This window comes from Akkermansia massiliensis (genome assembly GCF_018847375.1).
In the GTDB taxonomy this organism is placed as follows: Bacteria; Verrucomicrobiota; Verrucomicrobiia; order Verrucomicrobiales; family Akkermansiaceae; genus Akkermansia; species Akkermansia massiliensis.
Genome location: NZ_CP072036.1, coordinates 2187247 through 2244917, shown reverse-complemented (window position 1 = coordinate 2244917; position 57671 = coordinate 2187247). Strand labels below are relative to the sequence as shown.

Genomic DNA, 57671 nt, shown 5'->3' with positions numbered 1-57671 from the left:
TACTCCGCCTTCATGGTCTGCATCTTCATCTTCCCCTCAACCTTGCTCCTGATCCAGGCGTCGTTGTCCACCGGGGAACGGTACGCCTGGAGCGCCACCGGATAGCCGGGCAGAATCAGGTCCTGGCTGCCGTACCGGAGGGCGGAAAGCATGCCGTCCTTGAAGGAGGCGGAAAAGCCCTTCCCCTGCACCACCACGGGATCGCCCTGGCGCACGGAGACGGCGGGCAGCGCCGCCGGAGCCTTCACGGAAGCCTCCTTCTCCACGGCCGCCGGGAACCACTCGTAAGCTTCGCACTCGTCCGCCACATGCTCCAGTTGTTTGGCGGAAAGCTCCTTCACGTCTTCCGGCAGCTTGAACCGGGCGTCCGCCAGAACCATCAGGGAGCCCGTCTGCATGGCGGCGGAAGGCAGTTTCACCGTCACGGACTTGCCGGGGGCCGTCTCCGGCAGAGCCATGCGCTCCACGGCATGCTTGCCGCCGGGCGCGAGGGACACCAGGTAAAGCGTATAGCCCTTCAACGGCTTGTGGAAATACTTGTTGCGAACGGTCAGGGAACCGTCCTTGCGGTCAAAGGCCATGTACTGGTACACCTTCTTTACTTCCTTCGTCTTGGCCGTGGTGTTCCGGTTGCCCAGAATGATGCCGTTGTCGCAGAAATTGGCCTGGTTGGGCCTGTCCCCGAACATGCCGCCGTAGGCCTGCGTCACGCCCTTGAAGGGAGCGGGCTTGTAAATGCCGTTCCCGGCAGGGTTGGCGCGGAGGGACTGGTCCACAAAATCCCAGATGGCCCCGCCCACCATGCGAGGGGAGGACTCAAAGGCTTCCATGTACTCCTTGAAATTGCCCAGGGCATTCCCCATGGAATGGGCGTATTCGCACACGAAGAAGGGGCGGGAAGTCTTCTGCTTCCCCCAGTTTTCCACCCGGTCCACGGGCGGATACATGGCGGAATCCATGTCCACGGCCTTATGGCCGTGCGGGAATTCGCAGTAATGGAGGGGGCGCGTATCGTCATAGGCCCTGATGGCTTCCGAGGCCGCTTCAAAATTCGGCCCGTTGCCGGACTCGTTGCCCAGGGACCAGAACACGATGGAGGGATGGTTCTTGGAACGGTGCACCATGCTCATGTTGCGTTCCACATGCGCCTTCTTCCATGAAGGCTTCCGGGAAATATCCATGCCGCTGTTGCGGATGCCGTGGGCCTCGCAGTTGGCTTCATCCATCACGTACAGGCCGTAGCGGTCGCACAGTTCGTAGAAATAGGGATGGTTGGGATAGTGGGAGCAGCGGACGGTGTTGATGTTGTGCGCCTTGATGATCTGCACGTCCTTTTCCATCACCTCCCGCGGAATGGCGCGCCCGTAGTCCGGATGCGCTTCATGACGGTTGACGCCCTTGAACTTGACGGCCTTTCCGTTGACCAGCACCGCGCCGTTATCGGCGATTTCCACGGAACGGAAGCCGATATTGACGGACCGGGGGTCCTTCCCGTTCAGGGAATAGGTCACCTTGTACAGGTTGGGCGTTTCCGCCGTCCACGGCTTCACGCCGGGAAACTTCCTGTCCAGAGCCACCTGAACCTCGCCTCCGGCGGGAATGGCGGGAACTTCCAGCGTGCCGGAATCCAGCCTGCCCCTGTTGTCCGTCTGCACGCGGCCGGAGCCGCTCGCGCCCTCCCAATTTAAATTGGTGGAAATCCCTTCAATGGAATAATCCAGCTTCATTCCGGCGGGAATATCCTTCTTGCCGGAATTGCGGATGGTGAACGTTCCGTCCAGCACCCCGGTCGTGTAATCCTTCCTGTCCAGCCCCGCCTTCAGGAACAGGTCGCGCACGTGCACCTGCGGCTGGGCGAACAGGGTCACGTCCCGGAAAATGCCGGAAAGGCGCAGGAAATCCTGGTCCTCCAGATAGGAGCCGTCGCTCCAGCGGTACACCTCCACGGCAATCGTGTTCCTGCCCGGCTTCACATAGGGAGTCAGGTCGAACTCGCCGCCCGTATAGGAATCCTCGGAATAGCCGACTTTCCGGCCGTTCACCCACACGTAAAAGGCGGACTCCACCCCGTCAAACCGGATCATTACCTGCTCCCCCTTCCAGGAGGCGGGGAGATTGAAATCCCGTCGGTAGGAGCCCACGGAATTGCGCTCCTTGTATGCCGGCCAGTTCCTGGGCGGCTCTCCCATCACCTTGGGGGGATTCGGCTTGAAGGGATACGGGACGTTCGTGTAAATGGCCGTTCCATAGCCCGCAAGCTGCCAGTTGGAAGGCACCTTGACCGTATCCCATCCGGAAACGGAATAGGAAGGCTTGAAGAAATCGGCAGGCCTCCCGTCCGGCGTCATGGAAAACTTGAATTTCCAATCGCCGTTCAGGCTCAGCGTCTTGTCTCCCGCCGGGAGAACGGAGGCGCGGGGAGCCTCCTTGTTGATTCCCGTCACCTCTTCATTCTCCCAGTCCGGGGCTTCCCCCAGCAGGGGCAGCGCCGGAGCCAGGCACATCATGGAAAACAAAAATGCTCGTACCGTCTTCATCTCGGGTCAGGTGCTGGATTGCTTACTTGTACTTGTTGATGGAAGGGTCCTGATAGCGCTCGGAATCCTTCTTTCCTTCCTCCCCCCCGGAAGGCTTCAAGGTCCATTTGCAGGAATCCGTGTACGTTTTCCCGCCCACGGAGGCCGTGGCCGTGATGGTGTTGACACCGGGCTTGAGAGTCACTTCAGGCCAGACGGCGCGCTTCAATTCATCCGGCTTGACGCTTCCCACGGCCTTCCCGTTGACGGCCAGCTTCACCGCAGGGGCATTGCTGTAAACCTTCACGGGCACCGTCTTTTCCGTGCGCTCCGCAAACCTGCGGGACGTAATGTACACGGTCGGCTGGGGACTCCAGTTGGCCTTGTAGAAGAAATAGGCGTCCTTGGGCGTCTTGCGGTCATAGGTCACCAGCCCCTTGTCATTGATGCCGGGGCTTTCCCCCTCAAAGCGGGAGGCGGAACCGAAGTCAAACATGTTCCAGACAAAGGAGCCCCACACCTCCGGCCTCTCCCTGATGCACTTGTAATTGATCTCATGCGCCTGGGACTGCCATTCCTCCGGATGCCAGAACCCCGTGGGGGACGGCCTTTTGGCCGGATTCTCATGCATGCCCGTGCTGGCGCCATGGCCGTATTCGCTGACGGCGATTCCCATTTTGCCGCCGTAATCGCGGATGTAGCCGTTCAGGTTCCCCTTCATGGTTTCCGGGCCGCCCCCGTACCAGCCGGGATACGTATTGAACGCGATGTGGTCCGGAATATTGTTCAGCTTCTTGCGGCCCGCCTGGTTGCTGGCCGCCACTGTCATGCGGGAGGGGTCCGTCTCCTTCACGAACTTGTTCAGTTCCGTCAATTCAGCCTCCATGTCCACCCCTTTGGAGGAAGCCTCCGGCTGGTGGCCGATTTCATTGAAAATGCCCCACATGCAAATGGAGGGGTGGTTCCAGTGCTGGTAAATCATTTCCCGGGCCTGGAGGCGGTTGTTCTCCCGGAACTCCGGCGTATCACGCACCAGGTTGACGTTGGGCACCTCGGACCAGACGACCAGCCCCGTCTTGTCGCACAGGTCGTAAACATTACTGGAGGCTGGATAGTGGCCCGTTCTCAAGCCGTCCGCTCCCATGTCTGCAATCAGCCGGATGTCCCGCGCCTCATCTTCCGGAGAAAGCGCCCAGCCCTTCCCCTTCATGTCCTGGTGGCGGCTGACGCCCTTGACCTGCATGGGCTTCCCGTTCAGGACAAAGCCCTTCCCGGGATCGACGGAAACGGTCCGGAGGCCCAGAGGCTGCACTATTTCGTCCGTCTGGCCGTCCGCCGTCCTGATGGAAGTCTTCACCTGGTAGAGGTAGGGATTCCTGACTCCGTTCCAGAGCACGGGCTTGGCGATCGCCAGCGTTACGGGAACCTCCAGGTTCTTCTTTTCCCCGGCGGCGGCTTTCACCGTCTTTCCGGCCACCTTCCTGCCCTTCATGTCCAGGATTTCCACGGCTACATCCACGTCCCGCGCCTTCCCGTCCGAGTTCAGCAGGGTCTTCACTTCCACCTCCGCTTTGGACTTATCCAGGGACTTCGTCGTAATGAAGACGCCGGGGGAGGCGTAAAAGAGGGGGTCAATGCACACGCCGTCCGTTTCAATCAGCTCAATGGGCCGGTACAGGCCGCCGAACATGGAAAAATCCCCGCGCTGGGGCGCTATATGTTCCCGCTGCGTATTGTCCACCAGAACGGAAACCGTGTTGGCGCCTTGTTTCAGGAGGGGAGTGATTTCATAACAGAAAGCGGTAAACGCCCCCTCATGCCTGCCGGCAGGCTTCCCGTTGACGGAAACCTCGGAAACGATGCTGGCGCCTCCGCCGCGGATGAAATACCTCTTGCCCGGCCTGGGGGCCACCGGAAGAGTGCGGGAATAAACGGCGGAGCCGCGCCGGTAGGCGTCGCTGTTGACGGACTTGGCGTCTCCGCGCTGCCCCTTCACGCCGTCCGCGGCATCCTCCGCATTCCAGGTATGGGGAACCGCCACCTTCCCGGAAGAGCCTCCGTTGAAGCTGTAATCCCAGGAGCCGTTCAGGGAATGGACCTCACGGGCATCAGCCGCCAGAAAGGAGCCCAGGGCGCAGCACAGCCCGGCACACGATACGTTGAAAGAGTGAATTCTGATGTTCATGGTACAGCGGAATAATTTATCTCATACGTTCAGGCATGTAAAATACTTTCATCCTGCGGGGGAGTTCTCCCCTTCTTCTAACAAGAATTTATTGGCGTCAAATGGATAGTGTTCAATTTAACATTCATGAACATAACCATGCTTTCTAACATTTTCGGTTCCTGCACTACCAGAAACTTTGATTTTCCGATCGGATCAAAGAAAACATAAGTAACAACATATCCTTTACGGTTACGCGTTTTCCGATGGAAAGCATAAGTTTTCTTTACTATAAGGATGGCCTTTTTCATTAAAACCGTGTTTGTACAAACACGAGGAATGAGTATGAGAAAAGCACCGAATACAAATAAGTTGAAATACGTTGGAGCCGCGCTTCTGGAAGGGGAATCAGTCACCCTGATCCAGGCTGCAAGGCTGGTATTGGAAATCAAGGAGGCCCTGGGAGATGAAATCTGCACCATCACCCGGTGCAGGGAAGTCGTCTCCCTGGGACTGAACGCCATCAAGAACAAACACCATACCGTCAGCTTCGGTACGGCGGCCGTGGAATGCCTGCGTTCCAAAAGCCATCGCCGTCCCCGGACGCTGACGGACATCAGGAGCATCATCCACAAGCTCAAGAAGAGCAACCCGGAACTGGAGCACACGCCCCTCCGGAACCTGAGCGTGGAGGAATGCCAGAGCATCCTGATGAACACCTTCACCACGTCCCGTCAGAGGCACAAGGCGAGGCTCATCCTGAGCGGCATCTTCTCCTTCTCCGTCAAGCGCGGATGGTGTGATGAAAACCCCATCCTCCGCGTGGATACGCCCTTCCTGCGGGAGCAGGAAATTCCCGCCCTGACGCTGAAAGAAGTGACCCAGCTTCTCAAGGCGTGCATGGATGAATTTGACGGAAGCTGCGTGGCTGGAGCGGCCCTGATGATCTTTGCGGGCATCCGTCCGCAGGAAGTGGAACGCCTGCTCTGGGAAAACATCGCCATCCGCGACGGCTGCGTGATCCTGAACTCCAAGCATACCAAGACCGGAGGCGCCAGACACGTCACCATCCTGCCCGTGCTTGCCAAATGGCTCAAATTCTGCCGTGACAAAAGCAAGCCCGGACCCGGCACGCCCATTTGCCCGAAGGGCTGGACGATCAAGTGGCGCAAAATCCGCAAAAAAGCCGGCTGGGGCGGAAGAAAGAAATCATGGGTGCCTGACTGCCTGCGGCATACCTATGCCAGCTATCACGCCAAGCACTTCAAGGACTACAACCTGCTGCAAATGGAAATGGGCCACCGCTCCTCCTCCCTGCTCCGCACGCGGTACCTGAACATGAAAGGCATTTCCCCGCAAACGGCCACGCGCTTCTGGGGGCTGACGCCGGCCAAGGTCATTGCGGAGACGGAACCGCCGGAAGAACCGCCGGCGGCCTGATGGGCAAAGAGAAAAACGCTTTGGAACGGAAGGCCCTTTTCCCTGCCGGGGCATGGAAAAAAGGCCGTTTCCTACAGCTCGTAATAGGTATATCCGTTCAGGCCGGAACGGAACACTTCCAGAGCCCTCCGGCGTTCTGACGGAGATATTTTCCCGTCGGCTACGGCCTGTTCCGCAAACGTGCGGAACTTGTTGATCAGCTCCTTGGGGTCATATTCCACGTAGGAAAGGACGTCAGCCACCGTATCGCCCTCCACTTCATGGGTGTAAACGGGGCGGCCGCCTTCCAGGTGCACGCCCACCACGTTCGTATCCCCCAGCAGGTTGTGCAGGTCTCCCAGGGTCTCCTGATAGGCCCCCACCAGGAACACGCCTATGTAATAATCGTCCTCTCCGGGCTTGATGGCATGGAGGGGGAGAGCGGTAGCCACGTCCTCACGGTCGATGAAATGGTCTATCTTCCCGTCGCAGTCACAGGTGATGTCCGCCAGCACGGCCTTGTTCGTGGGCCGTTCGTTCAAACGGTGCAGAGGCATCACGGGGAAAAGCTGGCGGATGGCCCAGGAATCCGGCAGGGACTGGAACAGGGAGAAATTGCCGTAATAAAAGTCCACCATGGAGCAGGAAAGCTCCCGGAGGTCTTCCGGAATGGTTTCCATCTCCGCCAGCATGCGGGAAATGCGGCTCAGGATGTGCCAGTAATAGGCCTCTCCCAGCCCGCGCTGGCGCAGGGTGGCGTTCCCGTAAAAAAACTGGGCGCGCAGCTGGTCCCGGTAATAGCAGGCGTCATTGTAGCACTCCTGCATGTTCTTCCTGGCCAGGGTCCGGTCCGTATCCGCAAAAGCCTTCAACAGCTCCGGCGCATCCTCCGGCAGCTCGGGCGGCGGTTCCTCGCCCGGCGCGCTCGTCACGTCCAGCACGTTGAACACCAGCACGGAATAATAGGCCACTACGGCACGCCCGGACTCCGTCACCAGCGTGGGATGGGGCACCTCGTACTTGGTGCACATATCCCCCACCACCTCCACCACGTCACGGGCGAACTCCGCAATGGAATAGTTGCAGGAGGAATGGAAATTCGTCTTGGACCCGTCGTAATCCACGGCCAGGCCGCCGCCCATGTCCAGCGTGCCCAGCGGCGCGCCCTCCTTCACCAGGTCCACGTAAATGCGGGCGGCCTCCGTCAGCCCCTCGCGCACCACGGAAATATTCGGAATCTGGGAACCCTGGTGGTAATGGAGCAGCTTCAAGCAATCCAGCGCATCCACCTGCTTCAGCTTATCCACCACGTCCACCACCTGGGCCGCGTTCAGGCCGAAGACGGACTTGTCCCCCGCGGACTCCTGCCACAGGCCGGACCCCTTGGCCGCCAGCTTGATGCGCACGCCCAGATTGGGGCGGATGTCCATCCTCCGGGCGCGTTCCAGAATCACGTCCAGCTCGGAAGGCATTTCCAGCACAATGAAAATATTCAGCCCCATCTTCTGGGCCGTCAGCGCCAGGTCAATGAATTCGTCATCCTTGTACCCGTTGCAGATCAGGTAGGCATTCGGATTGTGCATGTGGGCCATGGCGGCAATCAGCTCCGGCTTGGAACCGGCCTCCAGACCGTAATCATACTTGGTGCCGAACTCCGCGATCTCCTCCACCACCTGCCGCTGCTGGTTCACCTTGATGGGGTAGACACCCTGGTACTTGCCCTGGTAATCCGCTTCCTTGATCGCCTTCCGGAAGCTGTCGTTCAGCTCCGCAATGCGGCTGCGCAGCAGGTCCCGGAAACGGAACAGCACGGGAACGGTGGTGCCGCGCTCCTTCAGGCCTTCCAGCAGGTCGCACAGGCTGATATCCTTTTTCCCGCCGTCCTCGTCGTTCAGGCGTACGGTCACTTCCCCTTTCTTGTTGATCCGGAAATAACCGTTCCCCCAGTCGTCAATGCCGTACAAATCTGCGGAATCATGATGACTCCAACCCCGGACTTTCTGTTTGATGCCTTCTTTAGCTGCTGCCATGTCAATCTGTCTGGTCAAATGTTCTAGCCCAGGCGGGCTTCAAAATCTTCATAAGTAAAGCGGCGCACCGTCTCCACGGAGCCGTCCTTCCTCTGGACGGCGATGTCCGGGTGGCGCACGCCGTTGAAAAACGTGGTCTTCACCATCGTATAATGCGCCATATCGTCAAACACGAGTTCGTCGCCTGCCGCCAGGGGCTCCGCAAAGGAATAATCCCCTATCCGGTCTCCCGCCAGACACGTGGGCGCGCCCAGGCGGTACGTATGGGAGCCCTCCCCGGCGTTCCCCGCCAGCGCGTAGCTCTCCCCGGCCATCTGCACGGCGGGCTGCCGCGCGGAACGGAGGGAGGCGTCCCGGACAATCTGGAATACGTCCGGGCGGTAGGGCATTTCCAGCGTATCCGGCATGTGGGCGGACGCGGAAACATCCAGAACGGCGTGCTCCACCCCTTCCGAGGAAAAAATATCCAGCACCCTGCACCTCAGCACGCCGGTATGGATGGCTGCGGCCTCTCCCGGCTCCAGCCAGACCTCCACCCCGTAGCGCTCGCGAATGCGGCGGACGAGCTCCGCCAGCAGCTTCCGGTCATAGCCGGGCTTGGTAATCCAATGGCCCCCGCCCATGTTCAGCCACGTCATCTCCGGGCGGGACAGGATGTGGCCGAAGTGCCGTTCCACCGCGCCCAGCGTAGCCGCCAGGTCATCCGCCCCCTGTTCGCACAGGGTATGGAAATGAAGGCCGGAAATGCCGGTCAAATCCGCCCCCTGCATCACGTCCGGCGTGACGCCCAGGCGGGAGCCGGGCGCGCAGGGGTCATACAGGGGCGTGTGGCCGGTGGAAAACCGGGGATTGACGCGCAAGCCGCACTTCAGCTCCCCGGAAAGAAAGCGGGGATGCCGCATCACCTCCTCCCGGAAGCGGCTCCACTGCGTCAGGCTGTTAAAATCAAGGTGGTCGGAAATCTCCGCCAGCTCCGCTATTTCTTCTGGAGCATAGCCGGGAGAATAGGTCAGCACATGCTTCCCGAACCTGCGCCGGGCCAGCCGCGCCTCCCACAGGCCGGACGCGCAGCAGCCGTCCAGCCAGGGGGACAGGGCATCAAAGCAGGGCCAGCAGGAAAAACCTTTCAGAGCCAGCACGATACGGCACCCGGCGGCATCCGCCACATCCCTCAGGATAAGGGCGTTGCGTTCCAGGGCAGACTCGCTGATGACGAAGGCGGACATAAAGCAACGACAACCTAAGCGATTCAGAACGATTTGCGAGAAAAATTTGAGTAATCTACCATCATACCCTCAAGGCGGCACGCATGAAAGGCTTCCGCCGCGCCTGCGCGGTTCCCCTCATCAAACGGAAACGTCAAAAAACGCCACAAATCGGCACTTCCTGCATTCTTTTCCTTGAAATGGGATGTGTTTTCCTCTTTTATAACGTAACCATTGCGATTGCCATGACTAACATTCATCCCTTCACCACTGCAGCAGCCTGCATCCTGACCGCCGGAGCAGCGCTCTTCACCAGCTCCTGCCAACCTACCTCTCCCGAGAGCTACGCCCGTCAATTCGCTACTGCCCAGCACGTTTCCGTACACGGGTACAACGGCCGTGAAACGCTGACCACCAGGGTTTACGCCGACTGGGGCGGCATGCCGGCCAATGCGCGCCGCGCCATGGAGGAATACATCAAGGGAGCCGAATGGAAAACGATGGACTACATCCGTCCGCAGTACTTCATCCAGGTGGACCGCTCCTACTGGGCGATCTGCATTGACAATGACGGCAACCTGGTGGGCATCATTCCCTTCCGCAATGGCAGGGACGCCCGCAAGATGTCCGTCAACAACCACTTCAAGATGCTGGTCAACACGACGGACCGCGCTCCCGCCCTGGGCTATGCCATCCTGAAAAACCTGGCTTATGCGGACGGCCTCCGCGTCAGCACACGCAAGGCTGACGGCCTGGAAACGCCCGTTCCGGCGCCCCCCGCCGTGAAGGTGGTCGTTCCTCCCAAGGAAACCGCTCCGGCTGCCGCCCCCGCCGCCAAGCCTGCCGCAGCTCCTGCTGCCGAACCCGGCACGACGGAGGAAACTCCTGCGGAAGACGCTACCGGAACGGAAGAAACTCCCGCTGCGGATAACGCGACTGAAGGCGGCGACGCCACGGCGACGGATGACGCCGCTTCCGACGACTTTTAAGATGCCTCCCCTTCCGGGGATGCCATCGCCTTAATTTCCACCACGCTCCGCCGGCACGTACGGCGGGGCGTTTTTTATCCCCGTTCCTCCGGAACAAAAGCAAGTTTGCCGTTATTTTCACCTTCTCCCCATCCTGAAAAAAGAGAACGGAAAAATTGCGTTTTTAAGCGGGACCGTATTTCCGGGAAGGGGAAACTTCCTCCGCTGAATATCGGAAAAGCTACCGCAGGAAAGGCAGGGAGGCTCCCTGCCCGGATGGGGGCAGAATGGCCGTGCCGGGGAATACGCCGTTTTCCCGTGTTTTCCCATGGACAGCCTGCGGAGGAATGGCTTGCCTGAAAAGCCCGGAGGATTTCACGGGAACCGCATGGAGCGCCGCAAGCCTTTGCGGCAGATGAAAAGAAACTGAGCGCCAGCGAACGGATATTGAAAAAAGTCCGTTAATCAAAACAGCGTACGCCCTCCGGCCGCCTGTTCATGCGGAAGCCGCAGAAATTGGCGGCGCTTACCGCAGGTCTTTTCAGAACAGGAACGCGGCGCGGAGAAAAGCGCCTGTGAACAGCCCGTTTCATGGAGAAACTGCCCTTCCGGCAAAGGCGGTCACAAGCTGGATGCCCTGCCGGAAGCAGGGCATTCCCATTCACCCGCCTTCACCAGAGGCACATCTGCCGGCCCTGATGGAAAAGAAACCGGAAACTGCTGCGGAATCTCAATTCCCGCCCTTCTTCACCTGGTCGGGCCACGGAACGGAGCTTCCTTCCGGCGCGCCCAGCTCATTACCCTTCTTGTAGGTGGGCATCTGCGCCTTCCGCTCGCGGAGCAGCTTGCCCATCAGGCCGGCCATTTCCTTCAACTTCCGCGGCTCCCTGGCAGCCAGGTTTTCCTTTTCACCGATATCCTTCTTCAAATTGTACAGCTCAAAGCTCTGGTTCCCGTGACGGTAAATCAGCTTCCAGTCCCCGTGGCGCAGGGCGGTGGAAGCGCCGTACTGAGGAGCCTGACGATTGTTTTCCCCCCAGTTGTTGGGCTGGTGGAACAGCAGGGGACGGTCCGCAGGGAACCGGCCTCCCTTGAGCAGCGGGACCAGGCTCAGGCCGTCCAGCTTCTGCGGAACCTTGGCGTTCCGGCATCCCGCTATATCCAGAAGGGTCGGGAAAAAGTCGTCAATCACCACCGGAACAGCGCACCTGGAACCGCCCTTCGTCACGCCGGGCCAGGAAACGATCATGGGCTCCCGGATGCCGCCCTCCATGCACGATCCCTTGCCGAAGGAAAGGGGATAATTGGCGTCCTCATTGCCCAGCCTGCCGGAAATGGCCAGGCCGCCGTTGTCCGACATGAACACCAGCACCGTGTTCTTGTCCATGTCATGCTCCTTGAGGTACTTCATGATATCCCCCAGGCTCTTGTCCATCCCCTCGATCAACCCGGAATAATGCTTCTCCACCGGAGACCACTTGTGCCCGTCCTCCGGATTCTTGTAGGAATCCGCAAACCTCTTGTCGTAGGCGCGTTCATCCAGCGGGGAGTGCAGGGCGTACTGGGCCATGTACAGGTAAAAGGGCTTGCCGGCCTCCTTCGGATTGGTCCTGATGGCTTCCAGCCTCTTGAGGGCCTCAAGAGTCAGCGCCTCCGTCAAAAATACGTCGTCCTGGTAATAATTATTCTCATCCAGCCCGCGCACATGGTTGAACCCTTTTCCGTAATGCTTGGAACCGCGGTAATCTGCCGGGTGACCGATTTCCGTACCCGCAATATTATAGTCAAATCCCATATTCAACGGGTTGGATCCCGGCGTTCCCTGGGTGCCGAAATGGGCCTTCCCGCAGTGCACGGTGACGTAGCCGCACTTCTTCAGCATCTCCGGCAGCGTGGCCGCCGTGACGAAGGGGCGCGTCATGTTGTAATGCATGTCTTCCCCGGAAATGGGGCGTTTCGTCGTCCCCCGGGCGGGAATCCCAACCGGCTGGAGGCCGTTGAGGGCCCAGTCCGGCGGCTGGAGATTTTTGTTGTTGCGGTCCGTCGTTCCGTTCTGCTCCCTCACCCAGCAGGTCACGCGGTGCCGCGCCGGATTCATGCCGGACATCAGGCTCACGCGGGAAGGCGTGCAGAGGGGATGGGCGTACGCATCCGTAAACGTCATGCCCTGCGCGGCCAGCTTCTCCATGTTGGGCGTGCGGTAGCGCTCGTTCAGGAACGTCTTCTTCGGGTTGCCCCGGTCGTCGGACCAGAACGGGTGGGACGTATCCTGCCAGCCCATGTCATCCACCAGGAAAACGATGATATTGGGCTTCTTTCCGGAAACGGGGTGGGAAGTATTGCTCTGGGCGGACGCCCCGGCAAGCAGGGAAAACGCGCCGCAGGCGGCGGACAGGAGACAGGCGGAGAACTTCATGGTCGCAACATATTTAATATAATCGTCAAAATCCTTTCAACCTAAAAATACGCACAAGCAACCTCTGGTCTTTCCTCTTTTTTCCGGAAAAAGGCATCATCCTCCGGGAAGCGGCGGAAACGCTTTTGCGCCACCGGGTTTAGGCTTGATTGGCCAGCGGGCGGAGTATACATTCCTCCCCATCATGTCCGAGCGCAAGAAACCATATCCCTTTGACGTTTTTGAACCCAAATGGCAGCAGATCTGGGACGAAAGGAAAACCTTTAAAGTAAGCAATCCCGGAGAAGAGGGCTTTGACGCGTCCAAACCCAAATACTACGTGCTGGACATGTTCCCCTACCCCAGCGGCGCGGGCCTGCACGTGGGCCATCCGGAAGGGTATACCGCCACGGACATCGTAGCGCGCTTCAAGCGCATGAACGGCTTCAACGTCCTTCACCCCATGGGGTGGGACTCCTTCGGCCTTCCCGCGGAGCAATACGCCATCAAGACCGGGCAGCACCCCTCCGTCACCACCTTCCAAAACATTGACAACTTCCGCCGCCAGCTCAAGATGCTGGGCTTCTCCTATGACTGGGACCGGGAAATAGCCACGACGGACCATGAATACGTGCGCTGGACCCAGTGGATATTCCTCCAGCTCTACAACTCCTACTACAACAGGGAACTGAAAAAGGCGCGCCCCGTCTCCGAACTGGAGGAACAGGGGCTGAGCCGCGAGGAAATCGACCAGCGCCGCCTGGCCTACGTGGCGGAAGCGGCCGTCAACTGGTCCCCGGACCTGGGCACCGTCCTGGCCAACGAGGAAGTGGAGGAATGGAAATCCAAGGGCCACCGGGTGGAACGCCGCCCCCTGCGCCAGTGGATGCTGCGCATCACGGACTACGCGGAGCGCCTCATTGACGAACTGGAGCCGCTGGACTGGCCGGAATCCATCAAACTGCTCCAGCGCAACTGGATAGGCAAATCTGAAGGGGCGGAAGTGGACTTCACCCTGAACGGGGAAACCATCACCGTTTACACCACCAGGCCGGACACCCTCTTTGGAGCCACCTACATGGTCCTCTCCCCGGAACACCCGCTGGTGGACACCATCACCACGCCGGAACAGAAAGACGCCGTGGAACAGTACCGCGCCCAGTGCGCCTCCAAGAGCGACCTGGAACGCACGGACCTCTCCAAGGAAAAAACGGGCGTCTTCACCGGAGCCTATGCCGTCAACCCCGCCAACGGGGAACAGGTCCCCGTCTGGATTGCGGACTATGTGCTGATGGGTTACGGCACGGGAGCCATCATGGCCGTTCCGGCCCATGACGAACGCGACTTCGCCTTCGCCCAGGTATTCGGCCTCCCCATTCTCCAGGTGGTCCAGCCGCCCAGTGAAGACATTGACTGGCGCGGCTTCTGCGGTTATGAAGGCGCCAGCGTGAACTCCGGCTTCCTGACGGGGCTGCCCACTCCGGAAGCCAAGGAAAAAATGATCCTCTGGCTGGAGGAAAACGGCAAGGGCCGCCGCAAGGTAAACTACAAGCTCCGTGACTGGCTCTTCTCCCGCCAGCGCTACTGGGGGGAACCCTTCCCCATCGTCTGGGAAGACGGCCGCCACCGCGCCCTGCCGGAAAGCGAACTCCCCGTGCTCCAGCCCGATCTGGACGACTTCGCCCCCACGGGCGACCCCCGCGGCCCGCTGGTCAGGGCCACGGAATGGATTGCGTACACTCCCACGGCCCACCGTGAAACGAACACCATGCCCCAGTGGGCCGGCTCCTGCTGGTACTACCTGCGCTACCTGGATCCGGAAAACACGGAACGCTTCGTCAGCCGTGAGGCGGAACAATACTGGATGGGCTCCACCGGCAACCCCGGAGGCGTGGACCTGTACGTGGGCGGCACGGAACACGCCGTGCTCCACCTGCTCTATGCCCGCTTCTGGCACAAGGTTCTCTTTGACCTGGGCTACCTCACCACCAGCGAGCCCTTCCAGAAGCTCGTCAACCAGGGCCTCATCCTGGGGGAAGACGGCCAGAAAATGTCCAAGTCCCGCGGCAACGTCGTCAATCCGGACGACATCGTCCGCGAATACGGAGCGGACTCCCTGCGCCTGTATGAAATGTTCATGGGGCCCCTCAAGGACGTGAAGCCCTGGGCCACCAAGGGGGTGGAAGGCATCTCCCGCTTCCTGGCCCGCGTCTGGCGCGTGGCCTTCCGGGAAAACCAGGAAGGCGAATGGGAAATCAACCCCAAGCTGGCGGCGGACGCTCCAGAAGCCGCCGTGCTCCCCGTGCGCAAGGAACTGCACAAAACCATCAGGAAAGTGACGGAAGACATCAATGACATGTCCTTCAACACCGCCATCGCCAAAATGATGGAATGCACCAACGCCATGACCTCCGCGGAGGTGGTGGACGTACAGGACTATGACGCCTTCCTGACGCTGCTGAACCCCTTTGCCCCCCATCTCACGGAAGAAATTCACAGCCGCCTGCAAGCGAAATTCCCCGCCCTGGCGGAAACGCAGCTCTGCCAGAAAAACTGGCCTGTCTGGGAGGAAGCCCTGCTGGTGGAAAACACCGTTCCCATGGTCATCCAGGTGAACGGCAGGCTGCGGGACAAGCTGGAAGTGCCCAGGGACATCTCCCGGGAAGAACTGGAAAAGCTGGCCCTGGCCTCCGCCAAGGTAAAAATCTTCCTGGACGGCGTCACCGTGCGCAAGGTAATTGTCGTGCCCGGCCGCCTGGTCAACATCGTAGCCAACTGACACCCCGGAAAGACTCTGCCATCATGACCATGATCGCCCCGTCCCTGCTGGCCGCCGACTTCTCCCGCATCGGGGAGGAAGCGCGCCGTGCCTTTGACTCCGGAGCCGACTGGCTGCACCTGGACATCATGGACGGCCACTTTGTGGACAACATCTCCTTCGGCCCGGAAATCTGCGCCGCCGTCAGAAAAGCGGTGGGGCCGGACCGTTTCCTGGATGCCCACCTGATGATTGAACGGCCGGACCACTACTTTGACCGCTTTGTCAAAGCGGGCGTCAACCTCATCTGCTTCCATGTAGAGCTGGGGGACCCCCACTACATCCGCGACACCCTCAGGCGCATCCGGAAAGCCGGAGTGAAAAACGGTCTGGCCGTCAACCCGGCCACGCCCTTTGACGCCGTAGTTCCCTACCTGGAGGAAATAGACCTGCTGCTGGTCATGTCCGTGGTGCCGGGCTTCGGCGGACAATCCTTCATGCCCTCCGTGCTGGACAAGGTGGAAAAAGCCGCCGAATGGCGCACGGAGCACCAGGCCCCTTTCCTGATTCAAATGGACGGAGGAATCGGCAAAGACAATGCCGCGCAGTGCGCCCTGGCCGGGGCGGACGTGCTGGTGGCGGGCTCCTCCACCTTCAAGGCTCCGGACATGGCCCGCGCCATTGCGGAAATGAAGTAACCTGCGAACGGTCCTTACCCAGCCCGTTATTCCGGAAAATCAAAAAATCCGGCATTCCCGGGAGGAGTGCCGGACTCTTTCATTAATGGCTCCGTTAATCAGAACCTGCGGCGGCGCATCAGCAGGGCGGCCAGCCCCAGCAGGCCGAGGGAGGCGGAAGCCGGTTCCGGCACGGCGGCCAGCGTCACTTCCGCCCTCAACGCCGGTCCCCATACGGAACCCTCCGTACTGGTAAAGCCCGCATTCTTATACACATCCCCGATGTCCACGCCGTCGGCTTCCTTGCCAAGCCTCAACCTGGCGGAGGAAAAGCTCACGTCATCCCAACTCGTGGCATCTGAAATCTGCGTCGTCGTAAAAGCCACGTAATAAGTTACGCCGCTATCAAGCTGCAAATTATTGAACACGGCCTTCTCCCAGGAGGCCGCTCCGTCTCCGGCGCCATCTCCGGCCATGTCAATGGTGGTCGTGGACTGCCCCACGAACGTCGTTCCGTCCTTGGTGGCGGCGGAGGAAAAAATCGTCACGTACAGCCCGTCGGTGGCATCCGTCCTGTTCGTCGCCTTGGCAATATCCAGTGATTGCAGGAACACCGTGGAATTCGGTGAAATCCCTTCCCCGGAGGAAAGAAGCATGTGGTCCAGGTCAAAGGAAAAACCGTAATAGGCTCCGTATCCCCCGGAAGTCAGGGTGGAAGGATCGTCTTTGGTCGTCGTGCTCAACACAGTAGCCGCCTGTGCCGTTGCCAGGCTGGCCAGAACACCAAGAATACATAGGCACTTCATAAATTTATTCTTATTAATGGGTGAAATACGGAATGGAACCCGTTGCCCAAGGAAATAGCGGATTATGAATCCGTTAAAGATTCTACAATCCGGAAAAGCTGTCCTTCTCCACACCCCGGCTTGGCTGGAAAAAACTCCAAATGGACATTCCATCAACATTTCCCACATTCACTTTTTACGGCCGCATATCGTCTGGTAGTCCAGGACCTCCCGGCTCTGATGGATGTCCTCACCGGAATGCAGTGACGGCTATTAAAAAAAACTTCCGCTATGCTCCAGAAAGAGTTTCAACAACGAAAAGCAGGAACTCTGCCGCTTTCAGGCGCCAGTGCCGCAAAGCCACACTCCATCAACACTTCCACCGTCCCCTTTCACAGCCGCATATCTCCCGGGAGCCAGGGCCTCCCGCCCTGATGGAGGCCGCCGCTGAAGAGCGTAAAGACGGTTATTAACCATTACTGGAACGAAAAGAAAGCCCATTACATCAGGAATACCCTCTGACAATTCCCATGATATGGACAAGCTCAAATTCCCCAAAACCTTTTTCTTTCAATTTTGTAAGCTTGACTCCGGATTCATAATCCGGAGACATCATGGCCGCACCCCTTCCCGGACCGCAGCTACTCCGCAGAGACGCCCATCATATCTCCCTGACGGGCAAACAACTCCATGCCTTCCGCCGTCTTTTCCAGCAGGTCGGGAGCCAGGCGTATTCTGCCCGGTTCAAAAAAGCACATCACCGTGGAGCCTCCAAAGGCAAAATACCCCTTCTCCCCCCCTCTTGCGGCGGGAACGTCCGGAACATACGTCTCCTCAATCAGCCCCACCCCGGTGGCGCCCACCTCCAGCATGGCGACCTCTCCCCACAACTCCGACCGGATCAGGGTCAAATTCCTTTTATTAGTCCATAGCCACGCCAGCCGGCGGCGCAGGCAGTACGGAGACACGCTCGCCAGCGGACCGCCCAGCCTCGTCCACGGGCCGGGCACCCCGGACACCGGAAAATGAAAACGGTGGTAATCCGTGGGGCACAGGCGCGACAAAACGACGGCGCCTTCCGCATACCGTCCGGCCAGCGCTTCACTCCCCATAAGGGCGGGCAGGTCAAAACTCTGCCCCTTCACGAAAACGCTCTTGATTCGGTCAGCGCGTTCCCAGCCCATGTGCCGGGCATCCGCGGGAAAAACGGCCGTATCCTCCCCACCGGCCAGAGGGCGAGCTCCCGGTTTCAGGCGGCGGTAGAAAAAATCGTTGAAATGCTTGAACTCTCCCATCCCCTTGAGGGAATCCTCCATATTGATGCCGTACTCCTCCACAAAGGAGTGGATGGAACGCGCGCTGGAAGGACGGTTCTTCAGCCACCCCAGCAGACGGGAAAAAACGCCGCGCTTGATCAGGACATGCAGTGCAGCCCGGCCTGTGGAAGTGCCGTAAATCCATTGCAGGTACTTCTCTCCCAGCACCTGTTCCCGTTCTTCCCTGCCCGTGTAGCGGTTGTAATAGCGTATGCCCTCCATGAAACGCCTAGAGTGTCGCCCGCTTCCCCATTTGTCCAGCCGAAAGAGGCTCGCCGCCTCCTATTTCCCCTGTGCGCGCTCCGGATCCTCCTCCGTACCGGAATCCTTTCCTTCCGCCGCGCGGTCATACCATTCCCGTGCAAGATTCAAATCCTGCGGAACTCCATTGCCGTGTTCATAACAGGCGGCCAGCAGGTACTGGGCGTCCCTCTCGTCCGCCTCCGCAGCCTTACGCAGCCAGTACATGAACAAATCCTCATTCTTCTCCACCAGGCCGCCTTCCCGGTACTCCAGGGCCAGGTCAAACATGGCCTCCGGCTTGCCCTGCTCCGCTGCAAGCTGCAGCCAGTGGAGGGCCTGCGTATCGCTCTTCTCCGCGCCCAGGCCTTCATGAAAACAATCATACAGGTCAAAGGCGGCATCCGCATCTCCCGCATCCGCCTTCTGCTTCAACCCGGGCAACGCCCTGTGAAACCACTCCTCCGCCCGGTCCGGGTCCTTCTCCACGCCGTCCCCCTCCTGGTAAATGCGCCCCAGACGGAACTGGGCGGAGGGATTCCCGGCTTCCGCCTGCCGGACGATCTTACGTTTCCACTCCTCCAGAAACTTCTTCATCCTGCCGCTTCTCCATTTCAGCGCCACCAGAAAAACGACCGCTACCAGCACCATCAGCAAAATAGGCGTCCATTCCAAAAAATCATTCAACCAGTCTATATGCATCTTATCTTTATATTGGATTGCTCCGGCTTCATCCATCACAAACTGTGAACGCGGAAAAAAATCCCATGCCGCAGGAAATACACCGCTTGCCTGCTTCCCTTTTCCGGACAGGCTGTCCGGAAACCATAATAAACCATCCGGAAAGTTGTTCATCCGGCGTCCTCCCCAACATAAAAACCCTCCTCAAAAGAATATTCAATAAATAACCATTTAAAACCATTTATCAAAATAATCACCTCCCTTACCATGCAGACATCATTAAAAACAACTGCACTATTCATTCTACGCACCCCGTGAGGGTGCGACTGACATGGACAAGCCGCTTTGTCTTGGCTCCCGGGTTTCAATCCACGCACCCGTGAGGGTGCGACCAACGGACGGAAGGGAGGCCGGAAACCAAGCTCGGTTTCAATCCACGCACCCGTGAGGGTGCGACAATCCGCTCCTATGCTAAATTGGCCTTGTTCCCGTTTCAATCCACGCACCCGTGAGGGTGCGACCAAACTTCCATATTCTTTGCCTTACATAAAGTTAGTTTCAATCCACGCACCCGTGAGGGTGCGACGGCCTGGAGGATACGGGTTGAGCATCAAGGGCGCAGCAAGGGGTTTGCGCCAACCTGATGCGGAAGCCGGATACGGTCAGGCCCGATAAGAGGTGATTCTTTTGTCAATATCCATTTCCCAATCACTTGCAGCAAGCGCCGGTCTCCCGGGAATTTTCTGTGAGCTTGGGGTTGGCGCAAGGCGGCATCAGACGCGGCGTTATTCCGTAATATTCCATCTTCGCCGCGTCCGGTCCGGCTTGCATTCAACTTGGTTCATTGATGCTAGCCGTTCCCCTCTGCCGCGTCCAGCAACATCTTCCACGTTCCTTCAAACAGAACCGTGCATCCCCGGAGCCGCCAACATGGAGACACATACACAACAGGCCTCCCGGGCGGCGCGCCGTTTTCCCCATTGCCGGAAGCCGAATTCCCCTCCGGTTTCCGCTGCCATTAAAAAGGAGCCGCCCTTGCGGACGGCTCCCGTTAACGAATGAATGACGGAATATCCCTTACAGGGCCGTCGGAATTTCCTTGCCCAGTTCGGACGCCTTCTTGGCGGAGCCGTCCCCGGCAATGCGTTCCAGAATCACGTCCTTGTAGCTCATGCCGCCCAGGATGATCGGCAGCACATGCACGTCGTGAGGAACCATTACGTCCAGCACGTACGCCTCCGGGGATTCAATCATGCGGGTGATGGCCGCCGGAAGTTCCTCTATGCGGAGCACGCGCTCGCACTTGACGCCGAATCCGGCGCAGATGAGCGGGTAGTTCGGGTAGATGACGTCTTCCGTCTTGTGGGTGGGGTCATAGCTGTCGTGCGGGTCCGCCAGGAAGGTCTGGGCCCGGTTGGAGTCATACTTCAGGTCTTCCCACTGCACCACCATGCCCAGGTGCTGGTTGTTCAGGATGATGCATTTGACAGGCAGGCGCTCCACGTGAATGGTAGCCAGCTCCTGAATGTTCATGAGCATGGAGCCGTCTCCGTCAATGTTCACCACCAGCTTGTCCGGACAGGCCAGGCACACGCCCATGGCGGCGGGAAGGCCGTAGCCCATGGTTCCCAGGCCGCCGGAGGTAGCCAGACGACGGGGCTTGTCGAATTTGAAGAACTGGGCGGCAAACATCTGGTGCTGGCCCACGCCCGTGCAGATGATGGGATCCTTGTCCGCCGTCTGGCGGTAGAGTTCCTCAATGACGGCCTGCGGGGAGATATAGCCCTTGCGGTCTTCATAGGAGAAGGGGTATTGCTTCTTCCAATCTTCAATCACTCCGAACCATTCCGGAGTGCGGGTAAAGCCGGAGGATTTGCGTTCCCAGCCTTGAGCGGCCAGAGCGGCGTTGAGAACCTGGAGGGCGTCCTTCACGTTCGCGCGGATGGGGTGCGCCACCTTCTTGTTCTTGTTGATCTCGCTGGCGTCAATGTCAATGTGGACGATGGTGGAGTCCGGGCAGAACATGTTGACGGCGCCGGTCACGCGGTCGTCAAACCGGGCGCCCAGGGCGATCACCAGGTCCGCTTCATTCACGGCGTTGTTCGCAAACACGGCTCCGTGCATGCCCAGCCAGCGCAGGGAAAGAGGGTGGGTCTCCGGCATGGCTCCTATGCCCATCAGGGTGGTCGCCACGGGAATCTGGGAGCGTTCCGCAAATTCCAGCAGGTCCGCGGAGGCTTCCGCGGAGATGATGCCGCCGCCGGCGTAAATGACGGGACGGCTGGCGCCTTCAATCAGCGGAATGAGTTCTTCCAGCTTTTCCGTGGGAACGGGCAGCACAGGGTTGTAGCCGGGGAGATCCATCTCCATGTCGAAGTCCGGCGCAAACACGGCTTCCTGCACGTCCTTGGGCATGTCAATCACCACCGGGCCGGGACGGCCCGTGGAGGCGATGTAAAAGGCTTCCTTGATGATGCGGGGCAGTTCTTCCGGTTCCGTCACCAGATAGCTGTGTTTCACGATGGGGGCGGTCATGCCGAACACGTCCGTCTCCTGGAAGGCGCCGCGGCCGATCAGGGAACGCATGACCTGCGCCGTAATCGCCACCAGCGGAGTGGAGTCCAGATAGGCGTCCGCAATGGAGGTGATCATGTTGGTGGCGCCGGGGCCGGAAGTGGAGATGCAGACGCCCACCTTGCCCGTGACGCGGCCGTAGCCTTCCGCGCCGAACGCGCCGCCCTGTTCGTGGCGGGGCAGGATGGTCCGGATTTTGGGCTGATGGCTCAGGGCCTGGTGAATCGGCATGCTGGCGCCGCCGGGATAGGCAAAGACGACGTCTACACCTTCACGCACGAGGCATTCCACGAGCACTTCGGCTCCTGTCATGCGGGTTTTCGTCGGGGCGGATGATGTTTTGTCGTTTGTGCTCATGTGCAAATAATATTTTATTTGTTCAATAGGAAAAAAGGTTCTAGCGCATTCCGGGCGTAATGTGAAGCCTTTTCATTAAAATGCAGGCGTGCATCCCGGGAGGAGGGGAAGGCCGGAAAGCGCCCCTCTGCGGAAGCCGCTGGAGAGGGAATCAGGCCAGGGACGCGCGGCGGACGTGCACGCAGTCCATTCCGGCGGCTGCGGCGGCCTTCATGCCGGGTTCCGCGTCTTCAAAAACCACGCAGCGGTCCGGGGATGCCCCCAGAAGTTCCGCCGCTTTCAGGAACATGTCCGGCGCAGGCTTGCCATGCTCCACTTCATCCGGCGTCAGAATCACGTCAAAAAGACCTGAAAGTCCGGCGGCGGCCAGCGTCCGGGACGCTCCCGGCATGGCGCTTCCCGTAGCGATCGCCTTGGGGGCGTCTCCCAGGGAATGCACGAATTCCACCACCTCCCGGATGGGCTGCATGCCCTCCTCTTCCAGCATTTCCAGATAAATGCGGCGCTTGTCCGCAGCGGTAGAAGCAGCATCCATGTGCATGCCGTACCGTTCGTTCAGAAAACGCACCACGTCGTTGGCGGATTTACCGCCGCAGGAATAAAATTCATCCGCCAGGAACACGCGGTCCGGCGCCCCCGCACGGGCCAGGGCCTTGCGCCATGCCTTGTAATGGAGCGGCATGCTGTCCACCAGGGTGCCGTCCAGATCAAAAATATATCCTTCATATTTTTTTTCAGGCAAATCCACGCGTTTCTTCATAACGGGGGCACAGGATGCCACAAACCCTTTTTCCGGTAAAGCCCGCAGTCTGCCCGCGCTTAGGAGGAATGCCTTAAAAAATATATCAAGAGCTTGACATTTTGTCCTGTTATTCTAATGTTTCTGCCACCTCGAAACGGAAACCGAACCTCTTTTAAAACATGGCCAATACCAAATCCGCACTCAAGCGCATCCGTCAGACAGAAACCCGCACCGCCCGCAACCGCGCTGTGTCCTCCAAGCTGAAGACCCTCCGCAAGAAGATTGCCACTGCGGTGGAAACGTCTGACAAGGAAGCCGCTGCCGTTGCCTATAACACTTTCTCCTCCGCCGTTGACAAGGCCGCCAAGGTGGGCACCATTCCCGCCAACCGCGCCGCCAACTACAAGAGCAAGGCCGCCAAGGCCATCGCAAAAATCGCCTGAGTTTTCACTTCGGTTTTCTGACGATCTTTATGGCAAGCCGCTCTGTTCTGCTGAGCGGCTTGTTTTATTTTCCCCTCCCATGCAGCAATCCCGCCTGGATAAAGCCAAACTGATTATTGACCGTCCCGGGGACTTCAAGGTTTGCGAAGCCTGCGGCTCCATCGTGTCCCTGACCACTGCCGTGTGTCCCAACTGCAACGCCTACCGTTTCGACTCCAATACGGAGTACGTCGTGGAACAGGCCGTACTGCTTGCCTCCCGGGAACAGCGTTCCGTCACCCCGGAAGACCTGGAAAATTAAGGAGTCCTGCCCGGCGCCGTTTTCCGCCGTATTCCTGTTTCTCTGTTTTCCTCTCCCGCGGGTTCGGCCACCGCTCCGTTTTCGTGAGAAAAACGGCAGATGCCTTCCCGGTGGAAGGCGTGCCCATTTCTCCGCATCCCTCCAGCTCCGGATGCGCGCCGCTACTTGCGCAATTCTGCAATGCGCAGGATAGTGGCCTCAATCAGGTTGGCCGGGCATGAAGCGCCCGCCGTAATCCCCACCTTCAGGGATTTGCCCAGATTCTGCACCACCGGTTCCGTGGTCATGCGGCGGACTTCCCGCGTTTCCGTGTCAAAGGCATCCACGTACTGGATGGATTTGATGCTTTCTGCGGATTCAATGAAATACGTGGGCACATGCTCCTTGGCGATATCCACCAGGTGCGTGGTGTTGGAACTATTGTAGCCGCCCACCACGAACATGACGTCCAGAGGGTTCTTCAACAGCTCGTACAGGGCGTCCTGGCGGTCCTGGGTAGCGCCGCAAATAGTGTCGAACACATAAAAATTATCATCGTCCCCGTCCCTCTGGACGACGGCGTCCTTCACCATCCTCTGGAGCGTCTGCGTCTCCGTCTTCAGCATGGTGGTCTGGTTGGCGATGCCCACTTCCTCCAGATCCCGGTCCGGATCGAATCCCGGGGAATAACAGCCTTCAAACCGTTTCAGGAACGCCTCGCGATCTCCGCGGCCCAGCATGTAGTCGCACAGGATGCGGGCGTCCTCCAGATCGTAAACCACCAGGTATTTCCCCTTTCCCCGTTCCCCCAGGGCCCGGGAGGCCGTGGCGCTGGTTTCCTCATGGGTGGCCTTGCCGTGAATGATGGAGGTAATCCCCATGGCGGCGTAATTCTTCACCCTTTTCCAGACCTTCATCACGTCCCCGCAGGTCGTGTCCACAATCTGCACGCCCTTTTCCTCCAGCGCATCCATGAAGGGAGTGGGCACGCCGAACGCGGGAATAATCACCACGTCGTCCGCGGCAATCCGGTCATAGGAGGAATCAAGCTGCTTCCAGGGAAGCTTCTGAATGCCCATTTCCTCCAGCTGCCGGTTTACCTCCGGATTGTGGATGATGTCCCCGATCAGGAAAATCCGCCGGTCCGGGAACACCCTGCGGGCCGCATACGCTATGTCTATGGCGCGGCGCACGCCGTTGCAGAATCCAAACTCCCTCGCCAGGAAAAATTCCGTGTGGCCCAGGTTGTACACGTTGCCCGCAGACCGGATATGGGAAATCAATTCACTCTGGTAATGCTGCTGGATTTCCTTCTCCACCTGTTCCATCACCTCGGCTCGTCTCACATTCACTCTGGCTTTGCGGGTTGAGTCCTGATTCATGCTCACAGCTTCCACACTTTCCTTCTTTCGTCAAGACAATCACAGCTTGCCAACCGGGGCTTTTCACGGTATGCACAGGCGCATGCTCCTGGCCCTGGCCCCCATGAAAGATGTGACGGATCTGGCTTTCCTCAAGACGTTGAAGGACTTGAATTCACTGCCGGATTATTTCATCACGGAGTATTTCAGAACGGTGGCCCATCATAAAAAGATGTCGCCATACATCCTGCGCTCCATTGATGAAAATCCCACGGGGCGCCCCATTTACGGCCAGCTCGTGGGCCATGAGCCGGAGTATCTGGCGAGGGACGCGCTGGCCCTGATGGAGCACGACTGCGCGGGGGTGGACCTGAACATGGGCTGCCCCGCCCCGATGGTGTGCAGGAGAAACGCCGGAGGGGGCATGCTGCGCTCCCTGAAGGCCATGGACGCGGCCCTGGGCGCGCTCCGGGACGTTCTTCCCGCCGGGGCCTTCACCGTCAAATGCCGCCTGGGATACGAGAATCCGGACGAGTTTGAACGCATTCTCCCCGTGATTGCCGCCCACACCCCGGACAGGGTGTGCATCCACGCCCGCACCGTACGGGAAGGCTACCGCTCCCCGGTGCATCCGGAATGGGTAAAATGGGCCGTGGAAGCGCTGGACTGTCCGGTGGTCGCCAACGGCAACATTGTAGATGCGGCCACGGCGGACGCGTGGGTGCGGCTGGCCCGGCCCGCAGGCCTGATGATCGGGCGCGCGGCCCTGCGCAATCCATGGATATTTTCCCAGCTTTACGACCGTTTCCAGGGTAGAGTCCCTGCTTCCCCCACCTTCCGGGACGTGCTGCATTACATCCGCCGCCTCCATGAGCGCACGCTGGAAATGCAGGAGCGTTATGTGGAGGAAAAACACATCCACCGCATGAAAAAATACCTGGTTTACACCGCGCGCGGGCTTCCGGATTCCTTTGACCATTACATGAAAAGGGCGAAAACCTCCCGCGATTTCATGCGCATTTGCGAGGATATCCTGGACAATGACGCCCCGTTTGCCCCCACGCCGCCGGAAGACACGCACCTGTTCGCCCATTTCCATGCCCTACTTGCGCAAGAGGAAGCTTGTCTCCCTCCCGGAATTCAGGTATGAATTCCCGTGTTCATGAATCCGCTGCCTTCCGCCCTTCTCCTGGGCCTGACCGCCGCTCTCTGCGCCGCCCATGACGCCATTCCGGACGGAGTGGAATTCCTGCGCGCCTACATGCCCGCGCAGGACAGGGAAACGATTACGGAAGAACGGCTGGACCGGGAAGTCCGCCTGGCGCTGGACGCCCGCAGCCAGTTCCCCTGGGCCGGCAAGGTTCCGTGGGAGCTTTATGAAAACAACGTGCTCCCCTATGCCGTGGTCAACGAGCCGCGCGACGAATGGCGGGAACAGTTCCACAACCTCTTTGCGCCGCTGGTTTCCGCATGCAAGACGGGCCGGGAAGCCGCCCTCACGATTGCCTCCTGCATCCAGAAAACCCTGAATGTGCGCTATTCCACGGAAAGAAGGATTCCCCACCAGGGGGTGAAGGAATCCCTGCAATCCGGCAAGGTTTCCTGCACGGGCCAGAGCATCCTGCTCGTCTGCGCGCTCCGCTCCGTGGGCATTCCGGCCCGCATGGCCGGCGTCCTTACCTGGAACCATGTGCGCGGCAACCACAACTGGGTGGAAGCCTGGTGTGACGGGGAATGGAAAATGCTGGAGTACAACGAGAAGGATTTCAACACCCCGTGGGTGATGTCCGCCATCAGCATGCTGGACCCCCGCAAGCCGGAGAACGCCATTTACGCCACCTCCTGGAAGAAGGAGGGCGCCGGAGAGTTCTTCCCGCTGATCTGGGAAGCCCGCTACGACGAAAAACGGCGCGCGCTGACCTTCCCTCCGGAAAGCCGGACCGTCCCCGCCGTCAGGATCACGGACCGTTATATGAAACTGGCGTCGGACTGGGTGGCGGCACAGCCGGAGTACCTGCCGGGCAGCAGGCTGATGCTGGATATCAGGGATGGGAAGGAAGGCAGCGGCAGAAGACTGCCCCTGCGCGTCGTTCTCAAGTCGGAAGAAGGGAAAGTCCTGGCGGAAGGCACCACCCCCGGCCCATCCGACGACATGAGGAAGTTTCTGGAAGTGCGCCTGCCGGACACCGTCTCCCGCGGCATTCTGGAATTCATGCTGCCCGACGGAACAGTGCGCCATGAACCCGTGGCCCATACGGAAGCCCCGGTGCAGATTTTGAATTTCTCCGTGACCGCTCCATGAGGATTCCCCTGTTTTTCAATAATACGGCGCGCAGCGCCAGGACCGACCGCTTCCGCCGCTGGCTGGACGGCCACCGGGATCTTTTTGACGTCGTTGAGCCGGAAAGCAGGGAAGACATGCTGCGCCACCTGGCCGCCCGGGCGGATTCCGGAACTCCCGTCGTGGCCGTGGCGGGCGGGGACGGCACGCTGGGCGTGGCGGCCAGGGCCCTCTGCAATACGGAAACGGCACTGGCCCCCTTCCCCGCGGGAACCATGAACGTCTTCTCCCGTGAAATAGGTATCCGGCAGGATTTTGACCACGCCCTGCATGTTCTGAATGCGGGACGTCCCAGGGACGTGGACCTGTTCGCCTTCAACGGGCAGCCCTTTCTCCAGATGGCGGGCATAGGCGCGGACGCCCGTGCCGTGGAACTGACCACGTGGGAAATGAAAAAGAAATGGAAGGCCTTCGCCTACGTCATTGCCGGCGCCCGGGTTTGCACGGAGCGGCAGCCCCGGCTGACCCTGTCCACGGATGACGGGCGGGTGGTGGCAGGCCGTTCCATCCTCTTCGGCAACGGGCGCAGGTACGGCGGACCGCTGAATTTCTTTGCGGAAGCGGATAATGACGACGGTCTTCTGGACGCCGTGGTTTTCAAACATTCCATTCCCTCCATCATCGGGGAATGCCTGATGGCCGCCGTCCACGGAGGCTTCCATTCCCGGCGGAACGGCTCCTTTGAATATATCCGGATGACGGGGGGAACCGTCATTTCCGCCGGACAGGCCGCCTGTGAACTGGACGGCGATTATATGGGCAACGCCCCGGTCCGCATCACGCGCCACGGTACGCTGAAGGTACTCGCCCCCTGAAGCGGAGCCGCAAAAGGCTTCCTTCAACAGGCCGCCCCTGCGCGCCTTAACTGAGCAGAAAACGGGTAAACGTATCCAGCATGCAGGAAAGATGGACGGTGTGGACCTCCGGAAGCCCGGTGAAGGCCAGTACAATGGCGGCATCCATCAGGGCCGCGACGCCAATCCATTTGACCATCGCCGGAAGCGGGGAGGCGGAAGGTTCGTAAAAGCTCCAATCTTCCTTCACAAAGGAGAAATCCTCCCCTGAATCAAAACGGCGGAATTGTTCCTCCAATTCCTCAACCGGCATTTCATGGGGGCAGACGTAGCCATGGGCGTCATCCCCCACCTCGCAATAATAAAGGCCGTTACCCACCGGAACGGACTGCATGTGCATTCCGTCCCCGCCAACAAGGGAGATATGGGCTTTATGAGAAGAGTTCCCGTAGCGGAGGAACAATTCATCCAAGCTGCCGCACGTTTCTCCGTTAAACAGATAACGAGGGGAGGCTGTCATTTTCTTATTTATAAAAATGAGGCACCGGAACACAAGAATTTTTGACAGGAGAGATGGCGCATCCCTGTCATACCCGCGGAAACAGCGCAAAAAGACCGTACCGGCAAGCGGTACGGCCTGAAACAAAGGGGAAATTTTCCCGGAGGGAATGCTACATGCCCATGATCTGATAGCCGCCGTCCACGTAAATCACCTGTCCGGTGATCGCGGCTGCGCCGTCGCTGGCCAGGAAGACGCCGGTAGCGCCCAGTTCCTCGCCCGTGCAGGAACGGCCCAGGGGGGCATGTTCCTCATACACCTTGAACATGGTGTTAAAGCCGGAAACGCCGCGTGCCGCAAGCGTCTGCATGGGGCCCGCGCTGATGCAGTTGACGCGGATGCCGCGGGCGCGGCCCAGATCATACGCCAGATAACGGGTGCAGGCTTCCAGGGCGGCCTTGGAAACGCCCATCAGGTTGTAGTTCGGCACCACCTTTTCGGAACCCAGGTAGGACATCGCCAGAATGCTGCCGTTGTCGGACATCATGGGCTCCACGGCGCGGGAAAGGGCCACCAGGGAGTAGGCGGAGATATCCAGGGAAATCTTGAACGCCTCGCGTCCCGTATCCAGGAAACTGCCGCCAAGGGCTTCCTTCGGGGCAAAAGCCACGGAATGCAGCATGCAATCCACCTTGTCCGTGTGTTCCCGGACTTTTTCAAAGAATGCATTGATGGATTCATCATTGCTGACATCCAGATCGTAAACGGGGACGTCTTCGCCGAAGTTTTCATGGACCAGCTTGAGCACGCCGTCCTTGAGGCGTTCGCCCTGATAATTGAAGATGAGCTTTGCGCCCGCTTCATGCCATGCCTTGGCAATTGCGAACGCGATGCTGCGCTTGTTCGCCACGCCGATTACGACACCAACTTTGCCTTCGAGTAATTTACTTGACATAATGGTAAGTGAATACTGCCCTACTTTCCTTCATTTGACAAGAAAAACGGACGTCACGGCGCTCCGTCAGGCTCCCGTCTGCTGGCGGCAGGCCTTGACCGTGTTAGCCATCAGCATGGCGATGGTCATCGGCCCCACGCCGCCGGGCACGGGGGTAATGGCCCGGCACTTGGGCGCCACTTCATCATAGGCCACGTCTCCAACAATCCGGTAGCCGCGCTTGGCGGAGGCATCTTCCACGCGGTTGATGCCCACGTCCACCACCACGGCGCCGTCCTTCACAAAATCAGCCGTCACGAATGCGGGCCTGCCTATCGCCGCCACGATGATGTCTGCTGAACGGCAAAGCTCCGGCAGGTTCTTCGTGCGGGAGTGGGCCACCGTAACGGTGGCGTTCGCCTGCTTGGACATCAGAAGATGGGCCATCGGCTTGCCCACGATCATGCTGCGGCCGATGACCACGGCATTCGCGCCCGCCGTTTCAATGCCGGCCGCCTGCAACAGCCTCATGCAGCCCAGCGGGGTACAGGGCACAAAACCGGTTTCATCCTCCAGCACCAGCTTGGCGACGTTCTCCGGGTGGAAGCCGTCCACATCCTTGGCGGGGTCTATTTCCAGGACCACGGCCGCCTCGTCGATATGGGGGGGAGGCGGGCTCTGCACCAGAATGCCGTGGATGGAGGGGTCCGCATTCAAGTCACGGACGACCTGGAGCAGTTCTTCCTGGGAGGCATCCGCGGAGAGAACGATTTTACGGGAGTTCATTCCCAGCTCCGCACATTTTTTCACCTTGGAATTCACATACACCTGGGAGGCGGGGTCCTCCCCCACCAGAACCACGGCCAGGCCGGGCGTTATTCCCTGTTCCCTGAGCCGGGCAATGTCCTTTCCAACCTCTTCCAGCACCTGGGAGGCTACCTGTTTTCCGTCGATGATTTGCATAATAATGATTGATTAAGTGGCGGGAAGTCCGGAAGCCCCTCGCTCAGCAGCCCGGCCAGAAGGCGGGCGTAGTCCGCTACCTGCTCATCCGTTGCGTCCGGAGGAATGAACAGGCGCTTTTTCCATAGAATGTTCACGTTGGAACACGGCTTGGGAATGGCGTAGCGGTCCCAGGCCTTGTTCAGCCTCCAGCAGCTTTCATATTCGATGCACACGGGAACGATGGGAAGCCCGGACTGGGAGGCCATCTTGATGATGCCGTGGTGCACCTGGTAAATGGGGCCCTGCGGACCGTCCGGGGTGAGGCAGAAGCAGACGTCCCCCTCCTGCACCTTCCTCATCATTTCCATGTAGGCCAGGGCTCCCCGCCGTCCGGAGGAACCGCGGACGGAATCCAGGCCGAAGTGTTTGCATACGGCCTCCACCAGGGCACCGTCCTTGCTGGCGCTGGTGAGCACGCACATCTTGAGCGGCTTCTGGGCCAGGGACCAGGCATAGCCGGGCACCGTCGTGCGGTTGTGCCAGAGGGCCACCAGGAAGGGCGCCGTGTAGACGTCGTCGTGCTCCTCCTTGATGGAGCGGATATTCAGGCTCATGCAGATGGGCTGGAGCAAGGACCACAGGCCGAAGCCGGCCAGCTTGGTCCACCAGCGGGAACGCTTTTCGGACGTTTTTCGGACAATGGGGTTGAGCAGCAACATGAATTCTCGGCAATATCACATGAATCCGTCCACCGTAATGCGGGCGGGCGGGGTACTTGACGGAGCGGGAAGAGCCGTTCCGCGGGAGGGGGCAGTCCCCATTCCCGGACGGTCCGCGCGCGGCTCCACTTCCTGGAGCATGCCGGCGGAGTTGTCCTGCGGGGATGCCGGCGTACCGGAAATTTTCACGGGGAGAATGATTTCATGCCCCTCCTGCGTAACGCCGGACGGCAGGCGTCGGCTATCCACCATGTAGGAGGGGATTTTAAAGACCAGCTCTCCCGTCACGGCGGAACCGTTGCTGTACAGAACCCCGGTCACTCCCAGGAAGCCCTGCTCAAACAGGGAAATCTCTTTCAGGGAGGCGGAACGGTCCGTTCCGTCGCTTTCCAGCAGAAAGGAGCCGGACGTAAAGACTGGGGAAGAGTAAGGCAGCCTTATTTCCGTGTTCCGGGCGGTCATGGCCGCCAGCAGGCGCAGGACGGGCAGCCTGAGCATGGTCGCCTTGATGACGGAACCGCTGTACCCTTTTACGGAGGGCCTTTTCTGTTCGTCCATCACGGGCAGCGCAAAGTCCAGCTTCAATTCATGCTTTTCATCCACTTCCTGTTCCCCCATCTGTACCTTGAGGAAGGAAGCGAAGTCATCCCCCACCAGGGAGAGGAGGTCAAAATTCCTGCCCGTCAGGGTCCAGGCCTGGTGGCGGAAATCCGTACCCAGGAGGAAATTCCCCGTAATCATGAAGGGGCTGAGGTCCGTAGGCTTGTTGAGCAGGCGCCCCTTGTCCAGAAAACCGGAGAAGGTGAGCTGCTTGACGCCGTTTCCGTTTAAAATGATGGAGCCGGAGTCGACGCCCATCAGAGGCCAGCCCTTGATTTTCAGCTTTTGCTGTGACAGGTCCAGCACGTATTCCGGTTCCGTACCGTTTCCGGACGTGCGGATGTAGGCTTCCGCCGTCATGTAGAAGGGGCCGTCATTCCGTTCCAGGGTAAATTCCTCCGTCTTGTGGGCGTAACCTACCTCCAGGCGCGGAGAGGTGTACCGCCGGAAGACGAACGGGAGTTCCCGCTTCGTCTGCGGCACGGCAAATTTGGAGAATCCGGGGCGCAGGCCAATCGTGACCTTGGCCATGTTCAGGCTTTCCCCCTTGATTTTTCCCATGAACAGGGACGTGGCGGAGATTTCTCCGGAAACGCCTTCCATCATTACAAAAGACAGGCAGGAATCCTGCGGGAAAGTGACCTTGATGCGGGCGGCCTTCATGGAAAGGCCGTCCATCGCCATGCCGGAGGCTTCCACCTTCCCGCCCCAGGCGGCGGAGAGGTCCGATTGCAGCCGCCCGGCGAATTCCTCCGTATTGAAGGAAGTCAGGCGGTACATGTACGTTCCCGCCAGGGCGCCCACAACCAGCAGGACCAGGATGCAGAGGCCAATGAGGAAACGCTTGTTTTTCAGCACGGCCTGCTTGGCGTCCCCGTGGTCGTCATTGTAGGTCCGCCGGCGTTTTTCCACACGGATGACCTTGCTGCCGTCCGGGCGCACCACTACTTCCCTCTTTCGCTCCACGCCCTGGGAATCCGAGGCATGCAGCTGGCGCATGATATTGTCCGCCCCCTGGGAGGAAGAAGAGGACTCAGGATCGGAATCACTGTTCTTCAATAGTCTTAATCCGGTTAAAGGTTACTGGGCATTGCTGAGGGCGGGAAGAGGCGCGAGCCCTGCCGGAGCTTCCTCATCCGGAACGGCGGTGCCCGGCGTGTAGAGCTGCTTGCCGCCCGGGTCCACCACTTCCGCCTTCACCATGATGATGATGGCCTTGCGCTCTTCCTTGGATCCCTTGGAGCGGAAAAGGCGGCCCACCCAGGGAATATCCCCCAGAATGGGGATTTTATCCTCATACGTGATGGAGGTGGATTTTTTCAAGGCGCCGATGACGAGCGTGCTGCCGGTGGCAATGCGTACCGGAGCGGTCAGGCGGCGCGTGGAGAATACGGGCTGGAGAATGAAGTTGTCGGAAGCTTTCACCATGACGATGTCTTCCTTCGCATTTTTCTCCTGGGAGGCCACGGGGACGAAGAGCGGCGTACCGTAGTTGATGAAGCCGTCAAAGTCCACGATTTCCGGCACTACGGTCATTTCCACGATGGATTTGTCATCGCTGATGCCGGTTACCTCCACGTTGAATACCGTGCCGAGCTGCCTGGTTTCATAGGCGGATGGGTGGGCGGGCGTGATGGGCATGACCGGCAGGCGGTCTCCGCCATCGTCGTCATAGTCGCCCCAGTCGTCTCCGTTATTGTTGTTGCCCGTGCTGTTGGGAACTTCGGGCGGATCGTATTCCGTGGGGTAAATCAGTTCCTTGCCGCTGAAGAAGGTGGCTTTTTCCCCTGGGCGCACAATCACGGAAGGATGCTGCATGATGTCCGTGCCTTTCTTCTGGCTCAGGCCGCGCATGATCATCGTGATGTCCGCCTGGCTCCACATGCCGCGCATGGTGACGATGCTGGGCGCACCGCCGGGAACGTAGGCCACGCCGGTGCTTCTGGCGGAGGAACCGCGCTCAATCATGCCGTCAATGCTGTCTTCCGTAAAAACCTGGTTGCCGGACCTCAGTCCACCCACCACCCCTGCCGGGACGGCGGCTCCGACCACGCTGGCGGCGCTGTCCAGCACGGTGTTGTTGTAGTCATTCTTGTTGGTGCCCGCACCGCCCATGAACCACTTGGAGGGGTCCAGGTTCAGGTTCACGATCCAGTTGAAGCCCAATTCTTCCAGGTCCGTTTGATTAACTTCCAGGAACGTCGCGCTGACAACCACCTGCAGGGGCTGTTCCGCCGTCTTGGACGCCACCAGCTCCTCCAGCATGCTCAAGTCCTTGGGCGTGCCGTGGAAAAGGAGGGTGGAGTTGCCCGAGTTGTATTTGATGAAGCTGCCTTCCGGGAATTTCACGCCCAGGGAGGCCAGGGCCTTCTGCGGGTCCACCCGTTTCAGGGTCATGCCGGAAGAACCGGCATCCCCGGAACCGAAGGGATCGGCATTTTCCGAATCGGAGGATTCCGACAGGCCGGAGAAGAAGCCCGGAGGAAGGGCAATGGCCTTGGTCACCATGTAGGAGGTGCCGTCAGAACTGGATACCAGCTCCGCGCCAAAGGCGTTCGTGCGCAGAATGAGGCCGGAAGCGCGCGCCACGTATTCCAGGGCGTCGCGGAGCGGCACGTTTTGAAGATTAAGCGTAATTCTCTTGCCGGCGGTCTCCTTGGCGGAAACGCTGTCCGCAGGACCGGGGTCCACGGAAATATTCACGCCGCGCTCCGCCGTCGTCATGGCCGTTGTATCATGCGTCCTGGCCAGGCTGCGCAGATAGTCCACGGCTTCCTGCACCGTTGCGCCGTCCAGCTGCACGCGGGGCAGACGGATCATGCCCAGCTTCTGGTCCACATTCACCACCGGATTGTCCAGCGGCTGGGAGAAGGAAGCGGGTTCCTCCGGCGTTTCCGTCAGGGGAACGGGCATCTCCCACAGCTTGGAGACGTCCGCCAGGGCACTGCTCCGGGTTTCATCCCTGGCAGCGTCAAAGTAGGCGGTTCTGGCGCGGTTGACCAGCTCCATGCCGCGCCGCGCCGCCGTGTTGTAAGGGTCCGTCTGGAGGACGGAGGTAAATTCCTTCAGGGCCGCATCATACTGGCCCAGTTCATAATAGCCGTAAGCCAGGCGGAGCAGGCGGTTGACTTCCTCCACGTTCTTGACGTGTTCCGGGGATAGGGCCGGATTCGTGCGAACCGGGTCCCGGGCTATTTCCAGCGTGCGCTTGGCCAGGGCATGGCCCGGCGTAGCTTTCAAGGCATCTTCCAGCAGCTTGACGGCCTCGTCGTAACGCCCCACCTTGATGTATTCCTGCGCCACGGCCACGCTGGCGTCCGCAATGCTGGTTTCCAGAAAACGGCGCCGCTTCTCCATGTTGGGGGACTTGGGCAGCGCGGTCAGGCTCCTGCGGTAATTGTCCAGGGCTTCCTGGTACTTGCCCTCGGAATACAGCTGACGCGCCTGCCCCAGCAGCAGCATGGAAGCCTGGGCCTGCTCTTCCATCCGGGCCGCAGTCCGGCGGGCGGCCCCTGCTCCTTCCTGGGCCAGCCCCTGGCCGGCTCCAATACCGGCAACGGCAAGCGCCAGGGCAATTTGCTGAATGGCAGACATGGAGTGAGGGAAACGTCTAGTCATAGGAATTTCCGGGACTATACCGAATTAAAAACCGCCCGTCATTATAAAAACGCCCAGCAGAGCAAAAAATATCGGAAAGGGCAGCCGCACCCCTCCGGAGGGAATGCCCCTTTAAACGGCAGAGAGTTCCAGCACGCCCACATGCCCCGGTTTCAGGGGATGGGGAAGCCCGCGTTCCATCAGTTCCTTCCGGTCAAAAACCCGGTCTTCCCCCTCTCCGGCCATCAGGTTCCTGACACGCACGCGGTCCGTCTGGATGCCGCACCAGCCGAAGGCGTGCTGGGGAATGGAAATGCGGAGGTTGTAGAAGTTGATCTCCGGGGAAAGGTTCCCCACCACCAGCACGGTGGCCCTGGAACGGGCATCATGCCGGAGCATGGCGTACACCCAGTGGCCGGAGGTGTCTTCCGCAGGTTCCCTGCCAAAGGTGGTGTTTTTCATGTTGGCCCAGTTCAGGCCGTAAAAATCCCCGCGGTCAAGCGCCGGATGCTGCATCAGGGGAAGCAGCCGCTGATGAAAGTTCCTCAGCTCCGCGGAATCCTCCGGCAGCAGAGAGGCGTCAAACCGTCCGTCCGCCACCCAGGGCTGGAGCTGGGGCAGGCAGGTGTAGTCAAAAATGCTGGTGCGGCCGTCATGGCCGCCGTAGCCGCCGGGACTCTCCCCCCGCTCCCCTACTTCCTGCCCGTTGTACACCAGCACGGGACCGCGGCCGGACGCGTACACCAGCGTCATGATCGCCGGAAGGATGATGCGGCCCACCCCGCCCCAGGAGAGCGGGGAGCACACGCGCGTTTCATCATGGTTTTCCACGTAGCGGACGCCGTTGGCCATGTATTTGGGGTCGCTCCGGAAAAGGCGGTCGAAGTCGTTTGCCCAGTTTTTTTCCGTGTACACATGGAGCGCCAGGCGGTAGCAGGCCGAATCGTAAACGGCATTGAACCCGGATTCCAGCAGCGCGGCGCAGGGATCGCCGGGGGTGGTTTTCATGTGGTCATTGTACGCTTCCGCCATGAAAAACACGTCCGGCAGGCGGACGCGGGAGCGGGAGATGGCCCATTTCCAGAAGGCCATGGGAATCATGTGGGCCATGTCGCACCTGAAACCGCCGATGCCCAGGCCCTGCCAGAAGGAAAGGATGTCGTCCATGATGCGCCAGGTCTTGGGCACGCGCTGCTTGGGGCTCGTCCAGTCCGGCAGCAGGCGGAGGGCCGGCAGTCCGGCCAGGAAGTTATAGCCGTAGTTGAGTTTGACCGTTTCATACCAGTCATATCTGGTGGGGTTCCACGTAACGGCATTGTTGCCCGTGACGCGGCCGAAGGTCATTTCCCCTTCAAACAGGCCGTCCGGCAGATGCAGGGGGGGGCCGTCCCCCGGGCTGTTGGAGGTCAGGTAAAAGTACCCCTGCTCCGGAGAGAAAAACGTATGGTGGTCGTCCCCTTCTCCAAAATCGTCATGCCCGTCCCAGTCCGCCAGGTACGCGCGGGAAACATGGTTGGGGATAAAGTCGATCAACGGCACCAGCCCCACCGTTCGGCAGCGTTTCACGAGTGCCTTGAATTCCTCCATTCTTTTTTCCGGCGTGGAGGCCAGGTCCGGGTCCACGTCAAAATAATCCACTACCGCATAGGGACTGCCGGCCAGGCCTTTTACGATGGATTCCGGCTGGGCGGGCAGCTCGGGATAGGCCGTCTGCGTGGCGTGCCTCAGCACCCCGGTCAGCCAGATGTGGGTAAAGCCCATCCGGGCTATTTCCCTCAGGGCCTTGTCCGTCACACCGTTAAAGGTGCCGCACCCGTTCGTCTCCCGGGTCCCCCAGTCCACCCCATGGGTTTCCATGTTGGAGAAATGGCGGACAAACAGTTGATAAATGACCGGGCGCATGAACTGAAAGGATGAGGTCTTGCGGCCTATAATGCTAACTTTTCCAGGTACTCTGCAAGTGTATTCTGTTCCACCGGGGCAATTTGCCCCAGCATCAGCAGGGCCTCCTTCCTGGTCCGGAGCGTTCCTTCCAACTGGAGCTCCTGCAAACGGGACAGCCATTTCCTGAAATCGGGACCGGGGGGCAGCCCCAGGTCCAGCAGATCGCGCCCGGTCACCAGGGGCGGAGGCACCAGGGGTGCGTCCCGGTAGGAATCCATGGCGTCCCGGACAAACTGCCAGTTGTCCATCAATCCGTTGGAGGAAAGGCAGTCCAGGCGGTGAAGCTCCAGCTCGTCGCTGAAATGCGGAGCGCTCATGAACATCCGCAGGGTGGACTTCTTCATCTGCTGCACGTTCATGAAGCGCATGTGGCGCTCCACCATGGCGCACACCGCATCAATCACGGCATTGGAATATTTCAGTCTCCTTAAAATGTCCCGCGCCATGGAGGCGCCCTCCTTGTCATGACCGGAAAAACGGATGCGCCCCGTTTCATCCACCTGGCGGCAGGGAGGTTTTCCGACATCATGCAGCAGCACGCCCAGGGCCAGCTCCAGAGACACGGGGGCGCCGTCCTTCCCCAGCGCGTCCAGCATCATCAGCGTATGGGCGTACACGTCCCCCTCCGGGTGCCACTGGGGAGGCTGCGTGCAGCCGATCATGCCGTATACCTCCGGAATAACATGCTTCATCAGTCCCGTTTCCACCAGCATTTCCACGCCCCGTTTCCTTCCTGGAGACAATAGAATCCGGTCCAGTTCCTCCCGGATGCGCTCCGGCGCGATGCGGGCCAGCAGCGGGGCGTTCCTGCAAATGGCGGCATAAGTTTCCGCTTCCACCCGCACTTCCCTGGTAACGGCGAAACGGACGGCGCGCATCAGCCGGAGGGAGTCCTCCTCAAAACGGCGGTCCGGCTCCCCGATGCACCTCAGCACGCGGACCCGGATGTCCTCCACGCCGCCCACATAATCCACCACATAACCCGGAGGAACGGAAAACGGATCTTCAAAGAGGCCGTTCATGGTAAAATCACGGCGCCGGGCGTCCTCCTCCGCATCCGTGAAGCAGACGGATTCCGGGCGCCTGCCGTCCCTGTAGCTGCCGTCCCTGCGGAACGTAGCCACTTCAAAGGAGAAACCGCCACGGCGCACCAGCACCACGCCGAAGGCGGCGCCCACTTCCCAGGCGTCCGGGAACAGGCGCAGCACCTCGTCCGGACGGGCGGAGGTGGCAATGTCAATGTCCTTCACGGGATATCCCAGCAGCCTGTCCCGGACGCAGCCTCCCACAAAATACACCGTGTGCCCCGCTCCGGCCAGCACGCGCGCCACAGCCTCCGCGGCCTTTCTCAATGGAATATTTTCCATGGAACAGGCTATTCGGGCATGGGCCGCAGGGGGGGAGCGGAAAGAGAAGAGGGCTGCTCCACACCGGAGGAAGCAGGCGGGGCCGCTGGCCGGAGCGCGGCAGGCTGCGGAACGGAGGGAATGCGCGTATCCGGAGAGTTGATCCTGGCCGGCAGCGGAGCCGGCTTCACGGCGGCGGGGGCGGCCGGGGCCTTTTTCTCGTCCGCCTTTCCATTCTTTTTCCCTTCCAGCTTGCCCATGACCGCGTACAGATTCGCGTCAAACAGCATGTCCGGCGTGCCGCGCATCAGGATTTTCCCCGCAGGGTCCAGCAGATATACCCGAGGCGTGAGCATCACGCGGTAATCCTTGAACGCCGCCGCCTTTTCATCCACCAGGGAGGGAGTATCCATCTCCAAATTCAGCAGGGCCTTTTTCACGTCCTCACTGTTTCCGGGGGCCACCGGCATGACCGTCAGGCCCGGAAATTCCTTCCGTAGGGAAACGGCCTTTTGCAAAAACTGGACAGAGCGCACATCCCGGGGATCCCAGAAAACCAGCAGCACGGGCTTGTCCCCGGAGGGGACCGTCACTTCCGCGCCCGTGGCGGTGGAAGGCAGGCTTATTTTGGGCCCAGTCTGTCCAATGTTGAGATTGCGTATTTCATACAGCTCTTCCTTCACCAGATTCCGGACCGGAACGGGACCGAAGCTGGAATCATAGCATTTGATGATGGCGTCTTTCAGCAGCTTTCCGCGTGCCGCCACCAGCCTGACGTCATCCTGGAGCATTCCCGTCGTTTCCTTCATCACCATGGCCAGCCCCAGGGCGGACAGCCCCTGGTCTTCCGGAAACTGGTTGTAATCCTTGATTTGTTCCAGAATAACGCGGCAACGCAGGTCGCGGGAGTTGCTCAACGCATACGCCGCCTTTCCCGCTCCCTTTTCCCGGAACAGGGTATTTTCCAGGGAGTCCAGGCAAAGCACGACAATTTTCCTGGCAACGTCTCCGTTGGGGAAAGCCTGCGCCACGGCCTGGGGATGGTCCAGAAACCAAATGACAGCCGGGAGAAGGTAGGGTTTTTGAGTCTCGGGCTTTTGAAGGTCCCTCCCCACCTGCCTCCACAATTCCTGCGCCACCGGAATGGCATTCGGACGGCTCTCCATCAGTTCCGCTCTTTTTTCATCGCTTTCAGCCGTTTTGAATGCGGATTCCCAGTCGGACTGCCTCATTTGCCAGTCCGCCAGCGCATTCTTCATGCCAGCCTCGTCCGCCGGAGCCCATCCAAGCAGGCTGCATGCACCGGCTATCACGCAAAACGCTCTCTTCATACCCTGCCACTATGCCCTGATGCGTCCCGCTCGTCAATCAAACCCCGCGGCAAAACGCCTCCTATTCTTCCTTCCCCGCTTCCTTCCAGCCGTTTACGGCGCGGAACGCGCCATCCGGAGACGAACAAACCCCGGCGAATCCCTTCGCCGGGGCTGCTGTTCAACTAACTACCTATGAAGACGGTTGAGTCCTTAAGTGGATGAAGTGCTCTCTCTTTCACTGCATCCGGATCATAACCGTTATGGGTGAGACAGCCGGGCGGGAAATATGTTCAAACATTCCTTCTTTTGTATGACACAAGGTCCGCCCCCCTCCTGCGGGGGCAAAAAAGCGGCTGCGGAATTCCTTCCGCAGCCGCTCCAACTAACTACCTATGAAATCAGGGTCGTTCCTGGTGATTCGGAAGGCTCTCGTTCCTTCCTTATCGAACACCCCTGTTCATTCAGCATACTTGCATGAACCAAACGCTCAAGATTTTTCTTTCCTTTTCATGCAAAAAGCCCGGTTCCCCGCCGCCTTACGCCGCCACGAAGTTCCGTTCGTCATTAGTCAGGGCCCGCACCTGCACGGCCATGAACCTCATTTCATTAAGCATGTTCAGATAAAGGAGGGAGGAACGGGTGCGCGTCTGGTTGCGCTGGGCGCGCTTGATCTGGCGCTTGGTGGCCTTTGCCACCAGTTGAAGGAGCTGTTCCTGGGCCACCATGGTATAGTCGAACTGGATGTACGTTCCCGTCTGGAGCATCTTGCAGTATTCATCCAGAAGCTTCATGAGAGCGGTATGCACCTCCTTCAAGTCGTCCACCTGGTCAATCGTGAACGGCGTGTGGTTGTTGTCCACATACGTGAAGATGGACTCGGAAAACTGCGCCAAGCTCTGCGTGGCTTCGTTCAAATGCTCCAGGGCCTGCACGAAGTGGTAGCCCATGTCCAGGGAACGGGACTGCATCTTGTACAGGATGGGGAGAATGTCATACTTGTGGTGCTCGCTGCTGGTCAGGGCCAGGCGTTCCGCGGCGTCCGCCAGCTCTTTCAGGGCCTTCCGGTCCCCCTGGAAGAAGTTTTCCACGGTGTCATTGTAGATTTCCCGCAGCTTGAGCGTGCTGTCCACGACCTGGTGGCTGCACACGTCCAGAATGTTTTCCTCCGTAATCTGGTCAAAACGCTCTACGGAAAGCTTGTTCTCCCGCTTGCGGTGCATGATGGTGGATTTCACCAGGATGACGACCACCAGGGCCAGCAGCCCGAAGATGGCGTACACCTGCCCGTAGTGCAGGACGGTCGCCATGACGGCGGCCAGCGTGAAGGCGGCCAGGCCGGTCATGAACCAGCCGGAGATTACGGTCAGTACGCCGGTCACGCGGTAAACCGCGCTTTCCCTGCCCCACGCCTTGTCCGCCAGGGAGGAACCCATGGCTACCATGAACGTCACGTATGTGGTGGAAAGGGGGAGCTGCTTGCCCGTGGCCCACGCGATCAGCAGGGAAGCCACCGTCAGGTTCACCGTGGCGCGGATCAGGTCAAAGGCCACGCGGTCTTTGGGATTCAGTGGCTGCGGGGCAGCATCCCACTGGTGGTTCATGCGCACCAGCATGCGGGCGGGGATAAGCTTTTTCACCCCGCGCCCCAGCGCGATGGCGCTGCGCACGATGGCGCGGGCGGGGGGAACGGAGCCGAAACGTTCAATGCCTCCTTCACCCTGCCGGGAAAGCTCCACGCCGGTGGCGATCACCGTCTTCGCCTTCTTGGAGAACCACAGCGCAAAAATCATCATGCATCCGGCGGCAAAAAGAATGTAATGGTTCACCGGAGCGCCCTGCCCGGGCATCAGGCATTCCATGGCGGTGATGGAGGAGGCGGAGCCGCCGGCCTCCACTACGCCCGTGGCGTACTGGAAGGAATCCAGGCCGCCCATGAACACGCCGATGAAGTTCACGAGGTCGTTGCCCGCAAAGGCCAGGGCCAGGGAGAAGGTGCCGGCCAGCACGGTCAGGCGCAGGATGTTCGTCATGAACAGGTGCTGGAGCAGGAACATGAGCACGGAAAAACCGCCGAAGGCCACCAGCAGGGCCATGCCCAGGTTCTGGTCAATGTATTGAATGAAGGAAGGCTCCATCAGAGTGGATTCCTTCAAGCCCTTGAACACGGCAAAGTAGGCCACCGCCGTCATGGCGATGCCGCACCAGAAGCAGCCGAACCACTTGAAGCGGGACTGGTATTTGAACGTAAACGCCAGGCGGGAAACCCACATGACGATGGTGCCCACCGTGAAGGCGATGGCTACGGAAAGGAGAATGCCGGTGACGATTTCAAACGCCTTGTCCGTATTGATGAAGTCCCACACGGACTGCGTCATGTGAAGCTTGGAAATCTTGAACAGGGCCGTCGCCACGGCGGAGCCCAGAATGCCGAACACCAGGGAAACGGTGGTGGACGTGGGAAGGCCGAAGGTATTGAAGGTATCCAGGAGTATCACCTCGCTGATCATCACCCCCAGGAAGAGTAGCATCACTTCGTGGTAACTGAACATGTTCGGGTGAAAAATACCGTTGCGGGCCACCTCCATCATGCCGCCGGAGAAGCAGGCGCCCACCAGCACGCCGATGGAAGCCACGGTCAGGATCACCCGCACGGGGGCGGCCTTGGAACCAATGGCGGAGTTGAGGAAGTTGACGGCGTCATTCGCTACGCCGTTGATCAGGTCAAATGCCGCCAGAAGCAGCAGGGCTACGATGATAATCCAGTAAATTGAGTCCATAACTGTCTCTTGTGAATGGTGGGCGGAGGGCGTCCGCGAGCTGCACCACCGCCTCTTTACACGGAAACGGACGATTTTGCTACTGTTTTGTTACAGAAAAATCCTTTCGCCTTCTCAACGGGAACGGGGGAGGAAATCCAGCTCTTCAGGATCGGGCCAGCGGTGCCGTGGATAGCGCCCCGCCAGGTCTTTTTTCATCTGGCCGTAGCCGTTCCGCCAGAAGCTTTCCAGGGAACCCGTCACCTGCCAAGGCCTCTGGCTGGGGGCCAATACCTCCACCTTCACGGTCACGGAGCCGTTGGCAATGCGCGGAGACTCCGCCACGCCGAACAGCCGCTGCACCGTAAGGCCGATCACAGGCGTGGAATCCTCCCCGTACCTCACTTTCGCGTGCTGGCCGTTGGTCAGCGTGAGGCTCACCGGAGCGTAATCGTCCAGCGCCTTCGCCTGCCAGCCGGAGAGCCAGTCCCGGAGCACGGGAATGATCTCCCGCTCCTTGATGTCCTTGTAGCCCACGGCCCCCTCGCAAACCAGGGAGATGGCTACCAGCTTGTCTTCCTCTGAAAAACGGGGGAGTTCCAGTTCCGGCATCCAGACGCTTAAACCGTTCAGGCGGCGTATCCACTGCTCCACGGCGGCGTCCCATTTCACCAGCTTCAAGGTTCCGTCCACCACCCTTTCCGCCAGAATGGGGGCGGCCAGCTCCGGCGGAGCGTCCCCGCGGTCCCGGTCTTCCAGCACCAGGTCTTCATACATCAGTCTCCGGTGCAGGCGCACGCGGCGCAGCACGGCGTCAAAGACGGCCGCCTCCCCGCCGGAAAAACGCTCCGGCCAGACGGCGCGCAGCTCCTCCGGGTCAATGAGCGTACAGCGGCCCACACGGGTTTCCACCGCCTTTCCGGACAACTCCGCCACCTCCGCCGCCACAAAATGCTCCCCGTGGAACGCCACGCTGCCTTCCGCCAGCCTGCCCCCCACGCCGCCGGCCATGCGGCACGTGTTGGCGGCCACTCCGTTCCGGACGCCCACATGGTCCGCAAAGCTCTCCATCATGGCGCGGACCACGGCAGGCCGCGCCGCCGTGAAATCCGGCTCCGGCATTTCCCGGGATTTCCCCCGGCTGCCGATGGACAAAAGCTGCCGGTACGCCATCCACACTTCCCGCGCCCCGCGGGCGGAAATGCCCCAGCGGGTGCACGCCCCCGCCTCAAACCCGGCGTCCACAGCCTTTTCCACCGCGCGCCACTCCGCCTGAAAATCCGTATAGTCCGCAGAATCGCGCAGGTTGTCGTTCAAGCCGCCCTTCATCGCTACGCCCTCCCCCTGCATCAGGGCCGCAATGGCGGCAAGCTCCACCACGCACTGTTCATCCTGCCCGGCCGCCATCAGGCGCGCCAGCCGCGGCGGCAGAGGAAAAGCGGTCATCCTTCTTCCCACGTCCGTCAGGCTCCCGTCCGCCTCCGTAGCTCCCAGGGCGGCCAGCAGATTCACGGCCCGCTGCATCACCAGGGGGTCCGGCGCATCCAGCCAGCGGAACCCTTCCGGCGCGGTTATGCCCCACGCGGCCAGATTCAGCACGGCCCCCGCCAGATCCACCCGGAAACATTCGGGCGGATCAAAATCCGCCTTCCGCGCCTGCTCCGCCTCACTCCACAACCGGAAGCAGCGGCCCGGAGCCACGCGTCCGGCACGGCCCGCGCGCTGGGCGGCGGACGCCTTGGAAATCTTCGTCAGGTGCAGCGTATCCATGCCCCTGTAGGGGTCCCAGCCGGACCGGCGCACCAGACCGGAATCAATCACCGTGCGCACCCCCTCAATCGTCAGGGAGGTTTCCGCTACATTGGTGGAAACGATGACGCGGGGATTTTTCCCCTGCTCCACGGCGCGATTCTGCTGTTCCGGGGTCAACGCTCCGTAAAGAGGAAAAACGTCCCGGCCGCCCATCCACGGCCTGCCTGCCAGCAACTCCGCCGTTTTCCGGATTTCATACACGCCCGGCATGAATACCAGCACGTCCCCGCAGCCGTCATCCTTCACCGCCTCCTTCACGGCGTCCGCCGCCTGCTCCCATACCGGAGGAGGGGATACCCTGCCGCGACCGTCGCTGACCAGCCGGGGAGCCCGGTAAACGGTTTCTACGGGATACTGCCTTCCGTGCGCCTCCAGCACCCGGCAGGAGGCGCCCATGTAATCCCGCAGGCCGGATATTTCCAGCGTGGCGGACATTACCGCCACGGCCATGTCCGGGCGCGGGCCTTCCTGCAAGTCCAATATGCGCCCCAGGGACAAATCCCCGGAGAGGCTCCGTTCGTGAAACTCATCAAACACCACGGCGCTCACCCCTTCCAGGGCGGGCCGCTCCGTCAGCCAGCGTTCCAGCATGCCGTCCGTCACGTACGCAATGCGGGTGCGGGGGGAAATGTGCCGTTCAAAGCGCACCACATACCCCACTTCCTTCCCCAGCTCCACTCCGCGCAGCCGGGCCACGTGGCGCGCCAGCAGGCGCGCGGCCATCCGGCGGGGCTGAACGACGACGATCAGGCCGCGTTCCCCCAGCCCGGCGTCATCCATCATGGGGGGAACGCCGGTAGACTTGCCGGAGCCCGTGGGCGCTTTCAGCAGGATGCGCGGAGAGGGGGCTTGCAGCGCGTCCAGCAATTCTCCGCGGATTTCCTCAATGGGAAGGGAGGGGGAATCCATACCGGGTTACAGGGGAATCCGTTCATGCCCGGGCCGTTCAACCGATGCAGGCCAGCAGGAACCAGAAGAACGGCACGGTAAAGGAAGGACTGTCAATCAAATCAAAAATGCCGCCTATCCCCGGCAGCAGGGAGCCGGAATCCTTGATGGCCAGGCTGCGCTTCACCAGGGAGCCCGCCAGGTCCCCGTAAACGGACAGCAGGAAAATGAAGGAGACGCAGCCCACCAGCACCAGCATCTGGGACATGGACAGGACGGAGACCCTGAACATCGGGAAAACCAGCCCGATGGCCGCCGCATTCGTCAGCACCCAGGAACCGAGGATGCCCTCCCACGTCTTCTTGGGGCTGATGTGGGGAATGAGCCTGCGTGAAAAAATGCGGCCTCCCAGCAGGAACCCGCTGACATAGGCAAAAATGTCCGCCATCTTCGTCACCAGAATGACCCATAGCACGCACATGACGATGGACGGATAAACATACCCCACCCTCATATAGGCCAGATGCAGGGCCAGAATGGCAAAGGCGAACAGCCAGCCGGGATAAATGAAGGAAAGCAGCGTGGTCCCGACGGAACGGAGCGCCCGGCTTCCCACCACCGGATACTTCATTTCACGGATAAAGGAAATCACGACCAGAAGGACCGGGGCGGCAAGCGCCACCAGAAGAGGAAGGGGAATCAGGAACGGGGCATTCTCCGTAGGGGCGATTTCCCGGAACTTGGTCACGTAGCACGCCCAGGACAGCAGCACGGGATACGCCGCGCCGAAAAGAAAGCTCAGGTTCGGCTGGGAGGCTTTTCTGGAACGCAGCAGCATGTGCCTCCATTCCCAGGAGGCCAGGATGCAGAAGATGCAGACCAGCCCGTAATACCCAAGTTCACGGTCCCACCACAGGGCCCCCGCCAGCAAACCCAGCAGAACCACGGTGCTGAATGAACGCTGCAGCAGAACGCCCATTTTGCTTCTGGAAGGCTTCTTGTCCTGGTTCGGTGTTCTCATCATCACGCGAAGTGTACAGAAAACCTCCGTGACCTCAATCCTGAAATGCTCCCTTCCCCGCGGCGCCCATACTGGAAACATCCGCTCCCCGTCCGGCCCTCCCCCGCCGCTGACAAGGAAGGAATGCCTTCCCCGCTCCGGAAGAAATGCGGCGGCGGAAAAAGAAAAAGGCTGCCGTCAAGCGGGCGGCGCTACGGCGCACGGGAAAAAGCCTCCGGAAACCGTGTTCTCCTTCCTGTACGGCCCCAATATGACAAATGCCGGACTTCCGCACAGAATTTCAAACTTTATGGTGTATTTGTCCACTAATGAATTTGCCTCTTTCTTCCTCTCTCCCGCGCCCTGCACCCGCAGGGGATTGCAACCCCGCCGGATGCCGTTCTTTCCGGACGGACGGGGGTTCTTCCGCCCTCCGGCAGTCCCTTTCCCCTTTCCGGAAACCCGGCGCGTAAAATAGCGTCATGTGGACGTTTTATAAGATAGACAATCACCTACAAATCAGTAACACTCACATCCCAGCACTAGCTTTTTTCCCTGATGGAGAAAACCGCACCCTTTTCCGTTATGAACATGCACTCATTCCGTTGGATTCGACTTACAGCATTCTCGGCCCTGGCCGCAGCCGCCATCACCTCCTGCGCCTCCGCGGCCACGGACTTCAACCAGGTGGGCAAGCAAATGTCCCTCCTGCTCCAGAACTTCCACTTCTCCCGCAAGGAATTCAGCGACGAACTGTCCGGAAAATTCCTGGAAACCTACCTGCGCAAGGTAGATCCCAACAAGATATTTTTCACCCAGCAGGATGTGGACGCCCTCAAGAAGAAATACGGCAGGGAACTGGACGACTACCTGATGTCCGGCCAGATGATGGACGCGGCCCAGGCCATGCACGCCCTGTACCGGCAGCGCGCCATGCAGCGCATCGCCTATGCGCGGGACCTGCTGAAAAAGGGCGGCTTTACCTTTGACAAGGACCGGTCCATTGAACGCTCCCGCCGCAAGACCGCCGCGTGGCCCAAGGATGAGGCGGAAATGCAGCAGGTCTGGAAAGACATGGTGGAGGAACAGCTCCTGTCTGAAATCCTGCGCCGTGAAACCGTGGCGCGCCTGGCGAAGGAACAAAACAAGCCCGACCCGCTGGCCAATGAAAAGCCTGCGGAGGAAAAACTGCTCATGCGTTATGAACGCATCCAGCGCAACATTCAGGAAACGGACCTGGAAGACGTGGCGGAAACCCTGCTCAGCGCAGTAGCCATGACCTATGACCCGCACACGGACTACATGGGCGCCCGCCAAGTGGACCGCTTCAAGATTTCCATGGGCACGGAGCTCACCGGCATCGGCGCCCTGCTGGGCAGTGAAGACGACGGCTCCACCAAAATCACGGGTATCGTCGTGGGCGGTCCGGCTGACAAATCCGGAGAGCTCAAGCTGAACGACCGCATCGTGGCCATTGACTCCAACAACTCCGGAGAAATGGTGGACATCCTGTTCCTGAAGCTGGACAAGGTGGTGGACATGATCCGCGGGGCTGAAAACACCCAGATGCGCCTGAAGGTGGAACCGGCGGACGCTCCCGGCCAGGCCAAGATCATCACGCTGACCCGCTCCAAGGTGCCGTTGAAGGACGAACTCGCCAAGGGCGAAATCATCGAACTCACCGGAGCTCCGGAAGGGCAGAACCGCATCGGCGTGCTGAGCCTTCCCTCCTTCTATGCGGACATGGAAGGCGGCGACCGCCGCTGCGCCAAGGACGTCAAAAAAATCCTGGAACGGATGAACAAGGAAAACGTGGACGGCCTGGTCATTGACCTGCGCAGCAACGGCGGCGGCTCCCTGGAGGAAGTGCGCCTGATGACGGGCTTCTTTACCGGGAACGGCCCCGTGGTGCAGATCAAGGACACCCGGGGCAACGTGGACATCAAATCCGCCCACAACCGCCAGAAGCTTTTCAACGGCCCCATTGTGGTGCTCATCAACAAGCTCAGCGCCTCCGCCTCTGAAATTCTGGCCGCGGCCCTCCAGGACTACGGCCGCGCCGTGATCGTGGGGGATGACTCCACCTTCGGGAAGGGTTCCGTGCAGCAGCCGGTGGACATCGGCCAGTACCTGCCCTTCTTTGCAGCCAGGGACCGTGCCGGCCTGCTGAAAGTCACCACCCAGAAATTCTACCGCGTGGCGGGCGGCTCCACCCAGCTCAAGGGCGTGGAGAGCGACATTCAGCTTCCCACCGCTACGGCGGCGTTTGAACTGGGGGAAGACATTCTGGACTACGCGATGCCCTATGACCAGATCACGCCCTGCACCAATTACAAAAAGGACTCCTCCATCACGGCCATGCTGCCCGCATTGAAGGAAGCCAGCGCGAAGCGCGTGGAAAAAGACCGCGACCTCCAGATTGCCAGGGAAGACATCGCCATGATGAAGCAGCGCATCAAGGACAACAAGCTCTCCCTGAACAAGAAGACGAGGGAACAGGAAAACTCCACGCTGGAAGAGCGCCGCAAATCCATCAACAAGGAACGCAAGGGCCGCTTTGCGGAAATGGCCAAGGAAGACGCCACCAAGTACAAGATTTACCGCCTGACGCTGGACGACGTCAACGCCAGGGAACTTCCCCTGGCGGACCCGGACAAGGACAACGAACAGTTCATGCACCTGGCGGAAGACCCCACGGCGGAACTGGACGACTCCCCGGAATATCCCTCCGGCCTTGACCCGGAACTCCGCGAAGGCATCAACATCGTCCAGGACATGTTGAAGCTGGAATCCTCCGGAAAATAACGGTCCCTTCCCCATTCCTTCCCACTCGCCCCGGTTTCCTCCAGGAACCGGGGTCCTTTTTTTCCGGGGCAAAAGGCGGCCGCCGCTCCTTCCGGAACGTGCCGGAATGAATCCGGGACTTGCCAGCCGGGGTGAAATAAGGCAGTATCCTTGCCCGTCAGCAATGAGCACCATCATGAATACGACATATAAAATTGCCATCGGCGCGGACCACGCCGGAGTCGACCTCAAGGAAACCGTAGTAGAACTCCTCAAGGCATGGGGCCATGAAGTGACCGACATGGGTACCATGACCAAGAATTCCTGCGATTATTCCGACTACGCCAATGAAGTTGCAAGCAGCATTGCTGACGGTACCAACGACCGCGGCATCCTCATCTGCCGGTCCGGCATCGGCATGAGCATCGCCGCCAACCGCTGGGTGGGCGTGCGCGCCGCCCTCTGCCGCACGGCCCCCGCCGCGGCCCTTTCCCGCCAGCACAACGATTCCAACCTGCTGTGCCTAGCCTCCGCCTATGTGGACAATGAAAGCGTGGAAGACGTGCTGGACGCATGGCTGCACGCGGACTTTGAAGGCGGCCGCCATGAACGCCGCGTCGTCAAATCCTCCGGCAGCCCCCTGCAATGGACGGACCCCGAACTGGCCGCGTTCATCCAGGAGGAAGGCCGCCGCGAAAGCAACAACATTGAGCTGATCGCCTCTGAAAACTTCGCCTCCCCCTCCGTCCGGGAAGCCCAGGGCTCCCTGCTGACCAACAAATACGCGGAAGGCTATCCCAGCAAGCGCTGGTACGGCGGCTGCGAGGTAGTGGACAAGGTGGAACAGCTTGCCATTAACCGCGTGCTGAAAATCTTCGGCGGGGACCATGCCAACGTGCAGCCCCACTCCGGCTCCCAGGCCAATATGGCCGTTTACTTCTCCGTATTGAAGCCCGGCGACACCATTCTTACGATGGACCTTTCCCATGGCGGCCACCTCACCCACGGCCACCGCGCGAACTTCTCCGGCAAGCTGTACAACGTAGTTCACTACGGCGTATCCCAGGAAACGGAAGCCATCGACTATGACGCGCTGGAAAAACTGGCCCTGGAAGTGAAGCCGCAGATGATCACGGCCGGAGCCAGCGCCTATTCCCGCACGATCGACTTTGAACGCATGGGCCAAATCGCCAAGGCCTGCGGCGCCTACCTGTTCGTGGACATGGCCCATATCGCGGGCCTGGTGGCCGGCGGACAGCATCCGAACCCGGTTCCCTATGCGGACTTCGTCTCCTCCACCACGCACAAATCCCTGCGCGGCCCGCGCGGCGGCTTCGTGATCTGCAAGGAGGAATACGCCAAGAAGCTTGACGCCGCCGTCTTCCCCGGCATGCAGGGCGGCCCCCTCATGCACGTGATTGCCGCTAAGGCGGCCTGCTTCGGGGAAGCGCTGAAACCCGAATTCAAGGACTATGCGGCCCAGGTCGTGAAAAACGCCAGGGCCATGGCGGACAAAATGGCGGAACTCGGCTTCCGCGTCGTCTCCAACGGCACGGACAACCACGTATTCATGGTGGACCTCCGCAACAAGGGCATCAACGGGGCGGACGCACAGGAAGCCCTGGACCGCGTGGGCATCACCGTGAACAAGAATGCCATCCCGTTTGACACGGGTTCCCCCATGAAGCCCTCCGGCATCCGCATCGGCACGCCCGCTGTGACCACCCGCGGCATGAAGGAAAAAGACGTGGAACAGGTAGCGGAATTCATCGCCCGCGCCCTGGCCCTGTACGTAGGCGACCAGGTCTGCCCGAACCCGGACGGCTTCGCCCAGCTCAAGGAGGAAGTCTCCGCTTTCAACCGCAACTTCCGCCTGCCTCACTAATCAAATTGCTCTTTCACGTTCAAGCCGTCCCATTGCCAGCAATGGGACGGCTTGCGTTTTTCACAAGAAAAGAGGGAAGTGCCGGGAGCTGCTTCAAGGGGCTCCCCTTTCCGCGTTCAACTCCCTCCGGTACACTAGCGAGGATCTGCCGGGATGTTTCCCCCACCCCCTGCCGCCGCCATATAACAGGCGGCTACATCGGCAATGCCATGGCCGTTGGAAAGGGGCGCGTTCTGCCTGGGGATGCGGTACCGGCCGCCCACCAATCCTCCGCCATACGTACTGACCGGATCACAGTAAGTGGTTATATGGTCCAAGACGCCGGCAGCGGCCGCCAAACGGTCTGCACCCAGCGCCTGCAAGGAATTACCAGACAATCCCGCAGCATTCACCGCAACGCCGCCAACCGGGAGAGGAGACCCTACATTGGCCGCCACCCCGAATTGGGCCATGCCGCCTCCCAGGGAATGCCCGGTGGCCTGCAAGGACACTATTCCCGGCACATGATTCAACAAATGGCGAATCAGTCCCGCCGCCCTAACGTAGCAAATGTCACAGGAATACAACTGGAAAATATCCGTCAATACGTTGGGAACCAAGACACCCCAATGTCCCGTATCCGTCCCCCGGAAGGCAACATAAATGTTATTGCCCGAGCACTTGATGTAGGCATTAAACCCATGGCGCACATGGACATGCCCACTAACGGGATCGTACCCGGTTGCACCGCCAAAAGGAGAGAAGGCATGATTCAGGGAGGACAATGGAACGCCTGGCAGAAGGGCTGCGTCCGGATGCGGCGCCATTCCCATCAGATACCCTCCGGCTCCCGGATTAAGGTAGGCATACCGGGAAAAAGTGATCCAAGTGGGAATGCGGGCAGGATAATGCGTATTGTCCCTGTAATGGAGGCGGCAACTTATCACCGCCGTCACAATGCCGGCCAATATCTGGACTAAGGCGGAATGCCGGGTCAGAGGCAACCCCGAAAGCCTTTCCATGATATAATTATAATGAGGAAGCGCCGCATGGCCTTCCTGAACGAGAAAGGCATCCAGCCTGCGCCTTCCATCCTGGCGGGAAAAATACCTGGTTGCTATAAAGTCAAACAAGTGCCTGAGATGAAGTAATGGAGTCATGGTATTTATCGAATTGAATTTTGAATATAATTCAGCACATCACGTTCTTCATCCGTCAGCGTGCCGCCCAATTGCTCTTTTCTGGACAAAATCTCCCGGGAGAACAGGAGGGCGTCCTGGTATAGAGACGCGATCTGGTTCTGTTCCAGTTGGTCCAGGGCTTCAAACCCCTTCAGCTTGCCCAATTGGGTTTCCACCCACTTCCTGATTTCCCGTTCGCCGGGTTCAGGCGCAGAGTTCGTAAACTTTTCCCATTCCTCCAGCCAGGTATTCGGGATTTCCACTTCAGACAGAGCCTGGAGCACTTGCTGCTCCAGATCATCCAGCTTGCCTTCCAGCCGTTCCATTTTTTCCAGGAACTGCTTTTCATCCGATTCCGGAAAATGGAAGGATGAATCATTATTTTTCTCGTCAGACATGATGTTTCAACATGGGTTGCGGTTTGCCGCCGCATCCGGAAAGGACGCGTCCAGCGGCAAACGCTGCACGAATACCCTGGCCTCCCGCGTCCGGAAAGAAAACAGGGGCTTTCCCAATACGGGGAACCATCATTCACAACAGCCATGCGCGCCTTTCAGCGGCATGGAAAAACCCGGCATGAACAAATGCCGTTTATACCGCCACCGTGCGGCCGCAGCTTCCGGCTACTTCCCTTCCCCTCCCAAACGGCTCTCCATGGACAGCAGGGTGCACTTGGCGGCAAGCCATGCGTCCCGGCCCTTGAGAACCATCATTTTATCTCCCACGCTGGAAGCATAGGCCTTTTCCGCATCCCGAAAGAGCTGCTCCAGATACTTGACCAGTTCCTTCTGGACGGCGATGGCTTCTTTCAGAGATCCGGCGTTGTTTCGGCGGAATTCCAGCAAGTTCAAGTTGGCCCGGGTCACTTCCTCCCAGGGAACCATGCCGGACTTGTACTGTTCCTGCGCCAGTTCAGCCATGCTGGATAAAAGCCGTTCCCTTTCCTTGAGAAGGGATTTCAAGGTTTCTTCCGCCGGGGAAACGGCCGAAAAGCAGACGAGACAGAGTATGATCAGGGTAGTTTTCATTACTCCCCTTTTATCCCCTCCCTTCATTCTGTCAAGATGGAAAGGAACGTATCGCTTTGAAACAAAGAAGCTCTCGAAGATGAAAAACAGCGCGGCACGGACAAACATAGCCACCTCCGGAAAGAATCCCCAGCCGGGAATTCTTTCCTTTTATCCCGCCTTTCTCCTTCTTCCGGGGTCGCTCATACGCCGCCGGCCTTCCGGACCGGGGCGGACCATTCCTTGCCGCTTACATCCGTCAGCACTACGGAAAGCGGACCTTCCGGAACCGCAGAAAGCGCGGCGGGGAGTGTTACGCCGGCCCTGGCCCCCAGCGGAACGACCAGCCCGAAGGCACCCGGCTTGACCTTTGCCAGATAAGCGTTCTCCATAGCGGAGGGGGGAAGCGCGGAAAGCTGGTCCGCCTCCATTTTCCACAGGGTGTTGCCCTGGCCGTCCGTCAGCCTGATGCGGACGAGGAAGGAGCCGTAGGTATCCACGCCTTCCGTGCGGAATACGTTGAAGCGCAATTCCTGCCCGGACAGGGAGGCCCCGCTGACTTCCAGCAGGGGCTTCACGGATTTGTTATGGAGCGGCCCCCATACGCCGCCATGAAAGAACTGGTTGGTTCCTAGCGTGACCAGCATCATGAACACGGCTCCCCAGATGGAAACGCGGGCCATGCGGCCGTATCCCAGCGGCAGCGGACCGGACCCCACCCAGGCAAACAGGGAGGAACGGCGCGCGCAGCACGGAAGTTTGGAAAGCCTGCCGTCCAGCGAACAGGAACCGCCCCCGGTCAGGAACAGGAGCAGTCCGGCGCACATGCCCAGAATGCCTATCTGCCATTCGTCCAGGCAAGTGGTTCCCAGCCAGCCGGAACCCAGCAGAATGCCCAGCGCCAGGCAGAAAACGCCCACGCTCGCCAGGCGCGTCAGCAGCCCCAGCATGAGCATCAGCCCCACCAGGAATTCAATGATGGTAAACGCCACCATGAACCACCAGAGTTCGGACGGGTGCGTCACCAGATATTCAATGACCGGCTTGATTCCCAGCGCATTGGGAAGGAAGTGGTTGAATTTGACGCCGATATATCCCGGATCATCCGGAATCAGCTTGTTTTCCAGCACCAGGCGGCGCCAGAACGCGGAGAAGTACGTCCAGCCTACTACCAGACGCAGAGGGAGGGCCATTACGGCAGCCCAGCGGTAGGCTTCGGGCTGCACGGCGGAATCATGGGAATGTTCTTCTTTCATCTGGTCAAATTCTTCAGTATTCCGCCATCCTATTTCCGTCGGAAAAAAATCAAAGGATAAAATGCCCGGTCCGTGACAGCGGACGCGTCAAAGATTTACCGGGAGGCCATGCCGTCCCACACCGGGAAGTAATAATGCAGGGAGGGCGCGGGTTCATTCAGCAGGCGGTAGTGCCACCATTCCGGAGAATAGTTGGCGAATCCCTGCTTTTCAAAAGCCTTTTTCAGAATCATCCGGTTCCGGTGCTGGGCCGGGGTCACCAGCGCGGTGTCCGTAGCGGAACTGGGGTCCAGCAGGTCATGATGGCCGCCCATGTCCACGGGCTTTCCGGTTTTGGCATACAGCAGGGAGACGTCCACAGCCACGCCGCGTGAATGTTCCGAGAAGTCGCGCACGTAGTGGTCCCCGAACACCTTGGCCTTGTCAATGTTCGGGTAATACCGGGCTTTCATCTTCTGGTCTCCGGCGTCCGCGCCCCATTTGCAAATGTCCAGCACGGCGGTGTGGGGGCGGTAGGCGTCATAGATTTCCAGCAGGTAGCCCTGCCTGTACAGGTCTTCCGAGACTTTTTTCAGGGCGTGCGCCGTCTGGGTGCGCAGGATGGCGCGCCTGCCGTGGTAGCCGTCCAGCGGACGCCCCACGAAATTGTCATACCCGGCATACTTCAGGTTGGTCTTCACCAGCGGGGCCACCTGGTCCACGTACACAAAGCCCGGCTGCATCACGGGCTGGAGGGGCTGGTTGAAAGAGGGCTTGAATTCCCCGCTGCCTGAGCAGGAAGCCAGTAAAATGAAAATGCCGCATGCCGCGGCCACGCAGGTCTTCATGACCACGGAGCGTAGCACGGCATGCGGCGCAAATCCGGTCAGGATTCCGTCATTTCCAGGAATCCCTTGATCTTGCTGATGCGCGTGGGATGGCGCAGCTTGCGGAGGGCCTTGGCCTCAATCTGGCGGATGCGTTCCCGCGTGACGCTGAACTGGCGCCCCACTTCCTCCAGGGTGCGGGGGCTGCCGTCCCGGAGGCCGAAGCGCTGTTCAATAACCTCGCGCTCGCGGTCCGTAAGGGTGTCCAGCACATCCTTGATTTTCTCTTTCAGGAAGGAGAAGGAGGCTTCCTCCATGGGATTTTCCGCCGCCTTGTCTTCAATGAAGTCACCAAAGGAGGTGTCGTCGGAATCCCCTACGGGGGCTTGCAGGGAAATGGGCTGCTGGGCCATTTTCAGCACGGAACGCACGCGTTCCACGGGCAGGTGGATTTCCTCCGCGATTTCCTCCGGCGTAGGTTCGCGGCCGTATTCCTGCACCAGCTGTTTCTGAACGCGCATCAGCTTGTTGATGGTTTCAATCATGTGCACGGGAATGCGGATGGTGCGGGCCTGGTCCGCAATGGAGCGGGTGATGGCCTGGCGGATCCACCAGGTGGCATACGTGGAGAATTTGTAGCCGCGGCGGTATTCGAACTTTTCCACCGCCTTCATCAGGCCCATGTTGCCCTCCTGAATGAGGTCCAGGAAGGAAAGGCCGCGGTTGGTGTACTTCTTGGCAATGGAAATGACCAGGCGCAGGTTGGCTTCCACCATTTCGTCCTTGGCCCGGCGGGCTTCGCGGAGCCACTTGCGGAGCTCCTGATAGGCTTCCCCCATTTCATCCGCAGTCATCCACATGCGCAGTTCCAGTTCCGCAAGGTGTTCCTTGAGCTCCTTGTTGGACGGGTCCTGGGCTACCTTCTTCTGCATGCGGAGCACGCGGTCGCGGGCCTCGTCAATCATGGAGCAGAAATCCTCAATCACCTTGTGCTTGAAGTACAGGCGGCCGAAGAGCTTCACCAGAACGCCGGTGATCTTGTCGAACTCCGCCTGGCGGGCCTTCACGGACTTGGCGGCCTCCTTGCTGCGGTACAGCTTGCGAAAGGAGCCGGAAGCGTCCTGATGGGTCTGCTGGATTTGGGCGCAGAGCTGGGCCAGCCCCTTCATGTAGCGTTCGCGGGAGTCGATCTTCTTGTCAAGGATGACGCGGTCAAAGCGTTCCTCGTTGTCCAGCAGGCGGTAGGCCACGTCCAGATAGGCGTTCGCAATGAAGCCGAAGCGGTGCACGCAACGCTGGACGTTCTGTTCCGCATCCTCAATCCTCTTGGAGATGGCCACTTCCTCTTCACGGGTGAGCAGGGAAACCTGGCCCATCTGCTTCAGGTACATGCGGACGGGGTCGTCCAGAATGTCCATCTTGGCTTCAAGCTTTTCCTCCTCGTCCTCTTCCTCCGTGTTGATGCGGGTGCGGTCCGTGTAGCTGTCCACGTCGGACGCGTCAATGATGTCAAACGCCATGCTGCGCAGGCGGTCCATGATGGCCTCGTAGTCCTGCTGGTCAACGATGTCGTTGGGAAGGGAGTCATTGATATCGTCAAAAGTCAGGTAGCCCTGCTCCTTGGCGAGCTTGATCAGTTCACGGATTTTTTCCTGGATTTCCGGGGCGTCAATCGGATTCGTGACCTTGCGGCTGGCGGCCCTCTTGCGTTCCTCTTCCAGGATTTCGCTCAACTTCTTGGGAGCTTCCGCCTTAGCGGCAGGCTTGGAGGCCTTCTTTTCGGCGGGTTTCTTTTCCGCCGGCTTGGCAGGAGCCTTCTTGGCGGCGGGAGCGGCGGCTTTCTTGGCCGGTGCGGCCGCGGGCGCCTTTGCCGGAGCCTTTTTGGCGGCTACTGCGGCCTTCCCGGCGGCAGGGGCCGGAGACGCCTTTTTCACCGGGGCTTTCTTTTCCGCTGCGGGCTTGGCGGCAGCGGGCTTTTTAGCCGCCGGAGCGGCGGCCTTGGCGGGGGCTGCCTTGGAAGTGGTTTTGGAAGTTTTTGCGGCAGGCTTGGATGCTACTTTTTCCTTGGATTCAGAAGCTTTTTTGCTGGCGGAAGTCTTCTTGGGAGAAGAGGAGGATGGGTCACCGGATTTGGACATATCTTGAAAAGAAGAGGGCACAATTCACCATTATATCAATACCCGGAGGTATCGAGGCACTACATTGTACCCAGCAAACGCTTCAAGTCAACACTAAGTTTGGATAATTCCAGCCTTCTGGCGGCGTCCGTGGAGGGGTCCGCCAATTCCGCCATCAGGGACGCGATATGCCTTTCCAGCGCAGCCTTCGCAATGCCGGAGCAGGCTTCCTGGACGCTCCGGTCCACATTGGGGAT

At 59.8% G+C, this 57671-nt stretch carries 41 protein-coding genes (2 of these 41 only partly in view); 11 read left to right on the top strand and 30 right to left on the bottom strand.

The annotated features are described in order from the left end of the window. Both J5W70_RS09340 and J5W70_RS09335 read right to left on the bottom strand, forming a co-directional pair. Nucleotides 1-2537, bottom strand: the 5' portion of a protein-coding gene (locus J5W70_RS09340; RefSeq protein WP_022396722.1) for a glycoside hydrolase family 2. The gene continues 1333 nt to the left of window position 1, outside the view; 2537 of the gene's 3870 nt are visible here — the first part of the coding sequence; it begins with the start codon at nt 2535-2537; its stop codon lies beyond the left edge, outside the window. Between the two features lie 22 nt (nt 2538-2559). Beyond that, nucleotides 2560-4701, bottom strand: coding sequence for a glycoside hydrolase family 2 protein (locus tag J5W70_RS09335; RefSeq protein ID WP_022396721.1), 2142 nt, complete (start codon nt 4699-4701; stop codon nt 2560-2562). 351 nt (nt 4702-5052) lie between these two features. Between J5W70_RS09335 and J5W70_RS09330 the strand changes: the two genes are divergently transcribed. Further along, entirely contained in the window at nt 5053-6120 is a 1068-nt protein-coding gene (locus J5W70_RS09330) for a tyrosine-type recombinase/integrase (RefSeq protein WP_180970937.1), read from the top strand. 71 nt (nt 6121-6191) lie between these two features. Here the strand turns inward: J5W70_RS09330 and speA are convergent, their stop codons facing one another. Beyond that, nucleotides 6192-8129 (bottom strand): biosynthetic arginine decarboxylase, encoded by a 1938-nt coding sequence (speA, locus tag J5W70_RS09325; RefSeq protein WP_022396718.1) that lies wholly within the window; start codon nt 8127-8129, stop codon nt 6192-6194. Between the two features lie 23 nt (nt 8130-8152). After that, a complete protein-coding gene (gene nspC / locus J5W70_RS09320; protein WP_022396717.1) occupies nt 8153-9355 on the bottom strand; it encodes a carboxynorspermidine decarboxylase in 1203 nt (400 codons plus the stop codon). A gap of 224 nt (nt 9356-9579) precedes the next feature. Here nspC and J5W70_RS09315 point away from each other — a divergent pair, with 224 nt between their 5' ends. Further along, on the top strand, nt 9580-10323 hold the full coding sequence (locus J5W70_RS09315; RefSeq protein ID WP_146017735.1) for a hypothetical protein: 744 nt from the start codon (nt 9580-9582) through the stop codon (nt 10321-10323). A 709-nt stretch (nt 10324-11032) separates the two neighbouring features. Here the strand turns inward: J5W70_RS09315 and J5W70_RS09310 are convergent. Continuing rightward, complete coding sequence (locus J5W70_RS09310) at nt 11033-12718, bottom strand: sulfatase (protein WP_022396715.1); 1686 nt, start codon at nt 12716-12718, stop codon at nt 11033-11035. 184 nt (nt 12719-12902) lie between these two features. On the opposite strand from J5W70_RS09310, the gene leuS reads away from it, so the two are divergent. Then, nucleotides 12903-15476, top strand: a complete 2574-nt coding sequence (gene leuS, locus J5W70_RS09305; RefSeq protein ID WP_022396714.1) for a leucine--tRNA ligase — start codon at nt 12903-12905, stop codon at nt 15474-15476. Nucleotides 15477-15499: 23 nt separating this feature from the next. Next, a complete protein-coding gene (rpe, locus tag J5W70_RS09300) occupies nt 15500-16153 on the top strand; it encodes a ribulose-phosphate 3-epimerase (protein WP_022396713.1) in 654 nt (217 codons plus the stop codon). Nucleotides 16154-16251: 98 nt separating this feature from the next. On the opposite strand, the gene J5W70_RS09295 is transcribed toward rpe, so the two are convergent. From J5W70_RS09295 to J5W70_RS09275, 5 genes are all read right to left on the bottom strand, one after another. Continuing rightward, nucleotides 16252-16938 carry a PEP-CTERM sorting domain-containing protein gene (locus tag J5W70_RS09295; RefSeq protein ID WP_022396712.1) on the bottom strand — a complete coding sequence of 229 codons (687 nt, stop codon included), beginning with the start codon at nt 16936-16938 and terminating at the stop codon, nt 16252-16254. Nucleotides 16939-17558: 620 nt separating this feature from the next. Next, nucleotides 17559-18455, bottom strand: a complete 897-nt coding sequence (locus J5W70_RS09290) for a phosphatidylserine decarboxylase (RefSeq protein ID WP_022396711.1) — start codon at nt 18453-18455, stop codon at nt 17559-17561. A gap of 60 nt (nt 18456-18515) precedes the next feature. Next, a complete protein-coding gene (locus J5W70_RS09285; RefSeq protein WP_180971502.1) occupies nt 18516-19175 on the bottom strand; it encodes a tetratricopeptide repeat protein in 660 nt (219 codons plus the stop codon). Nucleotides 19176-20231: 1056 nt separating this feature from the next. Beyond that, entirely contained in the window at nt 20232-22040 is a 1809-nt protein-coding gene (ilvB, locus tag J5W70_RS09280) for a biosynthetic-type acetolactate synthase large subunit (RefSeq protein WP_251827843.1), read from the bottom strand. Nucleotides 22041-22236: 196 nt separating this feature from the next. Beyond that, the gene (locus tag J5W70_RS09275) at nt 22237-22845 is read right to left on the bottom strand and encodes an HAD family hydrolase (RefSeq protein ID WP_022396708.1); all 609 of its coding nucleotides are present in this window, start codon (nt 22843-22845) and stop codon (nt 22237-22239) included. A gap of 161 nt (nt 22846-23006) precedes the next feature. Between J5W70_RS09275 and rpsT the strand changes: the two genes are divergently transcribed. Next, a complete protein-coding gene (rpsT, locus tag J5W70_RS09270) occupies nt 23007-23270 on the top strand; it encodes a 30S ribosomal protein S20 (protein WP_022396707.1) in 264 nt (87 codons plus the stop codon). Nucleotides 23271-23349: 79 nt separating this feature from the next. Beyond that, nucleotides 23350-23571: a hypothetical protein gene (locus tag J5W70_RS09265; RefSeq protein ID WP_022396706.1), complete on the top strand. Its 222-nt coding sequence runs from the start codon at nt 23350-23352 to the stop codon at nt 23569-23571. 161 nt (nt 23572-23732) lie between these two features. Here the strand turns inward: J5W70_RS09265 and J5W70_RS09260 are convergent, their stop codons facing one another. Beyond that, nucleotides 23733-24932: a 4-hydroxy-3-methylbut-2-enyl diphosphate reductase gene (locus tag J5W70_RS09260; RefSeq protein ID WP_022396705.1), complete on the bottom strand. Its 1200-nt coding sequence runs from the start codon at nt 24930-24932 to the stop codon at nt 23733-23735. Between the two features lie 70 nt (nt 24933-25002). On the opposite strand from J5W70_RS09260, the gene J5W70_RS09255 reads away from it, so the two are divergent. The 3 genes from J5W70_RS09255 to J5W70_RS09245 are packed head-to-tail and all read left to right on the top strand — an operon-like array spanning nt 25003 to nt 28067. Then, on the top strand, nt 25003-26061 hold the full coding sequence (locus J5W70_RS09255) for a tRNA dihydrouridine synthase (RefSeq protein WP_022396704.1): 1059 nt from the start codon (nt 25003-25005) through the stop codon (nt 26059-26061). 12 nt (nt 26062-26073) lie between these two features. Beyond that, nucleotides 26074-27213 carry a transglutaminase-like domain-containing protein gene (locus J5W70_RS09250; RefSeq protein WP_022396703.1) on the top strand — a complete coding sequence of 380 codons (1140 nt, stop codon included), beginning with the start codon at nt 26074-26076 and terminating at the stop codon, nt 27211-27213. Beyond that, on the top strand, nt 27210-28067 hold the full coding sequence (locus J5W70_RS09245; protein WP_022396702.1) for a diacylglycerol/lipid kinase family protein: 858 nt from the start codon (nt 27210-27212) through the stop codon (nt 28065-28067). The genes J5W70_RS09250 and J5W70_RS09245 overlap by 4 nt, the downstream gene beginning before the upstream one ends. Before the next feature lie 46 nt (nt 28068-28113). Here J5W70_RS09245 and J5W70_RS09240 read toward each other — a convergent pair whose 3' ends face one another. From J5W70_RS09240 to J5W70_RS09185, 12 genes are all read right to left on the bottom strand, one after another. Then, nucleotides 28114-28446: a hypothetical protein gene (locus tag J5W70_RS09240; RefSeq protein ID WP_146017737.1), complete on the bottom strand. Its 333-nt coding sequence runs from the start codon at nt 28444-28446 to the stop codon at nt 28114-28116. Between the two features lie 271 nt (nt 28447-28717). Next, entirely contained in the window at nt 28718-29500 is a 783-nt protein-coding gene (locus tag J5W70_RS09235; RefSeq protein WP_022396700.1) for an enoyl-ACP reductase FabI, read from the bottom strand. Nucleotides 29501-29566: 66 nt separating this feature from the next. Next, nucleotides 29567-30442: a bifunctional methylenetetrahydrofolate dehydrogenase/methenyltetrahydrofolate cyclohydrolase FolD gene (folD, locus tag J5W70_RS09230; RefSeq protein ID WP_022396699.1), complete on the bottom strand. Its 876-nt coding sequence runs from the start codon at nt 30440-30442 to the stop codon at nt 29567-29569. Further along, nucleotides 30415-31143, bottom strand: coding sequence for a lysophospholipid acyltransferase family protein (locus tag J5W70_RS09225; protein ID WP_022396698.1), 729 nt, complete (start codon nt 31141-31143; stop codon nt 30415-30417). The genes folD and J5W70_RS09225 overlap by 28 nt, the downstream gene beginning before the upstream one ends. A 15-nt stretch (nt 31144-31158) precedes the next feature. Continuing rightward, a complete protein-coding gene (locus J5W70_RS09220; RefSeq protein ID WP_102722805.1) occupies nt 31159-32802 on the bottom strand; it encodes a hypothetical protein in 1644 nt (547 codons plus the stop codon). Nucleotides 32803-32823: 21 nt separating this feature from the next. Further along, on the bottom strand, nt 32824-35337 hold the full coding sequence (locus J5W70_RS09215; RefSeq protein ID WP_022396696.1) for an Amuc_1098 family type IV pilus outer membrane protein: 2514 nt from the start codon (nt 35335-35337) through the stop codon (nt 32824-32826). A 135-nt stretch (nt 35338-35472) separates the two neighbouring features. Next, nucleotides 35473-37242 (bottom strand): alpha-amylase family glycosyl hydrolase, encoded by a 1770-nt coding sequence (locus J5W70_RS09210; RefSeq protein WP_022396695.1) that lies wholly within the window; start codon nt 37240-37242, stop codon nt 35473-35475. 26 nt (nt 37243-37268) lie between these two features. After that, entirely contained in the window at nt 37269-38651 is a 1383-nt protein-coding gene (locus tag J5W70_RS09205) for a CCA tRNA nucleotidyltransferase (protein WP_022396694.1), read from the bottom strand. Nucleotides 38652-38659: 8 nt separating this feature from the next. Continuing rightward, on the bottom strand, nt 38660-39961 hold the full coding sequence (locus J5W70_RS09200) for a TlpA family protein disulfide reductase (protein WP_102731130.1): 1302 nt from the start codon (nt 39959-39961) through the stop codon (nt 38660-38662). A gap of 518 nt (nt 39962-40479) precedes the next feature. Next, nucleotides 40480-42720: an inorganic phosphate transporter gene (locus tag J5W70_RS09195; RefSeq protein WP_022396692.1), complete on the bottom strand. Its 2241-nt coding sequence runs from the start codon at nt 42718-42720 to the stop codon at nt 40480-40482. A 114-nt stretch (nt 42721-42834) separates the two neighbouring features. Next, nucleotides 42835-45420, bottom strand: coding sequence for an ATP-dependent helicase HrpB (gene hrpB / locus J5W70_RS09190; protein ID WP_022396691.1), 2586 nt, complete (start codon nt 45418-45420; stop codon nt 42835-42837). A gap of 37 nt (nt 45421-45457) precedes the next feature. Then, nucleotides 45458-46423: a phosphatidate cytidylyltransferase gene (locus tag J5W70_RS09185; RefSeq protein ID WP_022396690.1), complete on the bottom strand. Its 966-nt coding sequence runs from the start codon at nt 46421-46423 to the stop codon at nt 45458-45460. Nucleotides 46424-46990: 567 nt separating this feature from the next. Here J5W70_RS09185 and J5W70_RS09180 point away from each other — a divergent pair. After that, nucleotides 46991-49204: a carboxy terminal-processing peptidase gene (locus J5W70_RS09180; RefSeq protein WP_249852995.1), complete on the top strand. Its 2214-nt coding sequence runs from the start codon at nt 46991-46993 to the stop codon at nt 49202-49204. A gap of 175 nt (nt 49205-49379) precedes the next feature. Beyond that, nucleotides 49380-51068: a ribose 5-phosphate isomerase B gene (gene rpiB, locus J5W70_RS09175; protein WP_290486765.1), complete on the top strand. Its 1689-nt coding sequence runs from the start codon at nt 49380-49382 to the stop codon at nt 51066-51068. Nucleotides 51069-51202: 134 nt separating this feature from the next. Here the strand turns inward: rpiB and J5W70_RS09170 are convergent, their stop codons facing one another. The 7 genes from J5W70_RS09170 to dnaG form a co-directional block, all read right to left on the bottom strand. After that, complete coding sequence (locus J5W70_RS09170; protein WP_476774990.1) at nt 51203-51874, bottom strand: Tle-like phospholipase domain-containing protein; 672 nt, start codon at nt 51872-51874, stop codon at nt 51203-51205. A gap of 338 nt (nt 51875-52212) precedes the next feature. After that, complete coding sequence (locus J5W70_RS09165; protein ID WP_022396686.1) at nt 52213-52626, bottom strand: hypothetical protein; 414 nt, start codon at nt 52624-52626, stop codon at nt 52213-52215. 225 nt (nt 52627-52851) lie between these two features. Beyond that, nucleotides 52852-53148 carry a hypothetical protein gene (locus J5W70_RS09160; protein WP_146020038.1) on the bottom strand — a complete coding sequence of 99 codons (297 nt, stop codon included), beginning with the start codon at nt 53146-53148 and terminating at the stop codon, nt 52852-52854. Between the two features lie 290 nt (nt 53149-53438). After that, on the bottom strand, nt 53439-54491 hold the full coding sequence (locus tag J5W70_RS09155; RefSeq protein WP_022396684.1) for a TQO small subunit DoxD: 1053 nt from the start codon (nt 54489-54491) through the stop codon (nt 53439-53441). A 95-nt stretch (nt 54492-54586) separates the two neighbouring features. Next, nucleotides 54587-55336 carry a M15 family metallopeptidase gene (locus J5W70_RS09150; protein WP_102722819.1) on the bottom strand — a complete coding sequence of 250 codons (750 nt, stop codon included), beginning with the start codon at nt 55334-55336 and terminating at the stop codon, nt 54587-54589. Between the two features lie 20 nt (nt 55337-55356). Beyond that, complete coding sequence (gene rpoD / locus J5W70_RS12915) at nt 55357-57435, bottom strand: RNA polymerase sigma factor RpoD (protein WP_022396682.1); 2079 nt, start codon at nt 57433-57435, stop codon at nt 55357-55359. A gap of 59 nt (nt 57436-57494) precedes the next feature. Beyond that, on the bottom strand, nt 57495-57671 hold the final stretch of the coding sequence (dnaG, locus tag J5W70_RS09140) for a DNA primase (RefSeq protein ID WP_022396681.1). Its footprint extends 1626 nt past the window's final position; 177 of the gene's 1803 nt are visible here — the last part of the coding sequence; its start codon lies beyond the right edge, outside the window; its stop codon occupies nt 57495-57497.

Excerpts from the sequence above, each read along its gene's own strand:
- J5W70_RS09335 (WP_022396721.1), bottom strand. The coding sequence starts at position 4,701 with ATGAACATCAGAATTCACTCTTTCAACGTATCGTGTGCCGGGCTGTGC.
- speA (WP_022396718.1), bottom strand. The coding sequence starts at position 8,129 with ATGGCAGCAGCTAAAGAAGGCATCAAACAGAAAGTCCGGGGTTGGAGT.
- nspC (WP_022396717.1), bottom strand. The coding sequence starts at position 9,355 with ATGTCCGCCTTCGTCATCAGCGAGTCTGCCCTGGAACGCAACGCCCTT.
- J5W70_RS09315 (WP_146017735.1), top strand. The coding sequence starts at position 9,580 with ATGACTAACATTCATCCCTTCACCACTGCAGCAGCCTGCATCCTGACC.
- J5W70_RS09310 (WP_022396715.1), bottom strand. The coding sequence starts at position 12,718 with ATGAAGTTCTCCGCCTGTCTCCTGTCCGCCGCCTGCGGCGCGTTTTCC.
- leuS (WP_022396714.1), top strand. The coding sequence starts at position 12,903 with ATGTCCGAGCGCAAGAAACCATATCCCTTTGACGTTTTTGAACCCAAA.
- rpe (WP_022396713.1), top strand. The coding sequence starts at position 15,500 with ATGACCATGATCGCCCCGTCCCTGCTGGCCGCCGACTTCTCCCGCATC.
- J5W70_RS09295 (WP_022396712.1), bottom strand. The coding sequence starts at position 16,938 with ATGAAGTGCCTATGTATTCTTGGTGTTCTGGCCAGCCTGGCAACGGCA.
- J5W70_RS09290 (WP_022396711.1), bottom strand. The coding sequence starts at position 18,455 with ATGGAGGGCATACGCTATTACAACCGCTACACGGGCAGGGAAGAACGG.
- J5W70_RS09285 (WP_180971502.1), bottom strand. The coding sequence starts at position 19,175 with ATGCATATAGACTGGTTGAATGATTTTTTGGAATGGACGCCTATTTTG.
- ilvB (WP_251827843.1), bottom strand. The coding sequence starts at position 22,040 with ATGACAGGAGCCGAAGTGCTCGTGGAATGCCTCGTGCGTGAAGGTGTA.
- J5W70_RS09275 (WP_022396708.1), bottom strand. The coding sequence starts at position 22,845 with ATGAAGAAACGCGTGGATTTGCCTGAAAAAAAATATGAAGGATATATT.
- rpsT (WP_022396707.1), top strand. The coding sequence starts at position 23,007 with ATGGCCAATACCAAATCCGCACTCAAGCGCATCCGTCAGACAGAAACC.
- J5W70_RS09265 (WP_022396706.1), top strand. The coding sequence starts at position 23,350 with ATGCAGCAATCCCGCCTGGATAAAGCCAAACTGATTATTGACCGTCCC.
- J5W70_RS09260 (WP_022396705.1), bottom strand. The coding sequence starts at position 24,932 with ATGAATCAGGACTCAACCCGCAAAGCCAGAGTGAATGTGAGACGAGCC.
- J5W70_RS09255 (WP_022396704.1), top strand. The coding sequence starts at position 25,003 with ATGCACAGGCGCATGCTCCTGGCCCTGGCCCCCATGAAAGATGTGACG.
- J5W70_RS09250 (WP_022396703.1), top strand. The coding sequence starts at position 26,074 with ATGAATCCGCTGCCTTCCGCCCTTCTCCTGGGCCTGACCGCCGCTCTC.
- J5W70_RS09245 (WP_022396702.1), top strand. The coding sequence starts at position 27,210 with ATGAGGATTCCCCTGTTTTTCAATAATACGGCGCGCAGCGCCAGGACC.
- J5W70_RS09240 (WP_146017737.1), bottom strand. The coding sequence starts at position 28,446 with ATGCACATGCAGTCCGTTCCGGTGGGTAACGGCCTTTATTATTGCGAG.
- J5W70_RS09235 (WP_022396700.1), bottom strand. The coding sequence starts at position 29,500 with ATGTCAAGTAAATTACTCGAAGGCAAAGTTGGTGTCGTAATCGGCGTG.
- folD (WP_022396699.1), bottom strand. The coding sequence starts at position 30,442 with ATGCAAATCATCGACGGAAAACAGGTAGCCTCCCAGGTGCTGGAAGAG.
- J5W70_RS09225 (WP_022396698.1), bottom strand. The coding sequence starts at position 31,143 with ATGTTGCTGCTCAACCCCATTGTCCGAAAAACGTCCGAAAAGCGTTCC.
- J5W70_RS09215 (WP_022396696.1), bottom strand. The coding sequence starts at position 35,337 with ATGTCTGCCATTCAGCAAATTGCCCTGGCGCTTGCCGTTGCCGGTATT.
- J5W70_RS09210 (WP_022396695.1), bottom strand. The coding sequence starts at position 37,242 with ATGCGCCCGGTCATTTATCAACTGTTTGTCCGCCATTTCTCCAACATG.
- J5W70_RS09205 (WP_022396694.1), bottom strand. The coding sequence starts at position 38,651 with ATGGAAAATATTCCATTGAGAAAGGCCGCGGAGGCTGTGGCGCGCGTG.
- J5W70_RS09200 (WP_102731130.1), bottom strand. The coding sequence starts at position 39,961 with ATGAAGAGAGCGTTTTGCGTGATAGCCGGTGCATGCAGCCTGCTTGGA.
- J5W70_RS09195 (WP_022396692.1), bottom strand. The coding sequence starts at position 42,720 with ATGGACTCAATTTACTGGATTATCATCGTAGCCCTGCTGCTTCTGGCG.
- hrpB (WP_022396691.1), bottom strand. The coding sequence starts at position 45,420 with ATGGATTCCCCCTCCCTTCCCATTGAGGAAATCCGCGGAGAATTGCTG.
- J5W70_RS09185 (WP_022396690.1), bottom strand. The coding sequence starts at position 46,423 with ATGATGAGAACACCGAACCAGGACAAGAAGCCTTCCAGAAGCAAAATG.
- J5W70_RS09180 (WP_249852995.1), top strand. The coding sequence starts at position 46,991 with ATGCACTCATTCCGTTGGATTCGACTTACAGCATTCTCGGCCCTGGCC.
- rpiB (WP_290486765.1), top strand. The coding sequence starts at position 49,380 with ATGAATACGACATATAAAATTGCCATCGGCGCGGACCACGCCGGAGTC.
- J5W70_RS09170 (WP_476774990.1), bottom strand. The coding sequence starts at position 51,874 with ATGGCGCCGCATCCGGACGCAGCCCTTCTGCCAGGCGTTCCATTGTCC.
- J5W70_RS09165 (WP_022396686.1), bottom strand. The coding sequence starts at position 52,626 with ATGTCTGACGAGAAAAATAATGATTCATCCTTCCATTTTCCGGAATCG.
- J5W70_RS09160 (WP_146020038.1), bottom strand. The coding sequence starts at position 53,148 with ATGGCTGAACTGGCGCAGGAACAGTACAAGTCCGGCATGGTTCCCTGG.
- J5W70_RS09155 (WP_022396684.1), bottom strand. The coding sequence starts at position 54,491 with ATGAAAGAAGAACATTCCCATGATTCCGCCGTGCAGCCCGAAGCCTAC.
- rpoD (WP_022396682.1), bottom strand. The coding sequence starts at position 57,435 with ATGTCCAAATCCGGTGACCCATCCTCCTCTTCTCCCAAGAAGACTTCC.